44 protein-coding genes and 2 riboswitches (1 of these 46 running past the window's edge) are annotated in these 57,513 nt (G+C 63.4%); of the genes, 25 read left to right on the forward strand and 19 right to left on the reverse strand.

All coding sequences use genetic code 11. The features are described 5' to 3' along the window. The 10 genes from HMPREF3173_RS02270 to HMPREF3173_RS02315 form a co-directional block, all read left to right on the forward strand. On the forward strand, positions 1-962 hold the 3' portion of the coding sequence (locus HMPREF3173_RS02270; RefSeq protein WP_070571369.1) for an Ldh family oxidoreductase. The gene continues 64 nt to the left of window position 1, outside the view; only the last 962 of its 1,026 coding nucleotides appear in the window; its start codon lies off the left edge, out of view; it ends in the stop codon at positions 960-962. A gap of 240 nt (positions 963-1,202) precedes the next feature. Then, complete coding sequence (locus HMPREF3173_RS02275) at positions 1,203-2,402, forward strand: amino acid aminotransferase (protein WP_070571370.1); 1,200 nt, start codon at positions 1,203-1,205, stop codon at positions 2,400-2,402. A gap of 340 nt (positions 2,403-2,742) precedes the next feature. After that, positions 2,743-4,035, forward strand: a complete 1,293-nt coding sequence (locus tag HMPREF3173_RS02280; protein WP_070571371.1) for a serine/threonine transporter — start codon at positions 2,743-2,745, stop codon at positions 4,033-4,035. 172 nt (positions 4,036-4,207) lie between these two features. Beyond that, positions 4,208-4,708 carry a thiol peroxidase gene (tpx, locus tag HMPREF3173_RS02285; RefSeq protein WP_043214248.1) on the forward strand — a complete coding sequence of 167 codons (501 nt, stop codon included), beginning with the start codon at positions 4,208-4,210 and terminating at the stop codon, positions 4,706-4,708. A gap of 202 nt (positions 4,709-4,910) precedes the next feature. Further along, positions 4,911-6,197 carry an MdtA/MuxA family multidrug efflux RND transporter periplasmic adaptor subunit gene (locus tag HMPREF3173_RS02290; protein WP_070571372.1) on the forward strand — a complete coding sequence of 429 codons (1,287 nt, stop codon included), beginning with the start codon at positions 4,911-4,913 and terminating at the stop codon, positions 6,195-6,197. Then, the gene (locus tag HMPREF3173_RS02295) at positions 6,194-9,289 is read left to right on the forward strand and encodes an MdtB/MuxB family multidrug efflux RND transporter permease subunit (protein ID WP_070571373.1); all 3,096 of its coding nucleotides are present in this window, start codon (positions 6,194-6,196) and stop codon (positions 9,287-9,289) included. The genes HMPREF3173_RS02290 and HMPREF3173_RS02295 overlap by 4 nt, the downstream gene beginning before the upstream one ends. Positions 9,290-9,350: 61 nt before the next feature. After that, on the forward strand, positions 9,351-12,458 hold the full coding sequence (locus HMPREF3173_RS02300) for an efflux RND transporter permease subunit (protein WP_070571374.1): 3,108 nt from the start codon (positions 9,351-9,353) through the stop codon (positions 12,456-12,458). Then, on the forward strand, positions 12,455-13,942 hold the full coding sequence (locus HMPREF3173_RS02305; RefSeq protein WP_070571375.1) for an efflux transporter outer membrane subunit: 1,488 nt from the start codon (positions 12,455-12,457) through the stop codon (positions 13,940-13,942). The genes HMPREF3173_RS02300 and HMPREF3173_RS02305 overlap by 4 nt, the downstream gene beginning before the upstream one ends. Positions 13,943-14,202: 260 nt before the next feature. After that, complete coding sequence (locus HMPREF3173_RS02310; RefSeq protein WP_070571376.1) at positions 14,203-18,549, forward strand: SpvB/TcaC N-terminal domain-containing protein; 4,347 nt, start codon at positions 14,203-14,205, stop codon at positions 18,547-18,549. Between the two features lie 147 nt (positions 18,550-18,696). Further along, positions 18,697-20,778 carry a putative bifunctional diguanylate cyclase/phosphodiesterase gene (locus HMPREF3173_RS02315; RefSeq protein WP_070571377.1) on the forward strand — a complete coding sequence of 694 codons (2,082 nt, stop codon included), beginning with the start codon at positions 18,697-18,699 and terminating at the stop codon, positions 20,776-20,778. Here the strand turns inward: HMPREF3173_RS02315 and HMPREF3173_RS02320 are convergent, their stop codons facing one another. Both HMPREF3173_RS02320 and HMPREF3173_RS02325 read right to left on the reverse strand, forming a co-directional pair. Further along, positions 20,779-21,039 (reverse strand): DUF1652 domain-containing protein, encoded by a 261-nt coding sequence (locus tag HMPREF3173_RS02320; protein WP_043212353.1) that lies wholly within the window; start codon positions 21,037-21,039, stop codon positions 20,779-20,781. A gap of 264 nt (positions 21,040-21,303) precedes the next feature. Beyond that, positions 21,304-21,951, reverse strand: coding sequence for a DUF1345 domain-containing protein (locus HMPREF3173_RS02325; RefSeq protein ID WP_070571378.1), 648 nt, complete (start codon positions 21,949-21,951; stop codon positions 21,304-21,306). A gap of 255 nt (positions 21,952-22,206) precedes the next feature. Between HMPREF3173_RS02325 and xerC the strand changes: the two genes are divergently transcribed. Next, positions 22,207-23,121, forward strand: coding sequence for a site-specific integrase (xerC, locus tag HMPREF3173_RS02330; protein WP_070571379.1), 915 nt, complete (start codon positions 22,207-22,209; stop codon positions 23,119-23,121). Between the two features lie 30 nt (positions 23,122-23,151). Here the strand turns inward: xerC and HMPREF3173_RS02335 are convergent, their stop codons facing one another. Both HMPREF3173_RS02335 and gspG read right to left on the reverse strand, forming a co-directional pair. Continuing rightward, complete coding sequence (locus HMPREF3173_RS02335; protein WP_070571380.1) at positions 23,152-24,342, reverse strand: type II secretion system F family protein; 1,191 nt, start codon at positions 24,340-24,342, stop codon at positions 23,152-23,154. A gap of 11 nt (positions 24,343-24,353) precedes the next feature. Further along, positions 24,354-24,779, reverse strand: a complete 426-nt coding sequence (gene gspG, locus HMPREF3173_RS02340) for a type II secretion system major pseudopilin GspG (protein WP_043212360.1) — start codon at positions 24,777-24,779, stop codon at positions 24,354-24,356. 182 nt (positions 24,780-24,961) lie between these two features. Here gspG and HMPREF3173_RS02345 point away from each other — a divergent pair, with 182 nt between their 5' ends. The 4 genes from HMPREF3173_RS02345 (at position 24,962) to HMPREF3173_RS02360 (ending at position 30,293) form a co-directional block, all read left to right on the forward strand. Then, a complete protein-coding gene (locus HMPREF3173_RS02345) occupies positions 24,962-25,558 on the forward strand; it encodes a lytic transglycosylase domain-containing protein (protein WP_070571381.1) in 597 nt (198 codons plus the stop codon). Between the two features lie 100 nt (positions 25,559-25,658). Further along, on the forward strand, positions 25,659-27,113 hold the full coding sequence (locus tag HMPREF3173_RS02350) for a sensor histidine kinase (RefSeq protein ID WP_070571382.1): 1,455 nt from the start codon (positions 25,659-25,661) through the stop codon (positions 27,111-27,113). 293 nt (positions 27,114-27,406) lie between these two features. Next, entirely contained in the window at positions 27,407-28,900 is a 1,494-nt protein-coding gene (locus HMPREF3173_RS02355; protein WP_070571383.1) for a sensor histidine kinase, read from the forward strand. Next, a complete protein-coding gene (locus tag HMPREF3173_RS02360) occupies positions 28,869-30,293 on the forward strand; it encodes a sigma-54-dependent transcriptional regulator (RefSeq protein ID WP_070571384.1) in 1,425 nt (474 codons plus the stop codon). Before HMPREF3173_RS02355 ends, HMPREF3173_RS02360 begins: the two co-directional genes overlap by 32 nt. A 30-nt stretch (positions 30,294-30,323) precedes the next feature. On the opposite strand, the gene HMPREF3173_RS02365 is transcribed toward HMPREF3173_RS02360, so the two are convergent. From HMPREF3173_RS02365 to HMPREF3173_RS02375, 3 genes are all read right to left on the reverse strand, one after another. Then, positions 30,324-30,632: a hypothetical protein gene (locus HMPREF3173_RS02365; protein WP_043212371.1), complete on the reverse strand. Its 309-nt coding sequence runs from the start codon at positions 30,630-30,632 to the stop codon at positions 30,324-30,326. Between the two features lie 88 nt (positions 30,633-30,720). Then, positions 30,721-32,073 (reverse strand): GntP family permease, encoded by a 1,353-nt coding sequence (locus HMPREF3173_RS02370; protein ID WP_043212374.1) that lies wholly within the window; start codon positions 32,071-32,073, stop codon positions 30,721-30,723. 99 nt (positions 32,074-32,172) lie between these two features. Then, the gene (locus tag HMPREF3173_RS02375; protein WP_070571385.1) at positions 32,173-32,712 is read right to left on the reverse strand and encodes a gluconokinase; all 540 of its coding nucleotides are present in this window, start codon (positions 32,710-32,712) and stop codon (positions 32,173-32,175) included. 208 nt (positions 32,713-32,920) lie between these two features. Here HMPREF3173_RS02375 and HMPREF3173_RS02380 point away from each other — a divergent pair, with 208 nt between their 5' ends. Next, positions 32,921-33,940: an HTH-type transcriptional regulator GntR gene (locus tag HMPREF3173_RS02380; protein ID WP_043212378.1), complete on the forward strand. Its 1,020-nt coding sequence runs from the start codon at positions 32,921-32,923 to the stop codon at positions 33,938-33,940. Between the two features lie 25 nt (positions 33,941-33,965). Here the strand turns inward: HMPREF3173_RS02380 and HMPREF3173_RS02385 are convergent, their stop codons facing one another. The 7 genes from HMPREF3173_RS02385 to HMPREF3173_RS02410 all read right to left on the reverse strand — a co-directional run bounded on the left by HMPREF3173_RS02385 (position 33,966) and on the right by HMPREF3173_RS02410 (position 40,483). Continuing rightward, positions 33,966-37,280 carry a transporter substrate-binding domain-containing protein gene (locus tag HMPREF3173_RS02385; RefSeq protein ID WP_070571386.1) on the reverse strand — a complete coding sequence of 1,105 codons (3,315 nt, stop codon included), beginning with the start codon at positions 37,278-37,280 and terminating at the stop codon, positions 33,966-33,968. 13 nt (positions 37,281-37,293) lie between these two features. Then, positions 37,294-37,908 (reverse strand): response regulator transcription factor, encoded by a 615-nt coding sequence (locus HMPREF3173_RS02390; RefSeq protein WP_043212380.1) that lies wholly within the window; start codon positions 37,906-37,908, stop codon positions 37,294-37,296. A 223-nt stretch (positions 37,909-38,131) separates the two neighbouring features. Then, entirely contained in the window at positions 38,132-38,374 is a 243-nt protein-coding gene (locus HMPREF3173_RS23770; RefSeq protein ID WP_080642116.1) for a DUF1272 domain-containing protein, read from the reverse strand. A 29-nt stretch (positions 38,375-38,403) separates the two neighbouring features. After that, positions 38,404-39,156 (reverse strand): precorrin-4 C(11)-methyltransferase, encoded by a 753-nt coding sequence (gene cobM, locus HMPREF3173_RS02395; protein WP_070571387.1) that lies wholly within the window; start codon positions 39,154-39,156, stop codon positions 38,404-38,406. A gap of 40 nt (positions 39,157-39,196) precedes the next feature. Further along, positions 39,197-39,604: a cobalamin biosynthesis protein gene (locus HMPREF3173_RS02400; protein ID WP_070571388.1), complete on the reverse strand. Its 408-nt coding sequence runs from the start codon at positions 39,602-39,604 to the stop codon at positions 39,197-39,199. Next, positions 39,604-40,287, reverse strand: a complete 684-nt coding sequence (locus HMPREF3173_RS02405) for a CbtA family protein (protein ID WP_070571389.1) — start codon at positions 40,285-40,287, stop codon at positions 39,604-39,606. Before HMPREF3173_RS02405 ends, HMPREF3173_RS02400 begins: the two co-directional genes overlap by 1 nt. A gap of 10 nt (positions 40,288-40,297) precedes the next feature. After that, complete coding sequence (locus HMPREF3173_RS02410; protein WP_043212388.1) at positions 40,298-40,483, reverse strand: CbtB domain-containing protein; 186 nt, start codon at positions 40,481-40,483, stop codon at positions 40,298-40,300. 92 nt (positions 40,484-40,575) lie between these two features. Beyond that, positions 40,576-40,773: riboswitch (cobalamin riboswitch) on the reverse strand. Positions 40,774-40,973: 200 nt separating this feature from the next. Then, a riboswitch (cobalamin riboswitch) is annotated at positions 40,974-41,172 on the forward strand. 99 nt (positions 41,173-41,271) lie between these two features. Between HMPREF3173_RS02410 and cobW the strand changes: the two genes are divergently transcribed. From cobW to HMPREF3173_RS02430, 4 genes are all read left to right on the forward strand, one after another. Continuing rightward, the gene (gene cobW, locus HMPREF3173_RS02415; protein ID WP_070571390.1) at positions 41,272-42,339 is read left to right on the forward strand and encodes a cobalamin biosynthesis protein CobW; all 1,068 of its coding nucleotides are present in this window, start codon (positions 41,272-41,274) and stop codon (positions 42,337-42,339) included. A 3-nt stretch (positions 42,340-42,342) separates the two neighbouring features. Beyond that, the gene (cobN, locus tag HMPREF3173_RS02420) at positions 42,343-46,104 is read left to right on the forward strand and encodes a cobaltochelatase subunit CobN (protein WP_070571391.1); all 3,762 of its coding nucleotides are present in this window, start codon (positions 42,343-42,345) and stop codon (positions 46,102-46,104) included. A gap of 1 nt (position 46,105) precedes the next feature. Further along, on the forward strand, positions 46,106-47,122 hold the full coding sequence (locus HMPREF3173_RS02425) for a magnesium chelatase ATPase subunit I (RefSeq protein ID WP_070571392.1): 1,017 nt from the start codon (positions 46,106-46,108) through the stop codon (positions 47,120-47,122). Between the two features lie 77 nt (positions 47,123-47,199). Beyond that, positions 47,200-47,790 (forward strand): vWA domain-containing protein, encoded by a 591-nt coding sequence (locus tag HMPREF3173_RS02430; protein ID WP_070571407.1) that lies wholly within the window; start codon positions 47,200-47,202, stop codon positions 47,788-47,790. Between the two features lie 114 nt (positions 47,791-47,904). Here HMPREF3173_RS02430 and HMPREF3173_RS02435 read toward each other — a convergent pair whose 3' ends face one another. Further along, positions 47,905-48,171, reverse strand: coding sequence for a hypothetical protein (locus HMPREF3173_RS02435; RefSeq protein WP_043212394.1), 267 nt, complete (start codon positions 48,169-48,171; stop codon positions 47,905-47,907). Between the two features lie 333 nt (positions 48,172-48,504). On the opposite strand from HMPREF3173_RS02435, the gene HMPREF3173_RS02440 reads away from it, so the two are divergent. Continuing rightward, complete coding sequence (locus HMPREF3173_RS02440; protein ID WP_070571393.1) at positions 48,505-49,830, forward strand: sigma-54 dependent transcriptional regulator; 1,326 nt, start codon at positions 48,505-48,507, stop codon at positions 49,828-49,830. Between the two features lie 3 nt (positions 49,831-49,833). Here HMPREF3173_RS02440 and mrdA read toward each other — a convergent pair whose 3' ends face one another. Beyond that, on the reverse strand, positions 49,834-51,726 hold the full coding sequence (gene mrdA, locus HMPREF3173_RS02445) for a penicillin-binding protein 2 (RefSeq protein WP_070571394.1): 1,893 nt from the start codon (positions 51,724-51,726) through the stop codon (positions 49,834-49,836). 342 nt (positions 51,727-52,068) lie between these two features. On the opposite strand from mrdA, the gene HMPREF3173_RS02450 reads away from it, so the two are divergent. From HMPREF3173_RS02450 to HMPREF3173_RS02460, 3 genes are all read left to right on the forward strand, one after another. After that, a complete protein-coding gene (locus HMPREF3173_RS02450; protein ID WP_070571395.1) occupies positions 52,069-52,542 on the forward strand; it encodes a cysteine hydrolase family protein in 474 nt (157 codons plus the stop codon). A 156-nt stretch (positions 52,543-52,698) separates the two neighbouring features. Then, positions 52,699-53,133 carry a MerR family transcriptional regulator gene (locus HMPREF3173_RS02455; RefSeq protein ID WP_070571396.1) on the forward strand — a complete coding sequence of 145 codons (435 nt, stop codon included), beginning with the start codon at positions 52,699-52,701 and terminating at the stop codon, positions 53,131-53,133. Positions 53,134-53,216: 83 nt separating this feature from the next. Beyond that, positions 53,217-54,443: an NADH:flavin oxidoreductase/NADH oxidase family protein gene (locus HMPREF3173_RS02460; RefSeq protein WP_070571397.1), complete on the forward strand. Its 1,227-nt coding sequence runs from the start codon at positions 53,217-53,219 to the stop codon at positions 54,441-54,443. A 56-nt stretch (positions 54,444-54,499) separates the two neighbouring features. On the opposite strand, the gene HMPREF3173_RS02465 is transcribed toward HMPREF3173_RS02460, so the two are convergent. From HMPREF3173_RS02465 to HMPREF3173_RS02475, 3 genes are all read right to left on the reverse strand, one after another. Next, the gene (locus tag HMPREF3173_RS02465; RefSeq protein ID WP_070571398.1) at positions 54,500-54,751 is read right to left on the reverse strand and encodes a MoaD/ThiS family protein; all 252 of its coding nucleotides are present in this window, start codon (positions 54,749-54,751) and stop codon (positions 54,500-54,502) included. Beyond that, a complete protein-coding gene (gene moaC, locus HMPREF3173_RS02470; protein WP_070571399.1) occupies positions 54,748-55,251 on the reverse strand; it encodes a cyclic pyranopterin monophosphate synthase MoaC in 504 nt (167 codons plus the stop codon). The genes HMPREF3173_RS02465 and moaC overlap by 4 nt, the downstream gene beginning before the upstream one ends. A gap of 65 nt (positions 55,252-55,316) precedes the next feature. Then, on the reverse strand, positions 55,317-56,231 hold the full coding sequence (locus HMPREF3173_RS02475; protein WP_070571400.1) for a LysR family transcriptional regulator: 915 nt from the start codon (positions 56,229-56,231) through the stop codon (positions 55,317-55,319). Positions 56,232-56,527: 296 nt separating this feature from the next. Here HMPREF3173_RS02475 and moaB point away from each other — a divergent pair, with 296 nt between their 5' ends. Beyond that, a complete protein-coding gene (gene moaB, locus HMPREF3173_RS02480) occupies positions 56,528-57,067 on the forward strand; it encodes a molybdenum cofactor biosynthesis protein B (protein WP_070571401.1) in 540 nt (179 codons plus the stop codon). The last annotated feature ends 446 nt before the right edge of the window (positions 57,068-57,513 follow it).

Genomic DNA, 57,513 nt, shown 5'->3' on the forward strand with positions numbered 1-57,513 from the left:
AACGCATCCTGCAGCGTCATGGTTGTGCCGAGCCGGTCGCCGCGGCGCTGGCCTACAACTGCGCCAGCGCCCAGCGCGATGGCGCCCACAGCCACGGGGTGTTTCGTATTCCCGGTTATGTCTCGACCTTGGCCAGTGGCTGGGTCAACGGGCGCGCCGAGCCGCAGGTGAGCGATGTGGCCCCTGGCTATGTGCGGGTCGACGCCGGTGGCGGTTTCGCCCAGCCGGCCCTGGCCGCAGCGCGGCCTTTGCTGGTGGAAAAGGCGCGCAAGGCCGGCATCGCGGTACTGGCGATCCACAATTCGCATCACTTCGCAGCGCTCTGGCCGGACGTGGAACCGTTCGCCGACGAGGGGCTGGTGGCCTTGAGCGTGGTCAACAGCATGACCTGCGTGGTGCCCCATGGCGCACGCAAGCCTCTGTTTGGCACCAACCCGATCGCCTTTGCCGCGCCTTGCGCCGGGCACGATCCGATCGTCTTCGACATGGCCACCAGCGCCATGGCCCATGGCGATGTACAGATCGCAGCGCGGGCCGGCGAGCAACTGCCGCCGGGCATGGGTGTGGATGCCCAGGGCCAGCCGACCTGCGACCCCAAGGCGATTCTCGAAGGAGGTGCGCTGCTACCGTTTGGCGGGCACAAGGGCTCGGCGCTGTCGATGATGGTCGAGTTGCTGGCTGCGGCCTTGACCGGTGGGCATTTCTCCTGGGAGTTCGACTGGTCCGGGCATCCGGGGGCGAAGACGCCTTGGACCGGGCAACTGATCATTGTCATCGACCCGACCAAGGCCGAAGGGCAACGCTTTGCCCAGCGCAGCCGAGCGCTGGTCGATCACATGCAGGAAGCGGGGCTGACCCGCATGCCAGGGGAGCGGCGCTACCGTGAGCGCGAGGTGGCGCAGCGTGAAGGGGTGGCGCTGACCGAGCAGGAGCTGCAGGGGCTCAAGGCTTTGGCGGACTGAGCGCGCCCGGGCCTGCCTTCGCGGATACAACCGCTGCTTTCACATGGCTTGCGCAGGCCCCTGTGGGAGCGGGTTTACCTGCGAAACGGGCAGCGCTGATGCCGGGTCAAAGGTGCGGGCCAGGGCTCCGTGCAAGGCTGCATTGAACACCTTGCACATCAGTGATGTTCCTCCAGCCTCACTGAGGGTATTCTCGGGGCAGCATTTCCCGAACTGTCCTGATCCAAGGAGCTGTGCGCTGTGTTCAAACATGTCGATGCCTATGCCGGCGACCCGATTCTCTCGCTGATGGAGACCTTCAAGGCCGACCCCCGTGCTGACAAGGTCAACCTGAGTATCGGCCTGTACTACGATGAAGCCGGCGTGGTGCCGCAACTGGCGGCAGTGGGCGAGGTGGAAAAACGCCTGGCCGACCAGCCCCACGAAGCCTCGCTGTACCTGCCGATGGAAGGCTTGGCCAGCTATCGCCAGGCGATTCAGGCGCTGCTGTTCGGTGCCGATCATCCGGCCGTGACCGGCGGACGCGTGGCCACCGTACAGACCGTCGGCGGCTCCGGCGCCCTGAAGGTCGGCGCCGACTTCCTCAAGCGCTACTTCCCGCAGTCCGAGGTCTGGGTGAGCAACCCGACCTGGGACAACCACCGCGCGATCTTCGAAGGCGCGGGCTTCAAGGTCCACACGTACCCGTACTTCGACCCGACCACCCGTGGCGTGGACTTCGCCGGCATGCTGGCGTGCCTGCAAGGCCTGGCGCCCAACAGCATCGTCCTGCTGCACCCGTGCTGCCACAACCCCACCGGCGTCGACCTGGACCAGAACCAGTGGCAGCAAGTGGTGGAAGTGGTCAAGGCGCGTCAGCTGATTCCGTTCCTCGACATCGCCTACCAGGGCTTCGGCGAAGGCTTGGTGGAAGATGCCTACGCGATCCGCGAAATGGCCCGTGCCGGCGTGCCGTGCCTGGTCAGCAACTCGTTCTCCAAGATCTTCTCGCTGTACGGCGAGCGGGTAGGGGGCCTGTCGGTGGTCTGCGATGACGAAGCCACCACCGCAAGCGTGCTGGGCCAGCTCAAGGCCACCGTGCGCCGTAACTACTCCAGCCCGCCCTGCCATGGCGCGCAGCTGGTGGCCGGCGTGCTGGGCGATGCCGAGCTCAACGCCCAATGGGTGGCTGAGGTCGAGGTGATGCGCAAGCGTATCCTCGACATGCGCCAGGGTCTGGTCGACCTGCTGGGCGAATTGCTGCCGGGCCAGGACTTCCAGTTCTTCCTGCGCCAGCGCGGCATGTTCAGCTACACCGGTTTCAGCGTCGCCCAGGTGCGTCGCCTGCGTGACGAGTTCGGCGTCTACCTGATCGACAGTGGTCGGGTGTGCATGTCCGGCCTGCGTCCGGCCAACCTGCGCCGTGTGGCCGAAGCGTTTGCGGCTGTGCATTCGGCGTAACCGCTCGGGGCCGCAGCGCGGCCCTTTCTCATCACAAGGCCGCTTCCATCGATCCTGATGCGCTTCGGTGCGTGCATGAGTCGTGGGAGCGGCTTTTTTTTGCCGTAGAAAGGGTCGTACGGTCGTTCCATTTTTCCAGGTGCAACTCGTTTGGTTTGATGGGTGCAGCCCGCTTACAGAAAATTCTGACGCATTAGGTGCAACCGTCTGTAGGGCGGGGCTATGCAAGTGCAACCCAATCAGCGCACAATCGCGCCCCTCTTTTCGGTTGAGGTGTGCGAAGCCTTCTGTTTCGCCGCTCTCAGCCTGTTGCAGTCTTGCGAGTGGAGTTGCACCCGGAATGAATGAGCAGGCCCCAAGCGTTGAACAACGCTTCGAAGAATCGACCCCAGCCACCCTCGGCAGTTGGTCGCGACAAGACACCACCTGGATGCTGGGCCTGTTCGGCACGGCAATCGGCGCCGGAACCTTGTTCCTGCCGATCAATGCCGGCCTTGGCGGCTTCTGGCCGCTGCTAATCCTGGCCGTCCTGGCCTTCCCGATGACCTATTACGCTCACCGCGGGCTGACCCGATTCGTTCTTTCCGGGCGCAGCGGCGGCGACATCACCGAGGTGGTCGAAGAGCACTTCGGCATCAAGGCCGGCGCGCTGATCACTGTTCTGTACTTCTTCGCCATCTTCCCGATCCTGCTCATCTACAGCGTCGCCCTGACCAACACCGTCAGCAGCTTCATGGAGCACCAGCTGCACATGACTCCGCCACCACGGGCGCTGCTATCGTTCTTGCTGATCTTCGGCTTGCTGCTGATCGTGCGCTGCGGCGAACAGGCGACGGTCAAGGTCATGAGCCTGCTGGTCTACCCGTTCATCGTCGCCCTGGCGCTGCTGGCCCTGTACCTGGTACCGCACTGGAATGGCGGCATCCTCGACAGCGCAGGCCAACTGCCGTCGGGTTCGGCCTTCCTGCATACGATGTGGCTGGCGATCCCGGTGATGGTGTTCTCTTTCAACCACTCGCCGATCATTTCAGCCTTTGCGGTCGACCAGAAACGCCGCTACGGCGAGCACGCCGACGAGCGCAGCGGGCAAATCCTGGCGCGCGCCCACCTGCTGATGGTGGCGATGGTGCTGTTCTTCGTCTTCAGCTGCGTGCTGACCCTCAGCAGTGCCCAGCTCGCCGAGGCCAAGGCGCAGAACCTGTCGATCCTGTCGTACCTGGCCAACCATTTCAGTAACCCGGCCATCGCCTTCGCCGCGCCGTTGATCGCTTTCATCGCCGTCGCCAAATCCTTCCTGGGCCACTACATCGGCGCCAGCGAGGGCCTCAAGGGCATCATCGGCAAGGCTGGCCTGCGCCCAGGTGCCAAGGCCATGGACCGTGTGGTCGCTGCGCTGATGCTGGTGGTGTGCTGGGTCGTCGCGACCCTCAACCCAAGCATCCTGGGCATGATCGAGTCCCTTGGCGGCCCGATCATCGCCGCGCTGCTGTTCCTGATGCCGATGTACGCCATCCGCCGTGTACCGGCGATGCGCAAGTACAGTGGGGCGATGTCCAACGTCTTCGTCGTGGTGCTGGGCCTGGTGGCCATGTCCTCGGTGGTCTATTCGGTGGTCGATAGCCTGCTGGGCTGATCCGCCGACGTTGTATAAAGAGAAAGGCCCGGATGGTTTGTCGCCATTCGGGCCTTTTTATTGTCCACAAAAAAATCCTGGATTTAGAACAATTTAACTTTTCCGATAGGCACTCGCGCGCCTTCATGCTTAACTCAGTGTCCTTTTCAAAACCCCGCATAAGGATCTCGTCATGGCTCAAGTGACTCTCAAAGGCAACCCGGTACAGGTCAAAGGCAATCTGCCGCAGGTCGGCGCCCAGGCACCGGCGTTTTCCCTGGTCGGTGAAGGCCTGGCCGACACCTCGCTGCAGAACTTCGCTGGCAAGCGCAAGGTGCTGAACATCTTCCCGAGCGTCGACACCCCGACCTGCGCCACCTCCGTGCGCAAGTTCAATGCCCAGGCCAACGACGTGGCCAACACCGTGGTGCTGTGCATTTCGGCCGACCTGCCGTTCGCCCAGGCGCGTTTCTGCGGTGCCGAAGGCCTGGAGAACGTGAAGAACCTGTCGACCCTGCGTGGTCGTGAGTTCCTCGAAAACTACGGCGTGGCCATCGCCGACGGCCCGCTGGCCGGCCTGGCTGCCCGTGCAGTGGTGGTGCTGGATGAAAACGACAAGGTCCTGCACAGCGAGCTGGTTGGCGAAATCGCTGACGAGCCGAACTACGACGCGGCGCTGGCCGTGCTGAAGTAAAAAAGGCCGGGGGCTGTGTGCCCCAGCGGTCACACGTTGTAACGGCCTGGAGCGATCTCCAGGCCGTTTTCATTTAAAGTTCAGCATCTTGGCAACGTAAGCCGAAGGTAAATGCCTGGTAAAGGTCCTTTGCTAATACGGTGTCAGTGCTTATCGTTCATCCTCCCCAGTCGTCATTTCCTGAACAAGGTTCGTTCAACCCATGCAATCTTCCGTTTCTCGTTCCCCGCGTCGCTGGCTCGTCGGCCTGCTGATCCTGCTGCTGGTGGCCCTCCTGGCCTGGTGGCTGTGGCCTGCAGCTACGCCTGATACGGCGAAGCCGGGCGGACGGCCCGGCAAAGGCATGGGCATGGGAATGGGGCGACCGGGCTTCGGTGGTTCCACCGATCCGGTACCGGTGCGCGTGGAGCCCGTGCATGTCGGCGATTTCCCGCTGTACTACAAGGCTTTGGGCACTGTGACGGCAACCAATACCGTCAACGTCCGCAGCCGGGTGGCCGGTGAGCTGGTCAAGATTCACTTCAAGGAAGGCCAGCAGGTCAAGGCCGGCGATCTGCTCGCTGAAATCGACCCGCGTCCTTACCGCATCGCCCTGCAGCAGGCAGAAGGCACACTGGCGCAGAACCAGGCCCAGCTGAAGAACGCCCAGGTCGATCTGGCGCGTTATAAAGGCCTGTATGCCGAAGACAGCATCGCAAAGCAGACCTTGGACACTGCCCAGGCCCAGGTCGCGCAGTTCCAGGGTTTGGTCAAGACCAACCAGGCGCAGGTCAACGATGCTCGCTTAAACTTGGACTTCACCCAGATCCGCGCACCCATCAGTGGCCGGGTAGGCCTGCGCCAGCTGGACTTGGGTAACCTGGTGGCCGCCAACGACACCACCGCCCTGGTGGTGATCACCCAGACCGAGCCGATCAGCGTGGCCTTTACCTTGCCCGAGACCGAGCTTTCCACCGTGCTCGAGCGCTACCGCAGCGGCGCGACCCTGCCAGTCGAGGCCTGGGACCGCAGCGACAGCAAGCTGCAGTCCACCGGTGTGCTGGGCAGTCTGGACAACCAGATCGACACCACCACTGGCACCCTGAAGTTCAAGGCCCGCTTCGATAACAAAGACCAGGCCCTGTTCCCCAATCAGTTCGTCAACGTGCGCCTGTTGGCCGATACCCTCAAACAGGTGCTGCTGGCCCCATCCGCAGCCATCCAGTTTGGCAATGACGGCACCTTCGCGTATGTGGTCAACGCCCAGAGCACGGTCAATATCCGCAAGTTCAAGGTCGGCCCCAGCGACGGTGAGCAGAGCGTAGTGCTCGAAGGCCTGGCCGCCGGTGATCGCCTGGTGCTCGAGGGCACCGACCGTCTGCGCGAAGGCAGCAAGGTGGAGGTCGTCCAAGACAGCTCTCAGGTGCCGACCACTCCCGGGCAGCATCTGCAAGGCCAGGACGCCAAGGGCTCGGCCCAGGCTGGTGAGTCGGGCAAGGCGGGCGCATGAACCTCTCGCGCCTGTTCATCCTCCGCCCGGTCGCCACCACGCTGAGCATGCTGGCCATCGTCCTGGCCGGCCTGATCGCCTACAAGCTGTTGCCGGTCTCGGCCTTGCCCCAGGTCAATTACCCGACCATCCGGGTCATGACCCTGTATCCCGGCGCCAGCCCCCAGGTCATGACCAGCGCAGTCACGGCCCCCCTGGAGCGTCAGTTCGGTCAGATGCCAGGCCTGACGCAAATGGCCTCCACCAGCTCCGGCGGGGCCTCGGTGCTGACCCTGCGCTTCAACCTCGACATGAACATGGATGTCGCCGAGCAACAGGTCCAGGCGGCGATCAACGCGGCCAACAACCTGTTGCCCAGCGATCTGCCGGCGCCACCGGTTTACAACAAGGTCAACCCGGCCGATACCCCGGTGCTGACCCTGGCCATTTCCTCCAAGACCATGCCACTGCCCAAGCTCAACGACCTGGTCGATACCCGGGTGGCGCAGAAGATCGCCCAGATCAGCGGGGTGGGCATGGTCAGCATCGCCGGCGGTCAGCGTCAGGCGGTGCGTATCAAGGTCAATGTCGACGCCTTGGCGGCCAACGGCCTGAACCTGGACGACGTGCGCACCCTGATCGGCGCCTCCAACGTCAACCAGCCCAAGGGCAACTTCGACGGCCCGACGCGGGTGTCGATGCTCGACGCCAACGACCAACTGCGCTCACCCGAGGAGTACGCCAACCTCATCCTGGCCTACAACAACGGCGCGCCCTTGCGCCTGAAAGATGTCGCCGAGATCGTTGACGGCGCCGAGAACGAGCGCCTCGCAGCCTGGGCCAACGAAAACCAGGCGGTGCTGCTGAACATCCAGCGTCAGCCGGGTGCCAACGTCATCGAAGTGGTCGACCTGATCAAGGAAATGCTGCCCTCGATTACCGACAACCTGCCGGCCGGCCTGGATGTCACCGTTCTCACCGACCGTACCCAGACCATTCGTGCCGCCGTCAAGGACGTGCAGCACGAACTGTTGATTGCCATTGCACTCGTGGTGATGGTCACGTTCGTGTTCCTGCGCCGTTTCAGCGCCACCCTTATCCCATCGATTGCCGTGCCGCTGTCGTTGATCGGCACCTTCGGCGTGATGTACCTGGCCGGTTTTTCAGTCAACAACCTCACGTTGATGGCCCTGACCATTGCCACGGGTTTCGTGGTGGACGATGCGATCGTGATGCTGGAGAACATCTCCCGGCATATCGAAGAGGGCGAGACGCCGATGCAGGCGGCGCTCAAAGGCGCCCGTCAGATCGGTTTCACCTTGGTCTCGCTGACGTTCTCGCTAATCGCGGTGCTGATCCCGTTACTGTTCATGGCTGACGTGGTCGGCCGGCTGTTCCGCGAGTTCGCCATCACCTTGGCGGTGGCGATCCTGATTTCCCTGGTGGTGTCCCTGACCCTGACCCCGATGATGTGCGCTCGGCTGCTCAAGCGTGAGCCCAAGGATGAAGAGCAGGGGCGCTTCTACCGTGCCAGTGGCGCCTGGATCGACTGGCTGATCGAACGCTATGGCCGAGGCCTGCAATGGGTGCTCAGGCACCAGCCGCTGACCTTGCTAGTGGCGGTGGCAAGCCTGGTGCTGACGGTGTTGCTGTATGTCATCGTGCCCAAGGGGTTCTTCCCAGCGCAGGATACCGGCGTGATCCAGGGGATCTCCGAAGCGCCGCAGTCCACCTCGTTCGCCGCCATGAGCGAGCGCCAACAGGCGCTGAGCCAGGTGATCCTCAAGGACCCGGCGGTCCAGAGCCTCTCGTCCTACATCGGCGTGGATGGGGACAACGCCACGCTCAACAGCGGTCGCTTGCTGATCAACCTCAAGCCACACGGCGAGCGGGATGTCACTGCCAGCGAAGTCATCGACCGCCTGCAGCCGCAGGTCGACAAGCTGGTGGGGATCCGCCTGTTCATGCAGCCCGTGCAGGACCTGAGTATCGAAGACCGGGTCAGCCGTACGCAATACCAGTTCAGCCTCTCATCGCCCGACGCCGACCTGCTCGCCGAGTGGAGTGGCAAGTTGGTCCAGGCCCTGCAGCAGCGGCCGGAGCTACAGGATGTGGCCAGCGACTTGCAGGACAAGGGTCTGCAGGTGTACCTGGTGATCGATCGCGACATGGCCAGCCGCCTGGGCATCAGCGTGTCGCAGATCACCAACGCCCTGTACGACGCTTTCGGTCAGCGGCAGATTTCCACCATCTATACCCAGGCCAGTCAGTACCGCGTCGTGCTGCAGTCGCAGACCGCCTCGACCATTGGCCCGCAGGCACTGGAGTCGATCCACGTCAAGGCCACCGATGGCGGCCAGGTACGTCTGTCGGCCCTGGCAAGGATCGAGCAGCGTCAGGCGCAGCTGGCGATTTCCCATATCGGTCAGTTCCCGGCCGTGATGATGTCGTTCAACCTGGCCCATGGCGCGTCCCTGGGCGAAGCGGTCAAGGTCATCGAGCAGGTACAGCAGGAAATCGGCATGCCCCTGGGCGTACAGACTCGCTTCCAGGGTGCCGCCGAAGCTTTCCAGGCGTCGTTGTCGAGCACATTGCTGCTGATTCTTGCAGCGGTGGTCACCATGTATATCGTGTTGGGCGTGCTCTATGAGAGTTACATCCACCCGGTGACGATTCTCTCGACCCTGCCGTCGGCGGCGGTCGGTGCCTTGCTGGCCTTGATCCTGAGCGGCAACGACCTGGGGATGATCGCCATCATCGGCATCATCCTGCTGATCGGTATCGTCAAGAAGAACGCCATCATGATGATCGACTTCGCCCTGGAGGCCGAGCGTAACCAGGGCATGGCCCCGCGCGATGCCATCTACCAGGCGGCGCTGTTGCGTTTCCGGCCGATCCTCATGACCACCCTGGCAGCGCTGTTCGGTGCCGTGCCCTTGATGCTCGCCACCGGTTCCGGCGCCGAGCTGCGCCAGCCCCTGGGCCTGGTGATGGTGGGGGGGCTGCTGGTCAGCCAGGTGCTGACGCTGTTCACCACGCCGGTCATCTACCTGTATTTCGACCGTCTGGCCCGCCGCTTTGGCAAGCAGGGTTTGACGCAGGAGGCAGTATGATCGGCGTTTGGCCAGGCGACGCTCTTTCTCCTAGCGTGCAGCTTGTGGCTTGGAGCTTCCAATGAACCTGTCCGGCCCGTTCATTCGCCGGCCTGTGGCGACCATGCTGCTGAGCCTGGCGATCATGCTCTTGGGGGGCGTGAGCTTCGGCCTGCTGCCGGTGTCTCCATTGCCGCAGATGGACTTTCCCGTGATCGTGGTGCAGGCCAACTTGCCGGGGGCCAGCCCCGAGGTGATGGCGGCCACCGTGGCCACGCCGCTGGAGCGCAAGCTTGGCAGCATCGCCGGGGTCACTACGCTGACCAGCAGCTCCAACCAGGGCTCGACCCGGGTGATCATCGGTTTTGACATGGGACGCGACATCGACGGTGCGGCGCGCGAGGTGCAGGCTGCGATCAACGCCACCCGCAACCTGCTGCCCAGCGGTATGCGCAGCATGCCCACCTACAAGAAGATCAACCCCTCCCAGGCACCGATCATGGTGCTGTCGCTGACCTCCGAGGTCCTGTCCAAAGGCCAGCTCTACGACATGGCCGACACCATCCTGGCCCAGAGCCTGGCCCAGGTGAGCGGGGTAGGGGAAGTGCAGATCGGCGGCAGCTCGCTGCCGGCGGTGCGCATCTCGGTGGAACCCCAGTTGCTCAACCAGTACGGCTTGTCCCTCGATGAAGTGCGCACCGCGGTGGCCAATGCCAACCAGCGCCGGCCCATGGGCTTCGTCGAAGATGCCGAGCGCAACTGGCAGGTGCGTGCCAACGACCAGCTGGAAACAGCCAAGGACTACGAGCCGCTGGTGATCCGTCAGCAAGACGGCGCGATCCTGCGCTTGTCCGATGTGGCGAGCATCACCGACGGCGTCGAGAACCGCTACAACAGTGGCTTCTTCAATGATCAGGCCGCGGTGCTGCTGGTGGTCAACCGCCAGACCGGCGCCAACATCATCCAGACCGTCGACGAGATCAAGGCGCAGTTGCCAGCCTTGCAGTCGCTGCTGCCGGCAAGCGTCAAACTCAACGTAGCCATGGACCGCTCGCCGGTGATCAAGGCCACCTTGAAGGAAGCCGAGCACACCCTGCTGATCGCGGTGGTGCTGGTGATCCTGGTGGTGTATCTGTTCCTAGGCAATGTCCGTGCGTCGCTGATTCCCAGTCTGGCCGTGCCGGTCTCGCTGGTGGGCACCTTCGCGATCATGTACCTGTGCGGGTTCTCTTTGAACAACCTGTCGTTGATGGCGTTGATCCTTGCCACGGGGTTGGTGGTGGACGATGCCATCGTGGTGCTGGAGAACATCTCCCGCCATATCGAGGATGGCCAGCCGCCCATGCGCGCGGCCTACCTCGGCGCCAAGGAGGTGGGCTTCACCCTGCTGTCGATGAACGTCTCGCTGGTGGCGGTGTTCGTTTCCATCCTGTTCATGGGCGGCATCGTACGGGGGCTGTTCCAGGAGTTTTCCATCACCCTGGCCGCGGCGATCCTGGTGTCGCTGCTGGTGTCGCTGACCCTCACCCCCATGCTTTGCTCGCGCTGGCTCAAACCCCACGCCCAGGAACAGAACCGCCTGCAGCGCTGGAGTGACCAAGTGCACCGGCGCATGGTGGCGGCCTACGACCACAGCCTGGGTTGGGCGCTGCGTCACAAGCGGCTCACGCTGATCAGCCTGCTGGTGACCATCGGTGTCAACATCGCCCTGTACGTGGTGGTGCCCAAGACGCTCATGCCCCAGCAGGACACCGGGCAGTTGCAGGGCTTCATCCGTGGCGACGATGGCCTGTCGTTCAGCGTGATGCAGCCGAAGATGGAAATCTACCGCCGCGCCTTGCTGGCCGACCCGGCGGTAGAGAGCGTGGCAGGCTTCATTGGCGGCAACAGTGGTACCAACAATGCCTTCGTGCTGGTGCGCCTCAAGCCTATCGGCGAGCGCAAGCTGTCGGCCCAGCAGGTGATCGAACGCCTGCGCAAGGAAATGCCCAAGGTGCCCGGTGGCCGGTTGTTCCTGATGGCCGACCAGGATTTGCAGCTGGGCGGAGGCGGGCGTGACCAATCCACCTCGCAGTACCTCTATACCCTGCAAAGTGGCGACTTGAGCGCCTTGCGCGAGTGGTTTCCGAAGGTGGTCGCAGCCCTGCGCGCCTTGCCCGAGCTGACGGCCATCGATGCCCGTGACGGCGCCGGTACCCAGCAGGTGACGTTGGTGGTGGACCGCGACCAGGCCAAGCGCTTGGGGATCGACATGGAGATGGTCACCACGGTGCTGAACAACGCCTACAGCCAGCGGCAGATCTCGACCATCTACGACAGCCTCAACCAGTACCAAGTGGTGCTGGAGATCAACCCAAAGTACGCCTGGGACCCGAGCACCCTGGAACAGGTCCAGGTGATCACCGCCGACGGTGCGCGTGTGCCGTTGTCGAGTTTCGCCCGATACGAGAACAGTCTGGCCAATGACCGTGTCAGCCACGAAGGGCAGTTCGCCTCCGAGGCCATCGCCTTCGACGTCGCCGAAGGCTACAGCCCCGACCAGGCCATGGCCGCGGTGGAGCGCACGGTGGCCAAGCTCGGCCTGCCGGAGGAAGTGATCGCCAAGCTTGGCGGTACCGCCGATGCCTTCGCCAAGACCACCCAGGGCCAGCCGCTGATGATCCTCGGCGCCCTGGTGCTGGTGTATCTGGTGCTGGGTATCCTCTATGAAAGCTACATCCATCCGCTGACCATTCTTTCCACCTTGCCTTCGGCCGGGGTGGGCGCCTTGCTGGCGCTGTACGCCACCGGGGGCGAGTTCAGCCTGATCTCGCTGTTGGGCTTGTTCCTGCTGATCGGGGTGGTGAAGAAGAACGCTATCCTGATGATCGACCTGGCCCTGCAACTGGAGCGCAACGATGGCCTGAGCCCGGAGGAGTCCATCCGCCGTGCGTGCCTGCTGCGCCTGCGCCCGATCCTGATGACCACGCTGGCCGCCATCCTTGGCGCGCTGCCGCTGCTGCTCAGCCGTGCCGAGGGCGCCGAGATGCGTCAGCCCCTGGGCCTGACGATCATCGGTGGCCTGGTGTTCAGCCAGGTTCTGACCCTCTACACCACGCCTGTGGTCTACCTGTACCTCGACCGCCTGCGCCATCGGTTCAACCGCTGGCGTGGCGTGCGCACCGACGCCGCACTGGATACCCCGCTATGAACTTTGCCCAGACCCCACTTCACCACGCCCTGAAGCTGCTGACCCGTGGGCGCGGCTCGCGCCTGGTCGGCGCCGGGCTTTGCGTGGCGCTGCTCAGCGCCTGTACCCTGAGCCCGGACTATCACCGCCCGGAAACCGCCACGTCAGCGCAGTTCAAGCAGGCCGAGGGCTGGACCCAGGCCAACCCCTCCGATGCGATTGCCCGCGGCGCCTGGTGGGAGATTTACGGCGATGCAGAGCTCAATGCCCTGGTCGAGGAACTCAACCGCAACAACCAGACCGTTGCCCAATACGAGGCCCAGTACCGTCAGGCCCAGGCCTTGGTGCGTAGCAGCCGGGGCGCGTTGTTCCCAAGCCTGGACCTTTCCGTGGGCAAGACCCGCTCGGCCCAAGGCACAGGTAGCAGCAGTTCGAGCCTGTCGAACAACAGCAGCGGCATCCGCAACACCTATAACGCCCAGCTTGGCGTGAGCTGGGAGATCGACCTCTGGGGCAAGTTGCGCGAGACGCTCAATGCCAATGAGGCCAGTGCCCAGGCCAGTCTCGCGGACCTGGCGGCGATCCGCCTTAGCCTGCAGTCGGAGCTGGTGCAGAACTACCTGCAACTGCGTGTGATCGATGAGCAGAAGCGCTTGCTGGAGGCCACCGTGGCCGCCTATGCACGTTCGCTGCGAATGAACGAAAACCAGTACCGCGCAGGGGTTGCCGGGCCCGATGCCGTGGCGCAGGCGCGCACCCAGCTCAAGAGTACCGAGGCTGACCTGATCGATCTGGCCTGGCAGCGCGCGCAGTACGAAAATGCCATCGCTGTGCTGCTGGGCAAGGCGCCGGCGGACTTCGCCCTGGCCGACAGCAAACGCATCCCGGCCTTGCCGCAGATCCCTGTGTCGCTGCCTTCGCAACTGCTCGAGCGCCGCCCCGACATCGCCTCGGCCGAGCGCAACGTGATGGCCGCCAACGCCAACATCGGCGTGGCGCGCTCGGCGTACTTCCCGGATTTGAGCCTGAGCATGAGCGGTGGGTACTCCAGCAGCAGCTTCAGTAACTGGATCGAGCTGCCCAACCGCTACTGGTCGGTGGGGCCTTCGCTGGCCATGACCCTGTTCGACGCCGGTCGGCGCAGTGCCGAGGTGGATCGCACCGTGGCGGTATACGACCAGACCGTGGCCCAGTACCGGCAAACCGTGCTCGATGGCTTCAAAGAGGTCGAGAACTATCTGGTTCAGCTCAAGGTGTATGGGGACGAAGCCGTGGTACGCCAGGAAGCGCTGGATGCTGCCCGTGAATCGCTGCGCCTGACCGAAAACCAGTACCGTGCCGGACTGATCGGCTACCTGGATGTCGTCAACGTCCAAACCACCGCGCTCAGCAACGAACGCAGTGTGTTGACCTTGCTTCAGGGCAGGCTGGTCGCCAGCGTGCAGTTGATTGCCGCGTTGGGCGGTGGCTGGGATGCCCAGCAGGCGTTTGCCGAGGCGGATTAGGTTCGCTAGCGGTCGGTAAAGCTGCGCAGGCTGGCAGGTGCAGCGCAAGCATCTTTTCCTGCCGAGCGCCACCTAGTGTTTCGGGCAGTTCTGCCCCGTTGGGCCGATGGATAAGCTTTTTCGAAGCTTGAGCGATCTCGCCCTGCATGCGCGTCAGAGCGCCCGCCAACAGCGGGCGGGCATGCAGGCACGCTCCTTCCATGCCATCCAGTAGTCTGCGCCGTTCCCGCGACATGCGGGAGGGCGCGCAGGAGCCCAACATGCCTGATTCATCCTCTACATCCGTGGACTCTCGCCGCGACCCCTTGTTTACCCCGCCGTCGCTGCCCAAAGGCGGCGGTACCGTCTCCATCGGTGGCGGCATGCTGTCCGTTGGCAGCGCCGATGGTGCGGCCGGCTGGTCGTTGCCGTTGCCCCTGCCCACCGGGCGCGAGCTGTCGCCGTCGTTGACGCTGAGCTACAGCTCAGGTGGCGGTAACGATGCGTTCGGCGCCGGCTGGCATTGCCCGCTGCCTGCGGTATCGCGCATGAGCCGTTTCGGCATCCCACGGTATAACGACGACGATCGCCTGGCCGGCCCAGACGGCGAGGAAATCCTGCGCGACAAAGCAGGTGCGCGTATCGAGCGCAGCTTGCCGTTCTCCACAGTCATCGCTGAGTACACGGTCACGCCCTGGGTGTCGCGCAGCGGTGGTCGCGGGGAGCGTCTCGAACACTGGCGGCCCAACGCGAGCTCCGATTCACCAGGCTTCTGGCTCAACTACCATGCCGACGGCAGCATCACCTTGTTCGGCTGGTCGGCCAGCGCCCGATTGAGCGACCCGCAGGATCCTTCGCGGGTGGCCGGCTGGTACGCCGAAGAGACGGTCAGCGCCAAGGGCGAGCACCTGGTCTACACCTATCGCCGCGAGGATGACGGTGGCTGCGACGCTCAGGAACTGGCTGCCCACCGGCAGGTGTCGAACCTGTATCTGGTCGGCGTGCATGCGCTGAACGCGACCCCGTCGGACGCGTTGCTGGTGCCTGAAGGCGCTTTCGACGCCGAAGACTTCATGAGCGTAATGCTGTTCGATTATGGCGAGCGCAATACGCCCCTGGATGTTCCCCCGCCGTTCGAGACGGACGCGCCTTGGCCGGTTCGCAAGGACCGCTACAGTTTCTGGCGCTGGGGCTTCAACACGCGCGTACGGCGTCTGTGCCGGGACGTCATGCTCTGGCACCGTACCCAGATGATGGCCGCAAAGGCCGATACGACTCCGGTGCTGGTCTCGCGCCTGCATCTCGTCCACGAACATTCAGCCGTGGCGACACTGCTGATGTCGGCCCAGCTGGTGGCCTATGAACCAGACGGTTCGCCGGTGACCCTGCCACCGACGGAGTTCGAGCTGAGCCGGCCGGGGCGCAAGGCGCCGGCCTGGGACGCGCTGCCTGAACTGGACGGCTTCAGCCCGCCTCGCTGGCAGATGGCCGATCTGCATGGCGAAGGCGTGCCAGGGCTGCTTTACCAGCACGAAGGTGCCTGGCACTACCGCGCACCGCAGCGCGATGCCACGCAAGGAGCGGATGCCGTGACGTGGGGCGGGCCACAGGTACTACCCCAGGTTCCAGCCATGGCGGCAGGCGTCTTGACCGACTTGAACGGTGATGGCCGGCCCGAGTGGCTGATCGCCCAGCCGGGCATGCATGGCAGCTTCACCCTTGGCCCTGACGGCCAGTGGAGCCGGTTCATTCCCCTCCAGGCGCTGCCCTCGGAATGGTTGAACCCCAGCGCCCAACACGTCGATCTGACGGGCGCCGGCTTGCTGGATGTCGCGTTGATCGGCCCGCGCAGCGTCCGGTTGTGGGCCAACGCTGCCGGTGAAGGCTGGCAACGGGCGAGTGAAACGCCATACCTGGGGACGACGCCATTACCCTTGGAGGGCGGTGAGCATCGGCTCGTGGCATTCGCTGATCCTGCCGGCAGTGGTCAGCAGCATCTGATGGAAATCACCGGGCAGGGCGTCACCTATTGGCCGTCGCTCGGCCATGGCCGCTTCGGTGAGCCGATCGACATCGGCGGCTTCGCCGTCGAGGGCTTCAGCGCCTCGCGGGTGTTTCTCGGTGATACCGATGGCAGCGGTACCACCGACATCCTGTACCGCGAAGCCGACCGTGTTCGGGTGTTCATCAGCCAGGCTGGCAACCGCTTCGTAGAGGCCGCGCCAGTGCCGGCGCCGAAGGGAGTGGTGCTGGATGACACCTGCCTGCTGCAGGTGACGGACCTGCGCGGACAGGGCACGGCAGAGCTGGTGCTGACCGTGCCGCATATGACGCCACGGACCTGGACATACCGTTTCAATGACCGGCGGCCGTGGTTGCTGGCGCAAGTCTGCACCAACACCGGAAGCCGAACCCAGTTCGACTACCGCAGCTCAGCCCAGGGTTGGCTGGATGAAAAAGCCGCCCTGACCGCACAAGGCAAGGCGGCGGTGAGCCTGCTGCCGTTTTCGGTACACATGCTCAGCCGAGTGACCACGATCGATGACATCAGCGGGCTGCGTACCGTCAGCGGCATGACATACCTGCGCGGTATCTGGGACGGTATCGAGCGCGAGTTTCGTGGGTTTACCCGCCTGATCCAAACCGACACGCTGGTCGAGGCCCAGGGTACCGCACCAGAGCGTTCGCCACCTGCACAGATCCGCACCTGGTTCCTCAGTGGAATCGAAGCTTATGACGCGACCTTGGAGGGCGTATTCGCGGCGCCGGGCTCGGCGGAGTCTGACTTTGCCGTCAGCCCGCTGCGCATCACCCGTCTGGAAACCGACCAGCAGGAGGTGCCCTACGCGCCGGAGGGCGAGACACGGCGTTGGCTGTTGCGCGCGCTGAAAGGAATGCCGGTGCGCACGGAAACCTACGGTCTGGACGGCAGCGATCGGGCGGGCGTGCCCTACAGCATCACCCGCCAGCGTTTTCAGATACGGGCCTATGAGACCGGCATTCCGACGAAGCCTGCGGCGCTGGTAACCGCGGTGGAGCATTTGACGTTGGCTACGGAGCGGATCGCTGAAGACCCGGTGGTTTCGCAGGTGGTCATCCTGGAGCAAGATCTTTATGGCAGCGTCCTGCAAAGCGTGGACATCCGCTATCCACGCAGGGATGCCGTCACGCCATCGCCTTACCCGGACACGTTGCCTGAAGGGCTTGAGGCCGCTTCTCGCGACGCGCAACAGAACGTGGTGTGGCTGACGTTATCGCGTCAGCGAGTGCGCAACCTGCATGACGGGCATGTTCATCTGACCGGCCTGAGCGAAGGGGGGCGTACTGACGTGCTGCAACTGGATTCGGCACAGGTACCCGAGGGGGGCTTCACCGTGGAAAGCCTGCAGGCAGAGCAGGGGCCTCTTGCGCGACTGGTCGATGCCACGTTGAGTCAATACAGGCGGGTGCAATGGTGCGACACCTCGGGCGAACTGACTGAAGTGCCGGTGCGTCAGGCGCTGGTGGCTCACACCGAGACGGCCATGCTGGAGCAGGCGTCGCTGGTCGCTTTCGAAGACCACATCCCCCAAGCGGAGCTGGAGCGTCTGCTGAATCAGGGCGGTTACCGTATCGGTGAGCTGCCGGAGGACGGCAAGTGCATCTATTTGGGACGCCATGGCCTGGCGCGCTACTGCGGCGCCAAAGGTTTCTACCGGCTGGTCGGTGCGCGGGACAGCGAACTGACGGGAGAGGTGGCTGTGCAATGGACGGCTCATGGACTGGCCGTGCAGCAGGTGACCGACGCAGCAGGTTTGTGCACGCGCTTTAGCCATGACTGGCGTTTCATGACGGTAATGTCGTTCATCGACCCGAACGACAATGTGCAGTCGGTGATGTTCGATGCGCTGGGACGGGTGGTCCAGAGCCGATTCCACGGCACGGAAAATGGCGAAAAGGCGGGCTACCACCCCACGCGGGCATTTGAGGTGCCGACATCGATGGAGGCCATGCTGTCGCTCGAAGGCGGCGAAGTGCCGGTCCACACGGCGCACCTGTTGGTGACCGACAGCTGGATGCTCCCGGCCCGTGACGAGCAAGGCAGGTTTCAACCTGGGCGCGTCGGCGAACTGGCGCTCAGGCGTTTTGCCCAGGCGCATGGGCTCGAGGTTGACCTGGACCAAGGGCGCGAGCCGCCGCACATCATCAGCCTGATGACCGATCGCTACGACGGTGACCTGCAGCAGCAGGTGCGCCTGAGCGTGACCTACAGCGACGGGGGCGGGCGCGCATTGCAGACCTCGGTCTTGCATGAGCCGGGAGAGGCACTGGTCCGCACCCCCAAGGGCGAGCTGGAGATGGATGAGCATGGCAAGGCTGTCACGGCCCATGCCGCCATACGTTGGGCCGTGAGCGGAAAGACTGAGTACGACAACAAGGGACAACCGGTGCGAACCTGGCTGCCGTTCTACCTGAACGATTGGCGCCCGGTGAGCGATCAGCGCACGGGCGAGGGACTCTACGCCGATACCCATCTGTACGATGCCACAGGGCGCGTGTGCCGCGTGATCACTGCTGCGGGCTACGAGCGACGCACGCAGTACTACCCCTGGTTCACGGTCTCGGAGGACGAAAACGATACGGCATGACCGAACCCGCCGCGCAGGCCCCGGGCGGGTCTGCGCGGTGGCTTGGCGGGCCCGTTGTCACCCCAAAAAGCCCGTGCGTTTCCCTAACGCTTGAGTACAATAATCAACTTTTCGGGCCCCTTGTTCAGCCCCTTTGCTGGAATCTAAATGCTGATCGGTAGCTACTCCTCCGCGCTGGTGTTGATCTCGCTGTGCGTTGCCATCCTTGCCTCCTATACCGCCCTGGACCTCACTGGCCGGATCGCCACGGCGCAGGGACGTGCGGCTCACCTGTGGATGGGGGGCGGGGCCTTTGCCCTGGGTATCGGTATCTGGTCGATGCATTTCATCGGCATGCTTGCCTTCAGCCTGCCGATCGAGTTGGGGTATGACTGGACGCTCACCGGGCTATCGCTGCTGATCGCGGTTCTGTCGTCGGGCTTCGCCCTGTGGCTGGTCAGCCAGCCGAGCCTGCCGATGCTGCAGTTGGGGCTGGGGGCACTGATCATGGGCGGTGGCATTGCCAGCATGCATTACACCGGCATGGCTGCACTGCAGATGGTGCCGGGCATCGATTATGACCCGACCCTCTTCGGCGCCTCGTTGGCCATCGCCGTAGGGGCATCGGCGGCGGCCCTGTGGATCGCGTTCCGTCTGCGTCGTCATACCCCCTATGTGCGGCACATCCGCGGGGCGGCGGCGGTGGTGATGGGGATAGCCATCGTCGGCATGCACTACACCGGCATGGCGGCGGCCAATTTCCCAGAAGGCAGCTTCTGCGGTGCCCTGGCCAACGGCCTGCGTGGCGACGGCCTGGATTCGGTCGTGTTGATCACCACCTTGGCGGTGCTCGCCGTGGCGTTGGTCACGTCGGTACTCGATGCGCGCCTGGAGGCGCGCACCTCGGACCTCGCACGCTCTTTGACCCTGGCCAACCAGGAACTGACCCAGTTGGCCCTGCATGACACCCTTACAGGCCTGCCCAATCGCACCCTACTGGCCGAGCGCATCGACCAGGCCATCAGCAAGGTAGCGGAGCAGGGCGGCTGCTTTGCCCTGATGTTCATTGACCTGGATGGTTTCAAGCCGGTCAACGATGCCTTCGGTCATCATGTGGGCGACCTGCTGCTCAAAGCGGTGGCGGCCCGTTTGCGCGGGCACCTGCACAGCCAGGACACCCTGGCACGCATCGGTGGTGACGAGTTCGTGCTGCTGGTGGAGTTGCAGGAGCCAGCCGATGCCATGGAAGTAGCTGTGAAGCAGGTCAACCTGGTGGCCCGGCCCTACCGGGTGGCCGATCACGACCTGCAGCTCTCGGCGAGCGTGGGGATCGTGCTTTATCCGGGCAATGGGCTCGATCAGCACGAACTGCTGCGTAACGCCGATGCGGCCATGTATCACGCGAAAAGTGCCGGCAAAAACGGCTACAGCTTCTTCGACGTGTCGATGAACAGCAACGCGCGCCAGCAACTGCAACTGCTCCAAGACCTGCGTGCGGCGCTTGAGCATGGCCAGTTCCGCCTGCATTACCAGCCAAAGTTCGATGCGCTCGCCCGTCAGCCGATCGGTGCCGAGGCATTGCTGCGCTGGGAGCATCCGCAGCACGGGCTGCTGTTGCCGGACCGGTTCATCGGCCTTGCCGAGAAGACCGGCCTGATCATTCCAATCGGTGAATGGGTGCTCGGCGAAGCCTGCCGGCAGATGCGCGAGTGGCTCGAGCAGGGGCATGACGACTGGCGTATCGCGGTGAATCTGTCGGCCATCCAGTTCTGTCATGCCGGTCTGGTGGACAGCGTGGCCCGGGCCTTGGCGAGCAACCGGCTGCCGGCCAACCGCCTGACGCTCGAGATCACCGAGACCACGGCCATGCGCGACGCCGACGCGAGCTTGACCGTGCTGCAGAAGCTTTCCGATATGGGGGTGGACCTGTCCATCGATGATTTCGGCACCGGCTATTCAAGCCTGATGTACTTGAAACGGCTGCCGGCCAATGAGCTGAAGATCGACCGAGGTTTTGTTCGCGATCTGGAGCAGGACAGCGACGATGCGGCAATCGTCTCGGCCATCGTCGCCCTGGGCCAGGCCCTTGGGCTGCGCATCGTGGCAGAAGGGGTGGAGACCAGCCGCCAGCAGGAGTTTTTGACCCGCCTGGGGTGTGATTCGCTGCAAGGCTACCTGCTCGGCCAGCCCATGCCCGCCGAGCAGTTCATGAAGGCTCTCAAGACGGTGAGGCAGACCGAGACGCTCTGACTACACCGCATCGCGCAGGGCGCATGAGGGTTCGAATGCGTCCATCTCGGCCTCCACCGCCTCGATGATCCGCTCTACATCCGCGGCCGCCATGATGGCCGCGCAGGGGATGCCGGCAATAGCCAGCAAAGTTTCGCCGGTGGCGCGGTCGAACAGCCGGGCGACCATGCTGCGCGGTGCATCCATGCTGGCTTCGAAGCCCAATGGATGGAAATGCCAGCGCATCACCTGGCAGGCGTTGGGGAACGTCATCTTGTTCATGCCAGCCTCCTTGTCCTGATCCTTGACGCGGTGATCGGCCGCTCATTCGGCCGGTAGGAACCTAACCATAGCACCTGTGACGACAGTGTCTCGCGCCTAGCATGACAAATATGCGGTTGCTTGATTTGAATCAGTGCCACGGTCTGGGCAGCAAATCACGGCAAAAGGCCAGGGCAAACGTTTTTCCGGGACAAAAGCGGCTGGTCAGGATGGTTCCGCGCGGCTGTCGGAGCATGGTGCTTTTCTGACCAGTGGTGCGGCGCATCAGCCCAACAGGCCAGCGGCAATGTTGATGGTGAAGCCAAGGATTGCCGTGTTGTAGACGAAGCACACCAGCGAATGGGCCAGCACCACTCGACGCATGCCGCGTCCGGCCACACCGATGTCGGAGGTCTGCACGGCGACGCTCAGGGTGAAAGAGAAATAGAGAAAGTCCCAGTAGTCCGGTGCGCGTTCACCGTCGGGAAAGCGCAGCGGCAGCGCGTGCGGATCACTGGTATAGAACAGGCGGGCGTAATGCAGGCTGAAGATGCAACCGATCAGCAGCCAGGAGCCGGCCACCGTCAGAGCCGTGTACAAATAATGAAGGGCCTGGTCGTTCCCCTGCAGGCCACGGCTGGCGGCCAGTTGCAACGTGACTGCCGCGAGGCTGGCAATGGCCGCGAAGCAGACGGTGAACAGCACCAGGCCTGCGTTCTCATCTTCCACGCAGGCAACCTTGCGCACGGTGTCGGCATTGGCGCGCCAGGTCAGCCAGAACACCAGCACCAGATACAGCCAGACGCCCAGGTTCCATCCGGCGAGGATGCGCTGCACGGTATCATCGGTAGGAATCAGCCAAGCGCCGACCAGGCCCGCCAGGATGGCGATGCTCAGGCGAGGGTGGGTGCGGGTGAGGCGGTGGAAAGCCATGCGGTCTCGTCAGGTGACAGGAGCATGGCTAACACTCTAGTTCAGCCTGGTCCGCCATCCAGCCCAGACTCCGATACGGCGCGTCGCCCTGGGTTCGAACAGGGGAGGGTAATGGGGTACTATCACCCGCCGTGCCGGCGGCAAATGCCTTGTATATCAGGATGATGGCACGGCCCGGAGGCGTAACGACCGCCGTGTCTTGTAGTCGATATGGCTTGCCCCCCAATCTGAAAGACCCGCTTCAGGATCCATGTTTTGTCCGATTTCTTGCATAACCCACTGTTGCAGTACCTGGCTCGTCTGGCGCCTTCCAGCCAGCTGACCATGCGTTACATCCTCCAGGACGCCGCCGACCGCCTTGGGTTTGTCGACTGCGACATTGCCGACGTGCCCTGGCACGAGCTCGAGCCAGGCCATGTGGTTGCCCTGGTGGCAGCGCTGCGTACCGACGGCTATGCCCCGAACACATCGTCGCTGTATGTCAATGCGGTACGCGGGGTGATGAACGAAGCGTGGCGCCAGGGTCTGATCGACCATGAAAAGCTGTTGCACATTCGCGAGGTCAAGCCGGCAGGCGGCAGCAGGCTGCCGGCAGGGCGCAATTTAAGGCGCAGTCTGATTCGCGAATTGATGGACGTCTGCGCCGCCGACCCGCGCCCTCAGGGCGTACGCGATGCGGCGATCATCGCGCTGCTGTATGGCACCGGCATGCGCAAATCCGAGTCGGTTGACATCGATCTGGACCAAGTGGACTTCGAGGCCCGTAGCTTGCGGGTCGTGGGCAAGGGCAATCGCCAGTTGATCAAGTACGCCCCCGTCTGGGCGTTCGAGAAACTGCAGGCCTGGCTGGAGCTTCGACGCCAGCATTTGCCGGAAGGAGAGGCCGATGATGAATTCCTGTTCAACCGCATCCGCCGTGGCAACCACATCACACGGGCGCGCATCACCAAGCACGCCATCTACTACATCGCCCGCCAGCGTGGGGCTCAGGTGGGGATCAAGATCATGCCCCATGATTTTCGCCGGGCATTCATCACCCGGGTGATCGAAGAGCATGACCTGTCCATCGCCCAGAAGCTCGCGCACCATGCCAACATTCAGACCACCGCCAACTACGACCGGCGCGACGACAACGAGCGGCGGCGGGCGGTGGATCGGTTCGACTACTGACCAGGTGCGTGCAGCGCCCCCATCCCAATGTTAGTGAATACTCGATGCCAGCTCGAAGATCGGCATGTACATGAGGATCACGATCAGTCCGATCAGCAGGCCGATGAAGGTCATCAGCAGCGGCTCGAACAAGCGTACGAACCATTCCACCCAACGGCCGATTTCCTGATCGTGAAAGTCGGCGCAGCGCTCGAGCATTTCCCCCAGGTTCCCCGACTGCTCACCGGCCCGCAGCAAGCGCAGAGACACCGGTGTGACCAGCTGGCCAAACTCCAGCGCATCGGACAGCGGCAAACCTTCACCCACCCGTCGGCTGGCCTGCTCAAGCCCTTGTGCCGAGGTGCTGCCCAGCAGGCCGCGGGCCATGCCCATCGCGGTGAGGATGGGGATACCGCCTTGTAAGAGGATGCCAAGCGAGCGGTAGAAGCGCGCCAACTCATACATCACCAGACGTTGATGCAGCGCGGGCCAACGGCGTAGCTGGCGACTGGCCCAGCGGCGCAGGGCGGGGTTGCGGCGCATCAAGGCCAAGAGGCAAAGGCCCCCCAGTGCCGCCAATGCCAGGGGTAGCTGCTGCGCGTGGAGGAACAGGCCAATCTTCATCAGAACCTGCGAAAGCCACGGCAGCTCGTTGCCCATGCCTTCGAACACCAGGCTGAAGCGCGGCACAACGTAGCCCAACAAGAACAGCACCACGCCACCCCCTACCAGCAACAGCAGCAGGGGGTAGACCGAGGCACCGACCAGTTTCTGCCGGACCACGTCCAGGCGTTGTCGGTAGCTGATATAGCGGCCCAAGGCATCTCCCAAGGCACCGGTGCGTTCGCTCGATTGCACCAAGGCCACGTACAGCGCCGGGAACACCTGTGGCTGTTCGCCCAAGGCCTGGGACAGCGAGCGGCCCTCGTAGAGTTGGCGCACCAGCGCCTCCAGCACCTTGCGTGAGGAGGCGTTGGGCGCTTTTTCGGCCAGGCTCTCGAGAGCATCGATCAGGGGTAGGCCCGCACTGAGCAACGTGCCCAATTCCTGACTGAACAACACCAGGTCGAACACTGGCGCGCGGCGCAAAGCCAGGACGCGCAGGGCGACGCCCTGGCCGCGAATGCTCACGACCCGTAACCCCTGGTTCTCGGCCTGTCGTCGCGCGTGCTCGGTATCCTCGGCCTCGACCTGCAACTGGACGATGCCTTGGCGACCCAGGGCCTTGAGGCAGTAGCGCATGGCCGTTCTCCTCATTGCCAGCTGGTGATTTCGGCATTTTCCCCGTCTCCGCCGGGCTGGCCGTCCTTGCCCATCGAGAGCAGGTCGTACTCGCCACCATTCTCACCGGGTTGGCGGTAGATATAGGCGCGGCCCCAAGGGTCCTGCGGAACGGCCTTTTGCAAATAAGGGCCGGACCATCGCTGCTCACCGCTGGGGGCCGCCACCAACGCCTGAAGGCCCTGCTCGCTGCTGGGGTAATGCCCGACCTCCAGGCGATACAGGTCAAGGGCCTTGCCCAGGCCCTCTATCTGCGCTCGCGCCACTTTTGCTTCCGAGCGGCCGAGCTGGCTGAAGTACTTGGGCGCGACGATGCCGGCCAATAGGCCAAGCACCACCAGGACCACCAACAGTTCGAGCAGGGTGAAGCCACGCTGGGTGATGGATCTGCGTTGCATGGTGAAATCCTCCAGTGCGTTCGGGCAGGTTTGCCTTGCCATGCAACAGCCGTGCACGTCTGGCTCGGGGCCTTGCGCCATGGGGCGCAGCAAGCGGCACAGTGCTTGCGTTGTAGCTGAAAACCTCGGGTTTTCCGGGGCATTTCCCCCACATCGGGGGCCACGACGGGGAGGCAGCCGACATGCGTGGAATCATCCTGGGACTGATCTGGCTCGCGGCGGGCGCCGCAGAGGCCGACATGTACATCTCCATCGATGCCAAGGGCGGCTATGTGCTGTCCAACGTGCACCGGCCCGGCCGGCATTACGAACGGGTCATCCGTGAGCCGGTGGCCCACGCCGGGCCGGCCGATGCTCAATTGATCACCGGCCGGCCCTACGCCGAGCTAGTGGCCAAGGCCGCCGAAGCCCACGGCGTTCCCCAGGCGCTGCTGCACGCGCTGATCAAGGCCGAGTCCGGTTACAATCCCAAGGCGCGCTCGCCCCGGGGGGCGGCCGGACTGATGCAACTGATGCCTGACACGGCGAAGGAGATGGGGGTCAAGGACGTGCTGGACCCTGCGTCCAACCTGCAAGGCGGGGCGCGCTATCTCAAGCGCATGCTGAAGTTGTTCGACAACGACATCACCTTGGCGGTGGCGGCCTACAACGCCGGGCCCGATGCAGTGATCAGCCGCGGAGGTGTGGTCCCGCCCTTCGCCGAGACGCGCCGCTACGTACCTAATGTGCTGCGTGACTACCGCAAGTTGCAGGGGCTGGCCGAAGATGCGCCGTTGTAGTCGCCACCAAAGTGTCGCAGGTCAATGTCGCGCAGGGTGTGCCTACTTCCCCAACTCTGGGCTATAACCTTTTGAAGGTGCCCAGCCGTTGGAGTCGACCATGGACCTCGCCCCGCGTTCCGCCAGACTCGATGTGCCCGTTGGTGGCGACAGCAACTTGGCCCGCAAGCCATTCGACCTGCTGCGTTGGTACGCCTGGGTGAGCCTGGCGATCATCGTCTCGATTGCCGTCGGGCTGGGGCTGATCTCCAGCCGCTTCATCATCAACGAGAGTGTCGAGCGAGACGCCTTGCTGTCGGCGCAGTTCATCCAGGCCATTGCCGACGCCGAAGTGCGTCATGTGTCGATCCCCAATGTGCGCACCATGGGCGAGTTGCTCGATCCGCGCACCGACCAGGCCATGCCCGACGTCGACCCCGACGCCCGGCGCCGGGCTCGGGGCGAGTTCCTCGACCATATCGCCCACCTGCCCGACATGCTGCTGGCCAATATCTATGCGCCGGACCGGACGGTGATCTGGTCAAGCAACCCAGCACTGACCGGGAAGTCGATCGAGTCCGACGAGGATCTGGAGCAGGCCTTCGAATACAAGATGCAGGTGTCGGCCAGTTATCACGACTTCGAGGATGCGCGCAGCGAACAGAAGTTCGTGACCCCGCCCCAGCAATTGTTCATCGAGAACTACATTCCTCTGTTCGACGCCGATGGCGAACGGGTCACCGCCATGGTGGAGATCTACAAGGAACCCCATGACCTGATCGTACGCATCGAGCATGGCCTGTTGTTGATCTGGCTGGCCATCGCGATCGGCGCGAGCCTGGTGTATTTCGGCCTTTACGGCATCATGCGCCGCGCGGCACGGGTGATGGCATTACAACAGAAGCGGCTGATCAGCAACGAGACCTACGTGGCGCTGGGGGAAATGTCGTCGGCGGTCGCCCACAGCTTGCGCAACCCATTGGCTAGCATCCGTTCCAGTGCCGAGCTGGCTCAGGCATTCGACGAAGGGCCGGCGCAGAAAAACATCAGCGACATCATCAGCCAGGTGGACCGCATGTCTCAATGGGTACGCCAGCTCTTGCAGTCGCTGCGCCCGCTCAATGATGACGCGGTGCCGGTTAACCTCTCCCAGGTGCTGCAAGAGAGCCTGCAGGCGTTTGCCGTGCCGCTGGCGCGCAGCGGCGTGAACCTGGACGTAAAGCCGCTGCCCTCGGTGCAGGTGGTGGGCCATCCGGTATTGCTGGGGCAGATCTTCAACAGCTTGATCGCCAATGCGCTGGAATCCATGGAGCAGGGTGGCCAGTTGCGGGTGGAAGTGGTGCGCCGGGATCGACGCAGCCTGACCTTGCGCCTGTCGGACACCGGGCGGGGTATGAGCGACCAGCAGCAACGCATGGCTTTTCGGCCGTTCTTCACCACCAAACAGGGCGGTTTGGGGGTTGGCCTGGTGCTGGTCAAGCGGATCATGGAACGCTTCGCAGGCTCGGTTCGGTTGAGCAGCCGCGAAGGGCAAGGTACCAGCGTTTCGCTGAATTTTCGCTTGGTCAAATCATGATGTTCTACGTTGCAATTGCCTCGTATCTGGCTGATTTAAAAAGAAAATTGACTTAGTTGGGTGAGGTTACCCAATAGTGGGGGATTCATCTCGAATCGATCTCTAATTTTCGCCGTAAGTACATGATAATAATGGCTATTCGATATTGGTGCGTAAATGGCTGAGATCTTGCAGCAAGATTATAGCGACCAATGGCAGCGGCAAGGGATCAGGCAAAGTGCTATCACGTTGCTACAGGCAGTAGCACTGTCCTGATACTCCATCCCCCGAAGCCTTCGAACGGGAACGATGCGATGCAGATGCTGGAACACGATCTTCCGGACAAGACTGCCAGCCCCTCCACTGGGCTCGCTGCGCCCTTGCGCGAGTTCAACCTGCTGCGCTGGTTCTCGGTCATCAGCTTGCTGATCATCGCAACGGTGGCCGGCGCCTTGGGTTACTTCTCGACTCGCTTCGTGGTGCGCGACAGCGTCGAACGCGATGCCATGCTCACCGCCCAGTTCATCCAGGCCATGGCCCAGGCCGAGGTACGCCATTCGCAACTACCCCCGGGCACCACCATGGGCGAATTGCTCGATCCGCGCCTGGACAATCAGCATTTGCAGATCCCCCCGGCTCTGGTGCAATCGACCCGCGGCGAATTCCTCGATCACGTGGCGCACCTTCCGGACATCTTGCTGGCCAATGTCTACGCCCATGACCGCATGATTGTCTGGTCGACCAACCCGCAATTGCTGGGCAAGCGCATTGCCGAAGACGACGACCTGGACGAGGCCTTCCACTCGCGCAAGCCGGTCTCAGCGAGCTATCACAAGGCGGAGGATGACCGGGAAGAGCAGAAATTCCAGCGCGAACCGCGCTATTTGTTCATCGAGAACTACATTCCGCTGTTCGACAGCCAGGGTGAGCAAGTGCTGTCTATGGTTGAAATCTACAAAGAACCCCAAGACCTGGTGCGACGCATCCAGCGCGGCTATGTGCTGATCTGGTGTTCGACTCTGGTGGGCGGAGCGCTGATTTATTTCGGCTTGTTCTGGATCGTGCGCCGGGCTGCGGGGATGCTGCATCATCAGCAAGATCGCCTGGTGGCCAGCGAGACCTACGTGGCCCTGGGCGAGATGTCGTCAGCCGTGGCCCATAGCCTGCGCAACCCATTGGCCAACATTCGTTCCAGCGCAGAGTTAGCCCAGGAGATCGCAAGCGATCCGGCGCGCAAGAACATTGCCGACATCATCAGTCAGGTTGACCGGATGTCACGCTGGGTGCGTGATTTGCTGGTGTCGCTGCGTCCGACCAGTGACGAGGCCGAAGCGGTGGATCTGGTGGCGGCTATCGAGGATACCCGGCTGGCATTCCTGCAGCAGATCGAGCGCAACGGCGTGCAGTTCAGCTTCGAGGGGCCAGCCCAGCAGTGGGTATCCAGCCAACCGCTGCAACTGACCCAGATCCTCAACAGCCTGTTCGCCAATGCTTTGGAAGCCATGCCCAAGGGCGGCCTGTTGTGCGCCGAAGTCAGTTGCCTGGAAGGGCAGCAGGTGCGCCTGGTGCTCAGCGATACCGGCAAAGGCATGAGTCAGCAACAGGAACGGATGGTGTTCAAGCCGTTCTTCACTACCAAGCAGGGCGGCCTCGGCGTGGGCCTGGCTCTGGTCAAGCGCATCATGGAACGCTTTGGTGGCTCGGTCAGCCTGACCACCCGCGAAGAGGAAGGAACCCGCGTGAGTCTTGTATTCAATATTGCAGCGGGAGGGGACCATGGGGCCCAGCATTCTGGTGGTCGAGGATGACGAGATCCTCGCGGACAACATACGTACCTACCTCGGTTTGAAGGGGTTCGAAGTCACGGTCTGCCACAGCGCGGAGCTGGCTTTGGAGCAGATCAAGCAAGGCTTGCCCGATGCCGTGCTGACCGACAACTCCCTGCCGGGCATGAACGGCCATGAGCTGTTGCGCGCACTGATCACCCAGGCGCCGGAGCTCAAGGTGATCATGATGACCGGATACGGCAATGTCGAAGACGCCGTGCTGGCCATGAAGGAAGGCGCGTTCCATTACCTGACCAAGCCGGTGGTGCTGGCCGAGCTCAAGCTGATGCTCGATAAAGCCCTGGCGGCCGAGCGCATGGAACGCACCTTGTCGTTCTACCAAGAGCGCGAGGCGCAGAAGTCTGGGTTGCAGGCGTTGATCGGCGAGTCCTCGGCGATGCTGAACCTCAAGCACACCCTGCGCCAGCTGCTCGATGCCGAGCAGCGAATGGCCAGCGACGACCTGCCGCCGGTGTTGATCGAAGGGGAAACAGGCACTGGCAAGGAGCTGGTGGCGCGCGCCCTGCATTTTGACGGCTCGCGGAGCAAGGGGCCTTTCATTGAATTCAACTGCGCCTCGATCCCGGCCAATTTGCTGGAGGCCGAACTGTTCGGTCACGAGAAGGGCGCGTTCACCGATGCCAAGGAGCGTCGTGTGGGCCTGGTCGAGGCCGCCGATGGCGGGACGCTGTTCCTCGATGAGATCGGCGAAATGGACCTGGTGCTGCAGGCCAAGCTGCTCAAGCTGCTGGAGGATCGCAGCATCCGCCGGATCGGGGCGGTCAAGGAGCGAAAGGTGGACCTGCGGGTCATCAGCGCCACCAACTGCAACCTGGAGCAGATGGTGCAGCAGGGCAAGTTTCGACGCGACCTGTTCTTCCGCCTGCGCATCATCGCGCTGAAGGTGCCCCGCCTATACGCACGCGGCCAGGACATTCTGCTGCTGGCCAGGCACTTCCTGGCTCACCATGGGCGCCGATATGGCAAACCCCATCTGCGCTTTTCTGCTGAAGCCGAGGCGCTGATGCTGGGTTACAGCTGGCCAGGCAATGTGCGAGAACTGCGTAACATGCTTGAGCAGACAGTCCTGCTGGCGCCCAATGATGTCGTGGCCGCACACCAGCTGAACCTGTGCATGACCCTGGTCGACGAACCCATGAGCTTACCCACGTCGGTGGCTTTCGAGCCGCCACGGCATGAGCCGGAGCCTGGGACCAGCCTGCCGGACATGGAGCGCGACCTGGTGTGCCGGACCCTCGACCGCACGGACTGGAACGTCACCAAGTCGGCGCGTCTGCTGGGGCTATCGCGGGATATGTTGCGCTACCGCATCGAGAAACTGGGGCTGACCCGGCCTGACAAGCGACAGTGGTGAGCCTGGGCCTGCACGGCAGCCCCAGGCTCTTCAGGGCTGTCCCTGGCCGCGAGTGCCTCCGTCGCCATGCCCGCGCATCCCTTCAGAACCCCCGCCGTCCATTCCCGGGAGGTTTCGATCATCGTTCTGGTCGGCGGGCGGGCTGTCCGGATCGTTCCCCTGGATACGCGGGTCGGTATCGCGGGGCACAGGCTTCTCGATTGGATTGAGGGTGCTGTCGGCGCCCGGCTTGGGCGCGGTGTTGTGCGGATCGTCCGGGTGGGTCGGACCGGTGCCCACCGCCAAGGCCAGCGGAGAGGCCAGCAGGGCGGCGAGCAGCCAAGTGCGCGATCGTTTCATGGGTGGCTCCTTGCGGGCAAAGGCGTGTTGCCTGTACCTGGGTTGGGCCGCAACCCTCAACGCAAGGTGCCACCACGGCGACGAACGGTCAGACCACCAGCGACAACAGCATGATGAAGATGATGCCCACCACCGACAGGATGGTCTCCATCATGCTCCAGGTCTTGAACGTCTCTGCCACGGTCATGTTGAAGTACTGTTTGACCAGCCAGAAACCGGCATCGTTGACGTGGGACAGAATCAACGAACCTGCGCCGGTGGCCAGCACCAGCAGCTCGCGGTTCACGCCAGGGACCAGATCGATCACCGGCGCGACGATGCCGGCACCGGTGATGGTCGCCACGGTCGCCGAACCAGTCGCGATGCGGATCACCGCAGCGACCAGCCAGGCCAGCAGAATCGGCGAAATCTCGGCTTGCACCGCCATCTGGCCAATCACGTTACCCACACCAGTGTCCACCAGCATCTGCTTGAAGCCACCGCCAGCACCCACGATAAGCACGATGGCGGCGGTCGGAGCCAGGCTCTGGTCGAGCATCTTCATGATTTGCTGACGTGAGAAGCCCCGGGCCGAACCGAAGGTGTAGAACGCCAGCAGCAATGCCGCGAGCAGGGCGGTGATGGGGTGGCCGATCAGGTCCATCCACTGGCGCACGATGTGCTCGGCGGGCAGCACCACATCGGCGAAGGTCTTGAGTAGCATCAGCACGACCGGCAGTAGCACGGTGAGCAGGGTGACGCCAAAGCTTGGCAGGTTGTTCTGATTGGTTTCCCGGGCGATCTGGTCCATCAGTTCCTGGGATGGGTTGCCCGGAATGTAGCGGGCGATGAAATTACCGAACAGCGGGCCTGCGATGACCGCAGTGGGCAGGGCCACCAGCAGGCCATAGAAGATGGTCTTGCCGATATCCGCGTGGAAGATGCCGATCGCTAGCAGCGGTCCTGGATGCGGCGGCACAAGTCCGTGGACTACGGAAAGGCCGGCCAGCAGCGGAATGCCGATCTTGATCAGCGAAACCCCTGAGCGACGCGCGACGATGAACACCAGGGGGATCAACAGCACGAAGCCGATTTCGAAGAACAATGGGATGCCCACCAAGAAGGCGGCGAACATCATGGCCCAGTGCACCTTCTGTTTGCCAAAGGCACGGATCAGCGTTTGCGCGATCTGGTCGGCACCACCGGAGTCGGCCATCAATTTGCCCAACATGGTCCCCAGGGCCAGGACGATGCCGACGAAGCCGAGTACACCGCCAAAGCCGTCCTGGAAGGACTTCATGACCTTGGCCACCGGCATGCCGGAGGTCAGGCCCAGGAAGCCGGCTGCCAGGGTCAGGGCGACGAAGGGGTGGACCTTGAAATGGGTGATTAGCAGGATAAGTCCGACGATGGTGACCAGAGCGTCGAGTAGCAGGTAGGTATCAGTAGCCAGTCCGAACATGGTTCATGTGCCTCTGTATTATCATTGTTTTGGCGAAACGATCGGCATCTTTGGATGCCGAGATAGCGCTGTCTTTGGTGAGCCGGGAAGGCCGACGGTTCAGGCGGTACGCGCCAGGCTTCGGTCACTTTGGGGCTTTAGCCAGGTGTCTACCGCCACGGCCAGCGCTTCGATAGGTTGCGTGGCGTCCAGCGCCAGGGTCAGAGGCTCGCCGTGGGGCGGTTCCAGCGCGGCGAACTGGCTGTCGATGAGGCTGGCTGGCATGAAATGACCGGGGCGGGCGAGTACGCGTTTTTCCGCTTCGGCTGAGCTCAGTTCGAGAAACACGAAGCCAAGGCCCGGCACGGCCTCGCGCAGGGTCTCGCGATAACGGCGCTTAAGCGCGGAACAGGTGAGAATGGGGCGTTCGCCGGCCTGGAGCACGGCCTGCAGTTCCTGGCCAAGACGGACCAGCCAACCGGCGCGGTCGTCATCGTTCAAAGGAATGCCAGCGCTCATCTTGCGGATGTTTTCGGCAGGGTGGAAAGCATCGCCTTCGATCAGGCGACCACCGCTCGTGCTGGCAATGGCAGCGCCCACGCAGCTCTTGCCGCAGCCTGCCACGCCCATCACCACGATTGCGGTCAGGGGAGAGTTCATCAGTACCTCCTGCGGGGTGAGATAGCGCTGTCTCGGTGCCGCTGAAAACGGATGCGAGCGCCACCCTCCCGGGTGTTATTGGTCTTGTCTTTACGCAGTATGGACGCTAGGCGCATAGCCGCTACCAAAGATACATTGCCTGTATCCTGAGACAGCGCTACCTTAGTGGCCGTTCCCACTTCTGGCAAGTAGTAAAATTACAACACTCATGTCTCGTACAGGCTCACGCACGACCGGTCGTCCCACCCTGGCAGAAGTCGCCAGACTTTCGGGGGTTTCCCCCATCACCGCTTCTCGCGCCTTGCGCGGTGTAAGCACCGTGGCCCCGCAACTGGTGGAAAAAGTCGTGGCCGCTGCGGCGAGCCTAGGCTATGTCGCCAACCCGGCTGCTCGGGCATTGGCGTCGGCACGCAGTGAGTCGGTGGTGGTGTTGATCCCCTCGTTGTCCAACCAGCTGTTCATCGACACCCTGGAGGCCATCCACGAAGTGATGCGCCCGCGCGGGTTGGAAGTACTGATCGGCAACTACCACTACGATCTGGCCGAAGAAGAAAACCTCATCCGCAACTATCTGGCCTACCAGCCCTGCGGGATCCTGCTCACCGGGTTCGAGCGCAGTGAAGTCTCTCGGCAGATGCTGACCGCCAGCGGCGTGCCGTGCGTGCACATGATGGAGCTCGGAGGCGAGGCGGGGCAGTTGTCGGTCGGATTTTCCCAACAACAGGCCGGCCGCGCGGCTGCCCGGCACTTGATCGAGCGTGGTCGTCGACGCTTGGCATTCATCGCGGCGCAGCTCGACCCTCGCGTTATGCAGCGCGCCGATGGCTTCCGCCAGGCGCTGGCCGAGGCCGGTTTGCAGGCGCCGGAGCTGGAACTGCTGGCGCCACAACCGTCATCTATCGGCCTGGGCAGCGAGCTGTTCAGCCAGTTGCTTGCGCAGGCGCCGGATGTCGACGGCGTGTTCTTCTGTAACGATGACTTGGCCCAGGGTGCGGTATTGCAGGCTTTGCGCCAGGGTGTCGAGGTGCCGCGCCAAGTGGCGATGGTTGGTTTCAACGACCTGCCGGCATCGGCGCACATGGTGCCGCGGTTGACCTCGATCCGTACCCCCCGAGCCGCGGTAGGCCGAGGCGCAGCCCAGGCGCTGTTGGCGCTGCTCGATGGCAAGCAGGTGGCCACCGAACAGCAGGATCTGGGATTCGAGCTGATGGTGCGCGAGAGCTCCTGACCGGCTGGTTCGGGCCGGGCAGGGCTCAGTTGGGGGCGCTGAGTGCCGCGAGCCCTTCGCGCAGTTCGCGTTGCAGTGCCTCCAGGCTACTTTCCAGCCGTTCGAGCAAGGCCTCGGTCGGCTGCTTCTGGGCGACGGCCTGTTCGACCGCTTCGCAATCGCGCACCACGCCCCGGACTTTCAGCATTTTCGCGCCTCCCTTGATGCGGTGTGCCAAGGCATGCACCGCGTCACTTTCAGGCGCTTCGCCAAGGGCACGCAGGGCTGCGAGGTCTTCGCCGGCGCTGTGTGCCAATTGCTCGAGAAGGCGTCGAATCAACTGGTCGTCATCCTGGGTCAGGTGACGCAGCTCACTGAGGTTGAAGCCACTGGCCGTGGCAGGCTCCGGTGCGGGTGCGGGTGCGGGTGCGGGTGCGGGGGCCGGCACCTGCTCCGCCAGCGGCGCGCTGGGAAGGTGGGCTTTGAGGGCTTTTAGACCGATCGGTTTGAACAGGCATTCATCCATGCCATTGGCCAGGCAGCGCGCTTTTTCCTCGGCTTGGGCGTTGGCCGTAACGCCGAGTATCAGGCAGGCGGGCTGGCCGCGCTCATGCTCCAGGGCGCGGATACGCCGAGTGAGCTCATGGCCATCCATCACCGGCATGCTGCAATCGGTAATCACCACATTGAACTGACCTGCTCGCCATAGGGCCAGCGCCGCTTCGCCATTCTCGGCCTGGGTCACCTTGTGTCCCAGGGTGGTCAGTTGCTTGTCCAGCAGCAGTAGGTTGGCGGGGTAGTCATCGACTACCAGGATATCCAGTGGGCCGCTGCTCATGTCCTGAGCCGGCTCGGTCTGTTCGTCCTGTGCTGGCACCGAGGTGGCCGGCAGGGTCAGGTCCACGCTCACCTTGGTGCCCATGCCTTCGACGCTCTGCAGTTCGAGCGACCCGCCCATCAACTCGGCCAGGGTTCGGCTGATCACCAGGCCGAGGCCGGCGCCTTTTCCGGCCTGGGGGCCGTTTACCTGGGCAAAGGTGCTGAAGAGTCGGGCCTGGTCGCTGGGGCTGATACCGATGCCGCTGTCCTGTACGCACAACGAAACCCGGATATCGCCGGTGGCGCTGGGAGGGGTGAGTTTCAGGGTCACTTGCACGCCACCCTGGTCGGTGAACTTGAGGGCGTTGCTGATCAAGTTGGACAGGACCTGCTTGAGGCGCACAGGGTCGGCGAGCACCCAGACTGGCGCCTGCGGCAGATCCCCGTTCAGATATAAGCCCTTGATCCGGGCATTGCCGTCGAACACGCGAAGGGTCGCGCGCACCAGTTCCACCAGGTCGATCGGTACCGGTTGCAGGGACATGTGGCCGGATTCGATGCGGGAAATGTCGAGGATGTCGCCGATCAGCTCGAGCAGGCCAATGGCCGAGTCATGGGCGGTATGCAAAGTTTGCGGGTCGCTGTGGCCACGGCGGCTGTCCTCCAGGGCGAGCTCCAGCAGGCCGATCACTGCGTTCATCGGTGTGCGGATCTCATGGCTCATGATCGCCAGGAAGGTACTCTTGGCCTGGCTGGCCTGTTCAGCGTCATCCTTGGCTTGACGCAACTGCTCCAGCAGACCGCGGCTAAGCGCCAGTTGCGCCTGCAGGGCGCGTTGGGCCTCGGTGCGCTGGTTGATGAGCTTGCGCAGGTAAGTGTTCCAGAACACCACACCGGCCAAGAGCACGGCAGCCAGCACCAGCACTTGCAGCGCTAGGGTGCGGTAGTTGCGCCAGGGGCTGTCGCTGACCAGGGTGTTGGTGTGCCATCGGTTGACCAACTGGTCCAGCTCCTCAGGCGGGATGTTAAGCAGGGCTTTGTCCAGAATCGACTGCAGCACCGGTAGATCCGGTGCGATCGCAAAAGCGGCGCTGGCCGGATCGTCGCTTTGCAGGCCGGCGATACGCAAACCATTGTTGAACACATGGCTGATGTAGTAGCTGGCATTGATTTGGCTGCTCAAGGCCACGTCGGCCTTGCCGCTGGCGACGGCTTCCATCAACTCTAGATGGGTTTCGACCTCGACCAGACGGACGCCAGGATACTGCCGTTGCAACGCCTCACGCTGAGGGGAGCCACGCAACAACGCGACACGTCGCCCATCGAGCGTCATCGGCGTGCCGACCCAGGGGGCTTCGCTGCGGGTGATCAAAACCCGGGGGCTGACCACATAGGGGCGGGTAAAGCGAAGGCGCGTCGCACGTTCGGCGCCGTAGCCCAGGGCGCCGATTATCTGCGCCTGCCCCTCGGCCACTTGGTCGACCATGTCCTGGATCGAGTCGACTTCGACGATCTCGAAGCGCAGACCGGTCTGCAGGCGGATGCGCTTGAGCAGGTCGATGGTGATTCCGGTCGGGTGCTGTTGAGCATCGTTGAAGGTCAGGGGCGCCAGGGAGGAATTGACCAACACCCGCACCTTTGGGTTGTGCGCTATCCAGTCACGCTCCTCAGGCGTGAGGGCACCGACCGGATTTTTCATCAGCAAACTGGTATTGCCGCTGCTCCAGCGCCGCAGGATGTTCAGGCGCTCGCTGTCGCTGATCCTGGCCAGGGCCTCGTTGACCAGGCGTTGCAAGCGTGGATTATCGCGGGCCAGGGCAAAGGCGAAGACGTCGGCGGGCAAGGGGCTGAAATGATCGATTTTCACCAAACCTTGGAAGCTCTTGCCGATCGCGTAGTCGGTACTGATCGCATCACCCAGATAAGCGTCCGCCGCCCCCATCGCCACGGCCGACAATCCGGCCAGTGTCGAGCGGTACAGGGTCACTTGGACGTCGGGATACTGCTTGCGCACCAGCTTTTCGGGCAAGTAATGATCGACCATGGCCAGGCGTAGCCCTGGCAATGCTTTGCCATGACGGCCGAGCATACGATCCTGCTTGCTGACGACGACCGACAGGTCGTCGGCATAGGGCTGGCTGAGAACCAACTGCGCATCGGCGGCCTCGAAGGCGTTGGAGCTGCCGAGCAAGTCGATGCTGCCGGCGTGCAGTGCTTCGATGGCTGCCTGGCGGGTGGGGAAGCGGCGAACCTCGACCGGGATGCCGAGCTGTTCGCCGATCAGACCCGCATAGTCGGCACTGAGACCTTCAAAGTCGGCGGGGCTGGTGTTGATCTCGAACGGCGGGTAGTCAGGGCGCGAGCTGCCCAGTACCAGGGCTTTGCGGCGTTCGAGCCAGTGCCGGTCATCTTGTTGGAGCGACAACGGGGGCGAGGCGCTCAGTGAGCGGGCGAGCAGGTGCCGGGCTTCGCTGTCGGCATGCGCCACAGCGCTGATGGCCAGGAGCGCGCCCAGCAGGATGGTGAACACCGCGCCTCTCATGACGGAGGGATGTTCAACTGACGTTGTTGCGTTTGGCCAAGTCGACCATTTCGACCAGAGACTCGGTCTTGAGTTTATCCATGATGCGTCCACGGTAGGTGCTGATGGTTTTGGCACTGAGGTTCATGCATTCACCGATGAACTTGTTGTTCTCGCCCCGGGTAAGCCGGCGTAGCACTTCCATTTCGCGGTTGGAGAGGCTTTCGAGACGACTGCACTCGCTTTCGAGCGAGCTGCTGTTGACCGACATCTGCGGAAAGGTGGAGTAGCCCTTGACCAACGCCTTGAGGGCGAACACCAGGGCATCGAGGTCTTCGTCCTTGTTGACGAAGGCGGCGATACCGGCATCCAGGCAACGACGGACATACAGGTCGGCGGGTTGACCGGTGAGCACCATGATCTTCGGTGCCGGCTCCAACAGTTGCAGACGTTTGATGACCTCCATGCCATCGAGGCCAGGCAGACCGATGTCGAGGATAACCACGTCAGGACGTAATTGGCGAGCCTGCTGCACGGCGTCAATGCCGTCACCGGCTTCACCGATGACCTGAAAACGTTCACGTTCGAGCAGCATGCGCACAGCCAGTCGAACGGTTGGATGGTCGTCAACCATTAAAACGGTTGTCATTGGATAACTCCTGTAGGAATTTGGTCCGTTTCCTGAAGTCCCGCAGGAATACGTGAAAGGGAGCCTGCGCGGCAGCGCGCAAGATTACGTAGATTCCTCTCGATTGGTAATGGGATGCGTAGGTTTGTTGAAAAAGCGAAGATTATTGTTGAAAAGGCCTACAAAATAAACCTCCATGGTAAAGCCCGCCCAGGCGCCAAGGACGGGCCACGCACAGAATAGTTCAGGAGCAGCCCGGGTGCGGCTTGAGCACGCGCAGGTGCGAGGCCGGATTGCGGCTCAATGCCGTCCCGACCCTTGCCGGGCGAGGCAGTAACTGGCCGCCACAGTTCGGGCAGCGCCCCTGGAACTGACGTTCATTGCATGCACGACAAAAGGTGCATTCGAACGAGCAAATCAACGCATCCGCGCTGTCGCCCGGCAGGTCACGGTCGCAGCATTCGCAGTTGGGGCGTAATTCAAGCATGGAGTGGGTTCCTGTCAGATAACGCCCGCTCAACCGGCGGGGCGATAGAGGTGGGCATGCCCGGCCCGGTACAGGGCCGATTCAGCGAAAGGTGCATCGCCCAGCACATGGCCCACCAGGATCAGCGCGGTTCGCCGAAAATCCTTGGCCGCTGTGAGTGCGACGATGTCCTGCAGGGTGCCGCGTACCCAGTCCTGGTCCGGCCAGGTGGCGCGATGAATGACGGCGACCGGGCAGTCCGGCCCGTAGTGTGGCAACAGTTCGGTGACGATACGCTCGAGGTGTTTCACGCCCAGGTGGATCGCCAAGGTGCTGCGGTGGCGGGCCAGGTCGGCCAACTGTTCGCCAGCTGGCATGGGCGAGCTGTCGCCATAGCGGGTGAGAATCACCGTCTGGGCGAGCTCCGGCAAGGTCAGCTCGCAGCCGAGCAAGGCGGCGCTGGCGGCGGTGGCGGTAACACCCGGAATGATCTGATAGTCGATGCCCAGTTCGCGCAGATGACGTATCTGCTCGCCGATGGCGCCATACAGACTGGGGTCGCCGCTGTGAACACGGGCCACATCCTGGCCATTTTCGTGGGCGCGGCGCAGGGCTTCGATGATCTGCTCCAAGTTCAGTTCGGCGCTGTTGATCACCGTCTCGGCGCTGTGTCCCTCCAACACAGCTGGCGGAACCAGGGAGCCGGCATAGATGATGACCGGGCATTGGCGGATCAGACGTTGCCCCTTGACCGTGATCAGCTCCGGATCGCCGGGCCCGGCACCGATGAAATAGACCGTCATGGGAAATCCTTGCAGATAGGCAGTAATGTGGACGCGATTATCAGCCACGGGCCAGGGCAAGGGTAGCCTGGCCCAGCACCTGGCGTGTCACCAGCAAGCGCGAGGTGCCGAGCGATCGTGCGGCCAGTGCTAGGGCTGCGCTTTCAGCGACGCCCCAGCAGCCGCTGTAGGCATAGGCAACGGGTGAGCGATGGCTGAGCTGCGGTTCGAAGGGCTGTAGCTCGGTGGCCGGGAACACCACCAGGGGGATGCCCAGCCGTTCGGCTAGGGCCTGCAACCCAGGTTCATCGAATTTGAGATCGATACTGGCAAGGCCAACCAGATGATCGGCGCACAGGCGGTGTGTGGCCAGGGTCGTGCGCAGCAACTGCTCCAGGGTTTCGACCGGGCAGCCCTTGCGGCAGCCGAAGCCGGCATAGAATACCGGCTCGGACGAGGCGTTGCGCATCAGGCCTGGTTGGCTCGGCGATAAAGCCAAGCGCTGAGCAGGCCAAGGGCGAGCCAGAACGCGGCGTTGGTCAGCCAGGAGGCGAGCTTGAATTGGGCCACCAGTGCTTGCGGTGCCAGGCTTTCATGCACCGGTGGTTGTGGTGCGCCGATCACATGTGGCACCACCAGCAAAGCGACGCCCAGCACCTTGAGCAGCCAATGGTGGGCAAACACCACCAGCGCCAGACCCGCGGCCGTGGCGGCTGCAGTGCCGATCCACCAGCTCTGGCGTTGCCCCAGGTCGGCGGCGGCTGTGCCTGGCAGTTCCGGTGGCAACCCCAGTGTGGGTGCCAGGCAGAACACTGCAAAACCCGCCAGCCCCCACAGTGCGCCGGTCATCACTCGGTTTGGCTCGCGCAGGCTGTACAGCGCGGCGAGGATCAACGCGAAACCGACCGCCACCACGAGGTTGCCGCCGGTGGTGGCGAGCAAACGCTGCCAGCCATCCTCCGGTGCCCAGGCCTCTGGGTCATGGGAATGCGCAGCGACGGGGCTGTCGTGCTCATGTCGCTCGGGGACAGCGCTCTCGAAAGTTTCTGCCTGGAGGATCAACGGGCTGACCCACAGACTTTGAAGCAAGGTCAGCAATAGGGCGGCGAGCAGCCCGCTGAAACCTGCAGTACGGGCGATGCGCTTGATCATGCAGGCGTACTCAATGGCAAGGGAAGGCGGCGCTGTGGCGGGTATCGTGGGCGGCATTGTGCACCGCCTCGATGTGCGAGAAACCTGCGAAATAGACCAGGCACAGGCCCAGCAGGCTGGCGCCGACGGCAATGACGACACGTTGGCTGAGGCTGACGGGAGTGGCGATGCTGTGTTTGGTGCTGGTGATCGGCATGGTGCGTTCCTCTGCTGTTTATAGGCGGCGGACACGCGCGTCATTCCGGGCACGATTGACCCAGAAGAGGTGACAGCGCCCGCCCACCGCGGGGTGTTCTATTAACGCCAGGCCGGTCTCCGGGCTTGCAAGGAGGAGCAGGGCTCCTGGAAAGCATCACCTTCCCATGCCATACGACGCGGCACAGTGGTCAAGATGCTTCGCTCGCTTACCGTTGCGGGGGCAGCATCGGCTTGGTTACCGATTTCCCGTTTCACCCCTTTGGGGGCACCTGAACGCAAGGTGCAAGCAAAGCATGGGGGCGCCATGGCGTCAATCTGCAAGGATGCGGTGGCCGCGCCCTCAGCGGGCCAGGCGGTGAAAGGTCGAGCTTGGAATCCATCTAGGAGTTCCTCGCGGGCGAACCCGCACCCGCAGGCCAGGGCGACTGTTCCAAAGGGCCTGTCCGCAATCACTGACGCGCCATGGTTGACCGCCTGCCGGCCACTGCGTAGCCTTGCCGATTCGAGGTTCTCCGGCATTGGCCGGAGCTAAGACGGGAACGCGGTTCAAGCCGCGGCTGCCCCCGCAACTGTAGGCACCAACCCGGATCGACACAGCCACTGCGCCCAGGCGCGGGAAGGCGTCGTTCCACCGGCACGGCCGGTAAGGTGCAAGCCAGGAGACCTGCCTCGAGACGATTTCGACTTTCAACCGGGCGGGGTGATCCGGTGGCGAACACGCCCGGCCAGCAAGGCTCGCGGCACTCGTCCTGCATGCCCGCGCCATCCTGCCAAGGGCATCGCGACATGAAAACACTGGCCAAGCTCCCCGTCACCATCGTCACTGGCTTTCTCGGCTCGGGCAAAACCACTTTGCTGCGTCACATGCTGGACAACGCCCAGGGGCGCCGTATCGCGGTGATCGTCAACGAGTTCGGTGAACTGGGCATCGATGGCGAGATCCTCAAGCAGTGCAGCATTGGCTGCACCGAAGAAGAAGCCAGCGGCCGGGTCTACGAACTGGCCAACGGTTGCCTGTGCTGCACCGTGCAGGAAGAGTTCTTCCCGGTGATGCGCGAGTTGGTGGCCCGCCGCGGCGACCTGGACCACATCCTCATCGAAACCAGCGGCCTGGCCCTGCCCAAGCCGTTAGTGCAGGCCTTCCAGTGGCCGGAAATCCGCAATGCTTGCACCGTCGATGCGGTCATCACCGTGGTCGACAGCCCGGCCGTGGCCGCAGGGACCTTCGCGGCGTACCCGGACCAAGTGGACGCTCAACGCAAGCTCGACCCCAACCTTGACCATGAGTCGCCTCTGCACGAACTGTTTGCCGACCAGCTGGCCAGCGCCGACCTGGTGGTGCTGAACAAGGCTGATCTGATCGATGCCCAAGGCCTGGCCAAGGTGCGTGCTGAAGTCACCGAAGAGCTGCCGCCGGCGGTCAAGGTGATCGAGGCCAGCAGTGGCCGCCTGCCGTTGGAGGTGCTGCTGGGCGTGGGCGCCGAGGCTGAGGCGCACATCGATGGTCGCCGTACCCACCATGACGCACACCACGAGGGCGATGATCATGACGATCACGACCACGATGCCTTCGACTCCATTTCCATCGACCTGCCAGAAGCGGACGAAAGCCTGCTGCTCGATGCCCTGACTCAACTGGTGGTCGAATTCGGCATCCTGCGCGCCAAGGGCTTCGCTGCCATCCCCGGCAAGCCGATGCGCCTGCTGATCCAAGGGGTGGGCACCCGTTTCGACAAGCACTTCGACCGCGCCTGGCGCGCCGACGAGTCGCGCATCACCCGCTTGGTGCTGATCGGCCAGGCGCTGGACGCCGCCGCGCTCGAAGCGCGCCTGCGCCAGGCCCTGGGCGCCTGACCCATGCACCTGCTGCGGACCCAGCCCGGCGGCTTCGTGCCGGACGACAGCATTGCCGACCTCGGCCAGACCCCGGCTGACCTGGTGATCCTCTGCAGCGGTGATTCGCACCTGGCGCTGCTCGCCGATACCGCCGAGCAGTTGCCGGAGGATTTCCCCAGCTTGCGACTGGCCAACCCCATGCAGGTGCAGAACCACGCCTCGGTCGACCTGTACATCGATCAGGTGCTGCGCCATGCCAAGGTGATCCTGTTGTCCTTGCATGGTGGCGTCGGGTACTGGCGCTATGGTGTCGAGCAACTGGTCGAACTGAGCGCCCGGGGCGTGCAGTTGATCCTGGTGCCCGGCGACGACCGCCCGGACCCGGAATTGACCCAGTTGGGCACTGTGACCGGCGATCAGGCTGAGCGCCTTTGGCATTACCTGCGCCAGGGCGGCAAGGCCAATGCCGCGAATCTGTTCAATTGCTTGGCCAGCCTGTGGCTTGGGCGCGATTACGCCTGGGAGGAGCCGCAACCCTTGCCGCGTACCACGGTGTACCACCCCGCCAAGCCCAGCGCCGTTTTGCAGGACTGGTACTGCGAATGGCAGCCCGACTGGCCTGTGGCCCCCATCTTGTTCTATCGCTCGCACCTGCAGGCGGCCAACACAGGGTTCATCGATACTTTCTGCCAGCGCTTGCAGGCGGCAGAGCTCAATCCGCTGCCTATCGCCGTGGCCAGCCTCAAGGAGGCGGCCTGCCTGGACCAGGTCGAGACCTGGCTGGATGAGGTCGAGGCCGAGGTGGTGCTCAACACCACAGGTTTTGCCTTGTCCAGTCCGGAGCAACCCAACCTGCGCCCGCTGCGCAGAGACATCCCGGTGTTACAGGCGATCTGCGCCCAGGACAACCAGCCGGCGTGGGAATCCAACGAGCAGGGCCTGGGCGCGCGGGATCTTGCCATGCACATTGTCTTGCCGGAGCTGGACGGTCGCATCATCACGCGCCCCGTCAGCTTCAAAGACCTGGCCTGGCGCAGCGAGCGCAGCCAGTCCGACGTGGTCTGCTATCGCGCTCACGCCGAACGTATGGATTTCGTCGCCGAGCTGGCGCGTCGCTGGGTGGAGCTGGCGCGGCTGCCCAACGCCCAGAAACGCGTGGCGTTGGTGCTGGCCAACTACCCGACCCGCGACGGGCGCATCGGCAACGGCGTGGGCCTGGACACACCCGGCGCAGCACTGAACATTCTCCGGGCGCTGCAAGGGCAGGGGTACCCGGTGCAGGGCCTGCCTGACAGCGGTACCGCGTTGATCCATCAGCTGTTGGGTGGGGTGACCAATGACCTGGACCATCTGGACCAGCGCCCCTGTGCCCACAGTCTGAGCCTTGCTGATTATCAGCAGGCTTTCGCCGCGCTGCCCGAGGCCAACCAGCGTGCGGTACTGGAGCGATGGGGGGCGCCTGAACAGGATCCTATGTTCCGCAGCGGTCGGATGATGATCGCCGGCCTGCGCTATGGCCTGACCTTCGTCGGCATCCAGCCGGCCCGGGGCTACCAGCTGGACCCCAGCGCGGTGTATCACGACCCGGACCTGGTGCCGCCTCATGGGTACCTGGCATTCCACTTCTGGCTGCGCAACGGCTTTGCCGCCGATGCGGTGGTCCACGTGGGCAAGCACGGCAACCTCGAGTGGCTGCCGGGCAAAGGTGTCGGATTGTCTGCGCAATGCTGGCCAGATGCGCTGCTCGGGCCGCTCCCCAACATCTACCCCTTCATCGTCAACGACCCGGGCGAGGGCGCCCAGGCCAAACGGCGCACGCAGGCAGTGATCATCGACCACCTGATGCCGCCATTGACCCGCGCCGAGACCTACGGCCCGCTGCGTCACCTGGAGCGCCTGGCCGACGAGTATTACGAAGCGCAGCTGCTCGACCCGCGCCGGGCACGCGAGCTGCAGCGCGACATTCTCGAACTGGTCAAGGCCAACCACATCGACCGGGAGTTGCAGCTTGAAGGCCAGCTGGACGACGCGGCCATCTGGTTGCCACGCCTGGACACCTACCTGTGCGACCTCAAGGAGTCCCAGATCCGCGACGGCCTGCATGTGTTCGGCCAATCTCCCGAAGGGCGCCTGCGCAGCGACACATTGCTGGCGCTGTTGCGTGTAGAGCGCGGTGACGGCAAAGGTGCCAATGCCAGCCTGATCCGTGTGCTGGCCAAAGCCCTGGCGTTGGGCTTCGACCCGCTGGATTGCGAATTCGGCCAGCCTTGGCAGGGGCCGCGCCCAGCGGTGTTGCAGGCGCTCGATACCGCGCCATGGCGCAACCAGGGCGATACCCGCGAGCGCCTGGAACACCTTGCGCTGGACTTGATCGAGCGTGCGCTGGCAGGCCGCCTGGCATTGCCTGAAGACGCCGCCTGGCAACCGGTTTCCACGGTCCTGCAGGCGCTGGTCGACACAATCGCCCCGAGCCTGGACGCCTGCGGCGCGGCCGAAACCGACGGCCTGCTGGCCGCACTGGCCGGGCGTTTCGTCCCGGCCGGGCCCAGCGGAGCGCCCAGCCGGGGGCGTCTGGACGTGCTGCCTACCGGGCGCAATTTCTATACGGTGGATGTGCGCAACCTGCCCACCACCACGGCCTGGCGCCTGGGGTTCGCCTCGGCGAACCTGATCCTTGAGCGTCACTTGCAGGACCATGGCGACCACCTGCGTCAGCTGGGGCTGTCGGTCTGGGGCACGGCGACCATGCGCACTGGTGGTGATGACATCGCCCAGGCCATGGCGCTGATGGGTGTGCGGCCGGTGTGGGCCACCGGCAGTCAGCGAGTCGACGATTTCGAGATCCTGCCGCTGAGCCTGCTCGATCGCCCGCGGGTGGACGTCACCTTGCGCGTCTCAGGCTTCTTCCGCGACGCCTTCGGCAACCTCATTCGGCTGTTCGACGCGGCGGTGCAGGCCGTGGCGGCGCTGGACGAGCCTGACGACCTCAACCCCCTGGCTGCGCGGGTGCGAGCCGAACGCGATGCCTTGCTGGCCGATGGCGTGGACGCCGAGCAGGCGGCGCGCCAGGCCGGCTGGCGTGTCTTCGGCGCCAAGCCCGGCAGCTACGGGGCCGGGGTGCAGAATGCAATCGATGGACGTTTATGGCATACACGCGGCGACCTGGCCGAGGTCTACCTCAATCATGGCGGCTACGCCTATGGCGGCAGCGACGAAGGCACACCGGCCCGCGCCGCGTTCGCCCGGCGTTTGGGCCAGGTCCAGGCGGTGCTGCAAAACCAGGACAATCACGAGCATGACCTGCTCGATTCCAACGACTACTACCAGTTCCAAGGTGGCATGCTGGCAGCGGCAGAGACCCTGGCCGGCACCGCCCGGGCCAGTTATCACGGCGATCACAGCCAGACCGACCGGCCACGCATCCGCACCCTCAAGGAAGAGCTCAACCGGGTGATCCGCGCCCGCGCTCTGAACCCCAAGTGGATCGAGGGGGCCAAGCGCCATGGCTACAAAGGTGCCTTCGAGCTGGCGGCGACGGTCGATAACCTGTTCGCCTTCGACGCCACCACGCATCTGATCGACGATCACCATTACCAGTCGCTGGCCGATGCCTATGTGCTCGACCCAGCGACCCGAGACTTCCTGCAACAGCACAACCCCGAAGCCCTGCGCGACCTGACCGAACGCTTGCTGGAAGCCCAGCAACGCGGCCTCTGGGCGTCGCCAGGGGCCTACCGGGAAGCCCTTGAAGAGCAATTGCTCGATGGCGAGGAACAGGCTTGAAATGAGCGAACCCGTGCAATTCCCTTTGGCGGCCGTAGTCGGCGCCGACGACCTCAAGCTGGCCCTGTGCCTGACTGCTATCGACCCCAAAATCGGCGGTGTGTTGATCGAAGGCCCGCGCGGCATGGCCAAAAGCACCTTGGCGCGCGGGCTGGCCGACCTGTTGGGCACGCCGGGGCAGACCCCACCCTTCGTGACCCTACCCCTGGGCGCCACCGAGGAGCGCCTGGTCGGTACCCTCGACCTGGATGCCGCACTGGGGCAGGGCAAGGCGCAGTTTTCGCCCGGCGTACTGGCCCAAGCCCATGGTGGCGTGCTTTACGTAGATGAGGTCAACCTGCTGCCCGATCCGCTGGTGGACCTGCTGCTGGATGTGGCCGCCAGTGGCACCAACCGCATCGAGCGCGACGGTATTTCCCATCGCCACGATGCTCGATTCGTCCTGATCGGCACCATGAATCCGGAAGAGGGCGAACTGCGCCCGCAATTGCTCGACCGTTTCGGCCTCAATGTGCTGCTCGAAGGTCTTCCGCCGCCGCAGGCGCGGCAGCAGATCATTCGTCGGCGACTGGCCTTCGACAGTGATCCACAGGTGTTCTGCGCCCAATGGGCGCAGGCTCAGGCAGACCTGCGCGAACGCTGCCAGGCCGCACGTCAGCGCCTGGACAGCATCCCGCTGGACGATCGCGCCCTGGCCTGGATCACAGAGGGCTGTTTCAGCGCTGGGGTCGATGGCATGCGCGCCGACCTGGTCTGGTTGCGGGCCGCCCGTGCCCATGCCGCCTGGCGCGGTGGCGATGCGATAGAGGAAGCTGATGTGCAGGCTGTGGCGGAATTCGCCCTGCGCCATCGACGCCGAGAGACGCCCCCGACCAGTGCATCCTCAACCCCACCACCGCCTCAGACCCAAGCACATTCCGACGCTCAAGGCGGTCAGGGGGATTGGGGCGCGTTACCCCCACAAACGGTCGCCACCGGGGCACGGCGCGAGGTGCCGAACTGGGCAAAAAAGCCCTGAGCATCCGCAAGCCCGCCGCCCAGGCGGCGGATGCCAAGCCCCAGCCGGGCACCCTGAGCGGCACGCCCCGTGGTCGCGTGCGGATCGGTGGTGCTACGCGTGTGGCGTGGCTTGCGACATTGCTCAAAGGGCGACCTCGGCATCGCCATGACCTGTGTTGGCAGCAGCGCCAGGCCCAGGCGCCGGAATTATGGCTGGTGATCGTTGACGCCTCGGCTTCGACCCGGCGCCAGCAGGCGCTGGCCCACGCCAAGGGGCTGCTGGCCGAGCTATTCGATCAGGCCTATCGCCAACGCGCCCGCCTGGCCCTGCTCACCGCTAGTGGCGGCGCGCCGCGTTGGCAGCACCATGGGCTCAAGGCATCGGCCGCCCTGCAACCCTGGTTGCAGGCGCTCGGGGCGGGGGGCGGTACGCCGTTGATCGCGGCCCTTGAAGAGGCGCGGTACTGGTTGCAGGCGCGGGCCAAGCGTTACCCCCATGAAACACAGCGTTGCCTGGTGCTGACCGATGGTCGTCTGCAACGCTGGAATGCACTGCGACCCATGCCGTGCGCGACGGTGTTGGTGGACATGGAGCTGGCAGCAGTGCGCCTGGGGCGTGCGCGGCAATTGGCCGAACAGCTGCAAGCCGAATATCGGCATATCCAGCAGTTCAGGGAGTTGAACTGATTAACGTAGAAAGTCGCAATTGCGACGATATGTCGCAATGACAAAAGTTGCCGGAAGGGCAAAAGGAAAGTTGCACAAGTGCGTGGCTTGGCACGCACTTGCAGGGCGCCGATATTATTTCGGCATCGACCAGGGTTGCAGGTCGTAACCTTTTTCGCAAAGTTCGGCACGCACTTCCTCGATCAAGCTGGCCCATTGCGCAGGGTCGGAATAGATTCGCGAGGAGACTTGCTTGCTGCCGATACGCGTGTTGGTCCGGTCGATCACTGCCAGGCTCAGCTCACCAGTACCGTTGGGTGCATCCCAGGCTACGCACTGGAAAGGTTCGAAGGCGTGGTCGGCGATCAGCAGTGCTTCGTTGACACGGAGCGGGGCGTTCATGGTTCGGTCTCTCTATGGTCCCAAACAGCGAAAAGATGTCCGCGTTGCTTCATGTTCAAGGAGGCGCAGCGCGGGGTTATTCGTACTGATGCTCCAAGTCAGGGGAGAAGTCACACGGGCGGTGAATTTTTTTTCAAGTCGGCAAAAGTATGACTGCAACCTGTGCCGCCTGTGACGCTGGAAACTTTGAAAGATTCCCGAGCGCCCCATCGCCGAATGCAATTGGCGGACAAACGGTACTGGGCCAACTCAGGTTCATTGCTACTGTTAATTCGGACGTTGCAACTTACTGTTTCTACATGAAAAACCAACTATTGGCGTCAAGGAACAGTCATGCTCGAACCGACCACCCAACGCCGTCTGCTGATCGTCGACCCCTGCGACGATTGCCACCGTCTACTACCGGGCTTGCGCAGCGTTGGCTGGGCTGTGCATAGCTGTTCGCTGACCTCGGCGCTGGAGCATCCGTGCGATGTCGGCTTGTTGCGCTTGCAGGCCACGCATTTGCGACATCCCGATGCCGTCAAGGACCTGATCGCCCGCAGCAATACCGAATGGATCGCCGTGCTCAGCCCCGAGCAACTGCGCATGCAGAACGTCGGTGACTTCGTCTGCGAGTGGTTCTTCGATTTCCACACCTTGCCGTTCGACGTGTCGCGTGTGCAGGTCACGCTCGGGCGCGCCTTCGGCATGGCCCGTTTGCGCGGCAAGGGCCCCGTCCGAGTGGATGAACCGACCCACGAACTGTTGGGCGAAAGCCGGCCGATCCGCGAACTGCGCAAGTTGCTGGGCAAGCTGGCACCGACCGAGTCGCCGGTGCTGATCCGCGGCGAGAGCGGCACCGGCAAGGAATTGGTGGCGCGTACCCTGCACCGGCAATCCCAGCGCAGCGACAAACCGTTCGTCGCCATCAACTGCGGTGCGATCCCCGAGCACCTGATCCAGTCCGAACTGTTCGGCCATGAAAAGGGCGCGTTCACTGGCGCCCATCAGCGCAAGGTGGGACGTATCGAGGCCGCCAATGGCGGGACGTTGTTCCTAGACGAAATTGGCGACTTGCCTTTGGAGCTGCAGGCCAACCTGTTGCGCTTTCTGCAGGAAAAACACATCGAGCGGGTCGGCGGCGACCAACCGATCCCGGTGGATGTGCGCGTTCTGGCGGCTACCCACGTTGACTTGGAAAAGGCCATCGTGCAGGGGCGCTTTCGCGAGGACCTCTATTACCGGCTCAATGTCCTGCAAGTGATCACCGCGCCCCTGCGTGACCGCCACGGCGACTTGTCGATGCTGGCCAGCCATTTCGCGCATTTCTACAGCCTGGAGACCGGACGCCGGCCTCGCTCGTTCAGCGACCGCGCCCTGGCGGCCATGGGCCGACACGACTGGCCGGGCAATGTGCGGGAGCTGGCCAACCGGGTGCGTCGCGGCCTGGTGCTGGCCGAAGGCAGGCAGATCGAGGCGCAGGACCTGGGATTGCAGATGATCGAGCAGGACGAGCAGCTACTGGGTACCTTGGAAGACTACAAGCACCGGGCCGAGCGCCAGGCGCTTTCGGATGTGCTCGATCGGCACAGCGACAACCTCAGTGTCGCGGCCAAGGTGCTGGGGATTTCCAGGCCTACGTTTTACCGCTTGCTGCACAAGCATCAGATCCGCTGACGCTCAGGCGTGGGGCACCGCGGACTGGCCCGTGCCGCCAGCGTACTGCACCTTCAGATGGCCCTGGTCGTCGAGCAGCCAGGCATCCATGACTTCGCGCACCACAGGCCCGGCCACCCGGCCACCGGCTTCGCCATTCTCGATCATCACCGCCACCACGATACTGGGGTGCTCGGCCGGCGCGAAACCGACGAACAGGGCATTGTCCCGGTGACGTTCGAGGGTTTTGTCGCGGTTGTAGCGCTCGCCCTGACGGATTGCCACCACCTGCGCGGTGCCGCTCTTGCCCGCGATGCGGTACTGGGCCCCGGCTGCCGCAGCGCGGGCGATCCCGCGTGGGTCGTGCATGACCATCTGCATGCCGGTGTTGACTTGGTCCCAGGCGTGCTTGTCGTGCAGCACGATGTCCGGCATCGGGTGCGGGTCCACGGGCGCCTGGCCTCCTACACTCAGCGCCAGGTGCGGACGATGCCACACGCCTTTGCTGGCCAGCAGGCTGGTGGCCTGTGCCAGTTGCAGTGGGGTGACCTGCATGTAGCCCTGGCCGATCCCGAGGATCAAGGTCTCGCCAGGGAACCAGGCCTGGCGGCGGGTGGCGCGCTTCCAAGCCGGGGAGGGCATCAGGCCCGGTGCCTCCTCGAACATGTCCAGGGAGACCTTCTGGCCCAGCCCGAACTCGGCCATGTAGTCATGCAGGCGCTCGATGCCCAGCTTGTGTGCCAGGTCGTAAAAGTAAGTGTCGTTGGAACGCATGATTGCGCTGTACATGTCCACCCAGCCATCGCCGCTGTGGTTCCAGTTGCGGTACTTGTGGTCGTAGTTGGGCAACGTGTAGTAACCCGGGTCGAAGACGCGGCTGGCGGGGGTGATCACGCCACTGTCCAGGCCGGCGATGGCCACTTCCGGCTTGACCGTCGAGCCTGGCGCGTACAGGCCGCGCAGCACACGGTTGAACAATGGCCGGTCGATCGAGTCGCGCAGGGCCGCGTACTGCTTGAAGCTGATGCCCTTGACGAACAGGTTGGGGTCGAACGCCGGATTGCTCACCATCGCCAGCACATCGCCCGTGGCCGGGTCCAGCGCCACCACTGCGCCACGGCGCTCGCCCAGCGCTTTTTCGGCCGCTTGCTGCAGATGGGCGTCCAGGGTCAGGACCAAGTCCTTGCCCGGTATCGGATCCTGGTGGCGCAGCACCCGCATGACCCGGCCCTGGGCGTTGGTCTCGACTTCTTCATAGCCCACATGGCCATGGAGCTGGTCTTCGTAGAAGCGCTCAATGCCGGTCTTGCCGATTGACTGGGTGCCGCGGTACTCGGTGTTGTCGAGGGTCTTGGCTTCTTTTTCGTTGATACGCCCGACATAACCCACCGAGTGGGCGAAGTGCTCGCCCAGCGGGTACTCACGGATGAACTGCGCCTCCACGTCCAGGCCCGGCAGGCGGAACTGATTGACCGCGATCAGCGCGATCTGCTCTTCGGACAGGCCGAACATCAGCGTCACCGGCTCGAACGGTTTGCGGCCCCGGCGCAGGTCCTTGTCGAATTGCTTGCGCTCGTCCTCGCCCAGGCCCAGCACCTGGGCCAGGGTATCGAGCACCTGGGTGCTGTCGCCCGCGCGCTCGCGGGTCATGGTCAGGTTGAAGCTGGGTTTGTTGTCGGCCAGCACCACGCCGTTGCGGTCGTAGATCAACCCGCGCTCCGGCGGGATGGGCAGCACGTGCACGCGGTTGTTTTCCGACACTGCGGTTTGCTGGTCGTGTTGCAGCACCTGCAATACATACAGCCGGCCCACCAGCACCACCACCAGGCCCATCACCAGCGTCGCACAGGCCAGCAGCCTGCGATTGACCAGGTGTTTTTCCTTTTCGTGGTCCTTCAAGGGAATAGGTTGGGGCATCGGAAGCTCTGGTGATCAGGAGAGGGCTGCGCGAGGGCGGGCGATGCTACGCAACGGGGGAAGGAGGCTCAAGACACCCTCGGGCAGCGAGCCGCTGCGAAACCGCTGATCTGCCCGCTGGCAGGCGTCTGCGCGAAACATGAAGATTCGTTCACATGACCAGAGGCGGCTCCTGCGAACGCGTGTGACCCCTCACAGCGGCGACTTGAAGAGGTCACTGCCCGTGCCGGTAAACCAGGGCCTGAAGGGTGGGCGACAAAGTTTGCGATGGGCTGCACCAAAGCGCCCGAACGCGTTCGGACGATATACTCGGCGCTTTTCACATCGCGCTAGGAAATGCCCATGGAGCAGGTGCTGCTCATTGTCGACGTCCAGTCCACGTTCAACCCGCCGGAATGGCTCATCGATCGCATCCGACATTTGTCAGCGAAGATTCCCACTGTCGCGTCCATCGAGCTGCATGACGAGCAGGTCACGCCGTTTCACCGCCAGCTCGGCTGGCACCCGGCGGCCGAAGACGAGAACCTGATCGAGGCCGATGAAGTCTTCATCAAGCATGGCTATGGGCAAACGCCCGCTACGATCGAATACCTCAAGCGCCTGGGCGTCGACCGGGTCCTGGTCTGCGGCCTGCAGACGGAAACCTGCGTGCTGGCCGCGGGCTTCGCGCTGTTCGATGCAGGGCTGAGCCCGACGCTGATCACCGACTTGACCGTAGGCTCGACCCTGGACCGGTCTGGCCAACTGGGCATCGACCTGTGGAAGCACCACTTCGGCCAAGTGACTACCGCAGCTGAGGTCATTGCAGGTCTCTAGGCGCTGCACGAAGGTATCCACGCGTGCCCTCACTGCGTTGAAAGGATTGTTCATTTACCTTCGTGCGGACACATTTCAGACACCAAGATCCGCCTGGCCCATCGTCCGCCTCAGGATTAAAGTGAGCTTCAAGGTCCATCCATCACAAGGTGCTTCATGAAAATTGGCGAGTTGGCGAAGATCACCGGCCTGGCGCCATCGCGCATTCGTTTCTATGAGGCGAGTGGGTTGATCCACGCCGTCGAGCGCAAGGCCAACGGTTACCGTGACTACGACGCTGATGCCGTCTGGGTGCTGGAGATGATCACCAGCGCCCAGGCAGCGGGTTTTACCTTGGAGCAGATCCGCCATCTGATGCCCGTCAATGCCAACGGCTGGCGCCATGATGAACTGCTCAACGGGCTCAAGCGCAAGGTCGAGGAAATCGAGGCGCTGCAACAACAGTTGGCACGCAACAAGGCGCAACTGCTGCTGGTGATCGATGGCGTCCAGAGCAAGCCCGAAGGCATGGCATGCGCGGACAACACACAGCGCGTACTCAACCAGTTGCGCGAGGACATGGCCGCCAACAAGTCTGACATCGAGCGCTAATCGGCTTCGCCCTCTATCTGGGTATTGACCTTAAAGTTGGCTTTAAGGATATCGTCGCTGGCACCGTCCAATGAGGTGCCGCTATGAACGCCTTCACCCCCCTCGTACTGCCTAACGGCTCCACCCTCGCAAACCGGATCGCCAAGGCGGCCATGGAAGAAAACATGGCCGATGCCGATCACGCGCCATCTGCTCGATTGATGCGCCTGTACCAGGCGTGGGCGGAGGGTGGCGCAGGCCTGCTCATCAGCGGCAACGTGATGGTCGACTCCCGCGCCATGACAGGTCCGGGCGGAGTCGTTCTGGAAGATGACCTGCACCTGGAGCGGTTCCGGCAGTGGGCGCGCATCGGACAGGCGCAGGGCGCGCAGTTCTGGCTGCAGGTCAACCACCCCGGCCGCCAGATGCCGGCCAACCTTGGTCAGGCGACCTGGGCGCCTTCGGCCGTGGCGCTGGAACTGGGCACGATGTCCCGGCATTTCAGCAAGCCCCAGGCCATGACGACGCAGGTCATCGAGGACATCATCCGGCGTTTTGCCCGAAGCGCGCAGTTGGCAGAGCAGGCGGGCTTTACCGGCGTGCAGATTCACGCCGCCCATGGCTACCTGCTCAGCCAGTTCCTTTCGCCGTTGACCAACCAGCGTACCGACCAATGGGGCGGCGCCCTCGATAACCGCGCGCGCCTGTTGCTGGAGATCGTCAAGGCTGTGCGGGCGGCGGTGTCGCCAGGCTTTGCCGTCGCGGTAAAGCTCAATTCGGCTGACTTCCAGCGCGGCGGCTTCAGTGCCGACGATGCCAAAGAGGTCGTGGGCCTGCTCAACCCACTGGGCATCGATCTTGTCGAGCTTTCCGGCGGCAGCTACGAAGCCCCAGCCATGCAAGGCCAGGCGCGGGATGGCCGCACATTGGCGCGGGAGGCCTACTTTTTGGAATTCGCCCGCGAGATTCGCGAAGTGGCGAGGATGCCGGTCATGGTGACTGGCGGTATCCGCCGGCTGCCGGTTGCAGAACAGGTGATGGACAGTGGCGTCGACATGGTCGGCATCGGCACGGCGCTGGCGATCGACCCTGCCTTGCCGCGTGACTGGCAGGTAGGGCAGCTCAGCGCCCCGCAACTGCCGGCGATCACCTGGAAGAACAAAGCGCTCGCCTCGTTGGCCAACATGGCGGTGGTCAAGTATCAGTTGAACAAGCTTGCCCGGGGCAAGGCGCCTGATCCTGCGGTGGCGCCGGGTTGGGCGTTGCTCGTGCAGCAACTGGCCAATGCCCTGCGCGCTCGCCAGTACCGGCGCAGGATGGCGAGCCGGTGAGTGTGCGCAGCCGGGTCAATTAAGCACCGGCTGCATGGCGGCGTGGGCGTCCCGCACTAGCCCCCGGTGACCGGCGGGAAGAACGCCACATCGTCGCCATCGTGCAACGGCTCATCCAGGTCACAGAGCGCCTCGTTGCGCGCGCACATCAGGCCTGCATGGCCCAGTGTCGTCGCCCAGGGTTCACCGCGCTCGGACAGCAGGTTCCGCAGATCGCGCAGGCTGGCCAGCGCGGGTGTCCACGGCAGCGATTCGCGGTCAATGCCCAACTGCTCCCTAAAGCGTGCGAAGTACTGAAGCTGGATCACGGCAGCGCCTCCAGACGATAGGTACCGGAACGTCCGCCGGATTTCCTGAGCAGGCGCACCCAGTCGATCTGCATGCTGCGATCGGCGGCCTTGCACATGTCATAAAGGGTCAGCGCCGCGACACTCGCTGCGGTCAGGGCCTCCATTTCCACGCCGGTGACGCCCTTGAGGCTGCAGGTGGCGATGATGCGCACCGAGTCCGGGTTGACCGCCTTGATCTCCACGCTGACCGCCGTCAACAGCAGCGGATGGCACAGCGGGATCAGCTCGTGGGTACGCTTGGCGGCCATGATGCCGGCGATGCGCGACACTGCGAACACATCGCCTTTGGGGTGACCTGCGGTGACGATCAGGTTGAGGGTTTCAGGCCTCATCCGCACCCAGGCTTCGGCGGTGGCCTGTCGGTGCGTTTCGGATTTGTCGGTGACATCGACCATCTGGGCGTTGCCGCGCGTGTCCAGGTGGGTCAACGAGGAAGGCGAGTCGATGGTGGGGGGCATTGGGGCTCCGGGGCATGCTGACATGCCGGCTGAGGGCAGGCTCGAGGGCGCTGTCTGTCGGGTGGTCAGGCTTTCTGGCCAATGGCCGGGGGCGGGCTCGGCGTGAGCAAGTCCCGGGCCTGGGCGAAGCATTTTTCCGCCAGCGCCGAGCGTGGCTCGTTGCGGCGCAGCAGCAAGCCGACCGGTGCATGGATGTTGGCGCTGGCGATGGGGATGATGCGGATATGTTCACTCAGCTCGTCCAGCCCATCGTCGAGCGGCATGATGGCGCAGCACAGCCCGGCGCAGACGGCCTGGATCAACTGATAGGTCGAATCGCTTTCAAGCACGGGGGTTGGGTGCAGGCCGCGGCTGCGCAAGCTCAAATCGAGCGATTGGCGGTAGTGCATGCCTTGGGAGAGCAAGCCAAGCGGTAACCCGGCGAGCGTTTCCCAAGGTAATTCGGGCCCGTCGAAGCGAAAATGCCGGGTGTCGTACAGCAAGCCCATGCGGGTGGCGCCCAGCTCGATGATCTCGAAATAGCTGCTGTTGACCCGATCGAGGTAGCAGATGCCCAGATCAAGCTGGTTACGGCTCAGGCCATCGATCACCTGTTCGGAGCTGAGCGATGACAGCTGTACGGTGAGTTCGGTGTACTGCGCGAGCAGCGGCTTGAGCAACTGCATGGCATTGAAGCTCGACAGCGGCACCATGCCGATGCGCAGGCTGCCGACGATCTGCCCACGGCAATTGGCGGCTTCGCTCTGCAGGCCGTCATAGGCGGCTAACAGGGTGCGCGTCCAGGCCAGAATCCTTTCGCCTGCCTCGGTGAACCCTTCGAATCGCTGGCTACGAGTTACCAGCACCAAGCCCAACTCGTCCTCCAGGTTGCGCAGGCGCATCGAGAGGGTCGGCTGGGTGATATGGCACAGCGCAGCGGCCTGGCCAAAGTGCCGGGTCTGATCCAGCGCAATCAGAAATTTAAGTTGTTTGATATCCATCGCTCGCCCTGCAAACACATGAGTCGTATCGGAGGTGTGTTGCATTGAACCGATCGTTTACATGTTGACGCTGGCAGTCAGTGTATTGAGACGGGTCGAAACCCTGTGGCGGCAAAAAGTAAAATGAAAGAACAAGAGTGTCCAATGGGAATTTACGAACACCTGATAGATCCTGCTGATCAGCAGGCGATGATAGGCGATATCGATAATGCGGTATGAATTATTGATTGGACGAACAGGGGCGGGCGCTCTAGTTTCTCGCGAATGACGGCCCCTGTTTAGTTAGAGTGTTCACGATGAGTTCAAAACCCACTGCGCAATTTATTCCTCTGAACGTCGCCGTGTTGACGGTCAGCGATACCCGGACTTTCGAAACCGATACTTCCGGCGAGTTGCTGGCCTCCCGCGCGGTGGAAATGGGGCATCGATTGGTGGCTCGAGCCTTGCTCAAGGACGACCTCTATCGAATTCGAGCCCAGGTCGCAGGCTGGATCGCCGACGATCAGGTGCAGGTGGTATTGATCACCGGCGGCACCGGCTTCACCGGGCGTGACAGCACCCCAGAGGCGGTGGCTTGCCTGCTGGACAAGCATATCGAAGGCTTTGGCGAGCTGTTCAGGGCCCTGTCGATCCTGGATATCGGCACCTCGACGGTGCAGAGCCGCGCACTGGCAGGGCTGGCCAACGGCACGCTGGTGTGTTGCCTGCCGGGCTCCACCGGGGCCTGCCGTACGGCCTGGGAGGGGATTTTGGTGGAGCAGCTGGATTCGCGGCATCGGCCGTGCAATTTCGTGCCGCACCTAAAGGCCGCCGAGCGTTGCGGCTCGCGGCAGTGAGCCCGAGCCTGCAAGGGCGGATTACCCGCAAAAGCGAATGGGCTCGCAACGACACCTAATTAATGGCCTCTTTAACTGATGCAACTCTCTCTCGAGCGTGTGATTGTTTTTTATTAATACTTGATCGATGGCGTCGATCACGCCTGGAAAGTTCGCGGGAATAAAGGCCTGGCGGCAGTGATAGATAAACCTGATCATGTCGTCATTACTTTTGATTTGACGGGTGGTGGCGGCAAAAATAGTCTGCCGCTGTAAAAGTTTGAAGTGTGTTTTTCAACTTCTGTACGTGAGTTGAAAGTGAGCGCTTCAATTCGATCTCCCGCCGAGTATCAATCAAAGGGTAGTCCGATGAGCGAAGAAGAACATATCAGAAGTTACAACGGCCCGGCCGCCGGTTGGGGCGCGCTCAAGAGCGTGACCAAGGCCTGGCTGGGCAGCGAGAACGC

Origin of the sequence: Pseudomonas sp. HMSC08G10 (assembly GCF_001808425.1) — a bacterium.
Lineage (GTDB): Bacteria > Pseudomonadota > Gammaproteobacteria > Pseudomonadales > Pseudomonadaceae > Aquipseudomonas > Aquipseudomonas guariconensis.

What these genes read in the sequence shown, in the direction of transcription:
- HMPREF3173_RS02280 (WP_070571371.1), top strand. Translation starts at nt 2,743, where the DNA reads ATGAATGAGCAGGCCCCAAGCGTTGAACAACGCTTCGAAGAATCGACC.
- tpx (WP_043214248.1), top strand. Translation starts at nt 4,208, where the DNA reads ATGGCTCAAGTGACTCTCAAAGGCAACCCGGTACAGGTCAAAGGCAAT.
- HMPREF3173_RS02290 (WP_070571372.1), top strand. Translation starts at nt 4,911, where the DNA reads ATGCAATCTTCCGTTTCTCGTTCCCCGCGTCGCTGGCTCGTCGGCCTG.
- HMPREF3173_RS02295 (WP_070571373.1), top strand. Translation starts at nt 6,194, where the DNA reads ATGAACCTCTCGCGCCTGTTCATCCTCCGCCCGGTCGCCACCACGCTG.
- HMPREF3173_RS02300 (WP_070571374.1), top strand. Translation starts at nt 9,351, where the DNA reads ATGAACCTGTCCGGCCCGTTCATTCGCCGGCCTGTGGCGACCATGCTG.
- HMPREF3173_RS02305 (WP_070571375.1), top strand. Translation starts at nt 12,455, where the DNA reads ATGAACTTTGCCCAGACCCCACTTCACCACGCCCTGAAGCTGCTGACC.
- HMPREF3173_RS02310 (WP_070571376.1), top strand. Translation starts at nt 14,203, where the DNA reads ATGCCTGATTCATCCTCTACATCCGTGGACTCTCGCCGCGACCCCTTG.
- HMPREF3173_RS02315 (WP_070571377.1), top strand. Translation starts at nt 18,697, where the DNA reads ATGCTGATCGGTAGCTACTCCTCCGCGCTGGTGTTGATCTCGCTGTGC.
- HMPREF3173_RS02320 (WP_043212353.1), bottom strand. Translation starts at nt 21,039, where the DNA reads ATGAACAAGATGACGTTCCCCAACGCCTGCCAGGTGATGCGCTGGCAT.
- HMPREF3173_RS02325 (WP_070571378.1), bottom strand. Translation starts at nt 21,951, where the DNA reads ATGGCTTTCCACCGCCTCACCCGCACCCACCCTCGCCTGAGCATCGCC.
- HMPREF3173_RS02335 (WP_070571380.1), bottom strand. Translation starts at nt 24,342, where the DNA reads ATGCGCTACTGCCTCAAGGCCCTGGGTCGCCAAGGCATCGTCCAGTTG.
- gspG (WP_043212360.1), bottom strand. Translation starts at nt 24,779, where the DNA reads ATGCAACGCAGATCCATCACCCAGCGTGGCTTCACCCTGCTCGAACTG.
- HMPREF3173_RS02345 (WP_070571381.1), top strand. Translation starts at nt 24,962, where the DNA reads ATGCGTGGAATCATCCTGGGACTGATCTGGCTCGCGGCGGGCGCCGCA.
- HMPREF3173_RS02350 (WP_070571382.1), top strand. Translation starts at nt 25,659, where the DNA reads ATGGACCTCGCCCCGCGTTCCGCCAGACTCGATGTGCCCGTTGGTGGC.
- HMPREF3173_RS02355 (WP_070571383.1), top strand. Translation starts at nt 27,407, where the DNA reads ATGCAGATGCTGGAACACGATCTTCCGGACAAGACTGCCAGCCCCTCC.
- HMPREF3173_RS02360 (WP_070571384.1), top strand. Translation starts at nt 28,869, where the DNA reads ATGGGGCCCAGCATTCTGGTGGTCGAGGATGACGAGATCCTCGCGGAC.
- HMPREF3173_RS02365 (WP_043212371.1), bottom strand. Translation starts at nt 30,632, where the DNA reads ATGAAACGATCGCGCACTTGGCTGCTCGCCGCCCTGCTGGCCTCTCCG.
- HMPREF3173_RS02370 (WP_043212374.1), bottom strand. Translation starts at nt 32,073, where the DNA reads ATGTTCGGACTGGCTACTGATACCTACCTGCTACTCGACGCTCTGGTC.
- HMPREF3173_RS02375 (WP_070571385.1), bottom strand. Translation starts at nt 32,712, where the DNA reads ATGAACTCTCCCCTGACCGCAATCGTGGTGATGGGCGTGGCAGGCTGC.
- HMPREF3173_RS02380 (WP_043212378.1), top strand. Translation starts at nt 32,921, where the DNA reads ATGTCTCGTACAGGCTCACGCACGACCGGTCGTCCCACCCTGGCAGAA.
- HMPREF3173_RS02385 (WP_070571386.1), bottom strand. Translation starts at nt 37,280, where the DNA reads ATGAGAGGCGCGGTGTTCACCATCCTGCTGGGCGCGCTCCTGGCCATC.
- HMPREF3173_RS02390 (WP_043212380.1), bottom strand. Translation starts at nt 37,908, where the DNA reads ATGACAACCGTTTTAATGGTTGACGACCATCCAACCGTTCGACTGGCT.
- HMPREF3173_RS23770 (WP_080642116.1), bottom strand. Translation starts at nt 38,374, where the DNA reads ATGCTTGAATTACGCCCCAACTGCGAATGCTGCGACCGTGACCTGCCG.
- cobM (WP_070571387.1), bottom strand. Translation starts at nt 39,156, where the DNA reads ATGACGGTCTATTTCATCGGTGCCGGGCCCGGCGATCCGGAGCTGATC.
- HMPREF3173_RS02400 (WP_070571388.1), bottom strand. Translation starts at nt 39,604, where the DNA reads ATGCGCAACGCCTCGTCCGAGCCGGTATTCTATGCCGGCTTCGGCTGC.
- HMPREF3173_RS02405 (WP_070571389.1), bottom strand. Translation starts at nt 40,287, where the DNA reads ATGATCAAGCGCATCGCCCGTACTGCAGGTTTCAGCGGGCTGCTCGCC.
- HMPREF3173_RS02410 (WP_043212388.1), bottom strand. Translation starts at nt 40,483, where the DNA reads ATGCCGATCACCAGCACCAAACACAGCATCGCCACTCCCGTCAGCCTC.
- cobW (WP_070571390.1), top strand. Translation starts at nt 41,272, where the DNA reads ATGAAAACACTGGCCAAGCTCCCCGTCACCATCGTCACTGGCTTTCTC.
- cobN (WP_070571391.1), top strand. Translation starts at nt 42,343, where the DNA reads ATGCACCTGCTGCGGACCCAGCCCGGCGGCTTCGTGCCGGACGACAGC.
- HMPREF3173_RS02425 (WP_070571392.1), top strand. Translation starts at nt 46,106, where the DNA reads ATGAGCGAACCCGTGCAATTCCCTTTGGCGGCCGTAGTCGGCGCCGAC.
- HMPREF3173_RS02435 (WP_043212394.1), bottom strand. Translation starts at nt 48,171, where the DNA reads ATGAACGCCCCGCTCCGTGTCAACGAAGCACTGCTGATCGCCGACCAC.
- HMPREF3173_RS02440 (WP_070571393.1), top strand. Translation starts at nt 48,505, where the DNA reads ATGCTCGAACCGACCACCCAACGCCGTCTGCTGATCGTCGACCCCTGC.
- mrdA (WP_070571394.1), bottom strand. Translation starts at nt 51,726, where the DNA reads ATGCCCCAACCTATTCCCTTGAAGGACCACGAAAAGGAAAAACACCTG.
- HMPREF3173_RS02450 (WP_070571395.1), top strand. Translation starts at nt 52,069, where the DNA reads ATGGAGCAGGTGCTGCTCATTGTCGACGTCCAGTCCACGTTCAACCCG.
- HMPREF3173_RS02455 (WP_070571396.1), top strand. Translation starts at nt 52,699, where the DNA reads ATGAAAATTGGCGAGTTGGCGAAGATCACCGGCCTGGCGCCATCGCGC.
- HMPREF3173_RS02460 (WP_070571397.1), top strand. Translation starts at nt 53,217, where the DNA reads ATGAACGCCTTCACCCCCCTCGTACTGCCTAACGGCTCCACCCTCGCA.
- moaC (WP_070571399.1), bottom strand. Translation starts at nt 55,251, where the DNA reads ATGCCCCCCACCATCGACTCGCCTTCCTCGTTGACCCACCTGGACACG.
- HMPREF3173_RS02475 (WP_070571400.1), bottom strand. Translation starts at nt 56,231, where the DNA reads ATGGATATCAAACAACTTAAATTTCTGATTGCGCTGGATCAGACCCGG.
- moaB (WP_070571401.1), top strand. Translation starts at nt 56,528, where the DNA reads ATGAGTTCAAAACCCACTGCGCAATTTATTCCTCTGAACGTCGCCGTG.